Source organism: Mesorhizobium sp. M6A.T.Ce.TU.002.03.1.1 (assembly GCF_003997275.1).
Taxonomy (GTDB): Bacteria; Pseudomonadota; Alphaproteobacteria; order Rhizobiales; family Rhizobiaceae; genus Mesorhizobium; species Mesorhizobium mediterraneum.
In genome coordinates, this window is record NZ_RZTI01000042.1 from 1,171 (window position 1) to 42,590 (window position 41,420).

The 41,420-nt window shown below is 63.2% G+C and carries 38 protein-coding genes; 14 read left to right on the forward strand and 24 right to left on the reverse strand.

Annotated features, from left to right (window positions below; genetic code table 11):
- From EOC93_RS14920 to EOC93_RS14970, 11 genes are all read right to left on the reverse strand, one after another.
- On the reverse strand, positions 1 to 1,006 hold a 1,006-nt coding region (locus EOC93_RS14920), incomplete at its 3' end, for a hypothetical protein (protein ID WP_245461464.1).
- Between the two features lie 161 nt (positions 1,007 to 1,167).
- The gene (locus EOC93_RS14925; protein WP_127204979.1) at positions 1,168 to 2,565 is read right to left on the reverse strand and encodes an NAD(P)(+) transhydrogenase (Re/Si-specific) subunit beta; all 1,398 of its coding nucleotides are present in this window, start codon (positions 2,563 to 2,565) and stop codon (positions 1,168 to 1,170) included.
- 6 nt (positions 2,566 to 2,571) lie between these two features.
- A complete protein-coding gene (locus EOC93_RS14930; RefSeq protein ID WP_174654382.1) occupies positions 2,572 to 3,000 on the reverse strand; it encodes a proton-translocating transhydrogenase family protein in 429 nt (142 codons plus the stop codon).
- On the reverse strand, positions 2,997 to 4,280 hold the full coding sequence (locus tag EOC93_RS14935; protein ID WP_127204980.1) for a Re/Si-specific NAD(P)(+) transhydrogenase subunit alpha: 1,284 nt from the start codon (positions 4,278 to 4,280) through the stop codon (positions 2,997 to 2,999). Before EOC93_RS14935 ends, EOC93_RS14930 begins: the two co-directional genes overlap by 4 nt.
- Before the next feature lie 100 nt (positions 4,281 to 4,380).
- Positions 4,381 to 4,605, reverse strand: coding sequence for an aa3-type cytochrome c oxidase subunit IV (locus EOC93_RS14940; RefSeq protein ID WP_095484367.1), 225 nt, complete (start codon positions 4,603 to 4,605; stop codon positions 4,381 to 4,383).
- Between the two features lie 193 nt (positions 4,606 to 4,798).
- The gene (locus EOC93_RS14945) at positions 4,799 to 4,948 is read right to left on the reverse strand and encodes a DUF3096 domain-containing protein (protein ID WP_065006071.1); all 150 of its coding nucleotides are present in this window, start codon (positions 4,946 to 4,948) and stop codon (positions 4,799 to 4,801) included.
- A gap of 127 nt (positions 4,949 to 5,075) precedes the next feature.
- On the reverse strand, positions 5,076 to 5,699 hold the full coding sequence (locus tag EOC93_RS14950) for a hypothetical protein (RefSeq protein ID WP_337124837.1): 624 nt from the start codon (positions 5,697 to 5,699) through the stop codon (positions 5,076 to 5,078).
- 295 nt (positions 5,700 to 5,994) lie between these two features.
- On the reverse strand, positions 5,995 to 8,307 hold the full coding sequence (locus tag EOC93_RS14955; protein ID WP_127204981.1) for an EAL domain-containing protein: 2,313 nt from the start codon (positions 8,305 to 8,307) through the stop codon (positions 5,995 to 5,997).
- A 135-nt stretch (positions 8,308 to 8,442) separates the two neighbouring features.
- Entirely contained in the window at positions 8,443 to 11,922 is a 3,480-nt protein-coding gene (locus EOC93_RS14960; protein ID WP_127204982.1) for an indolepyruvate ferredoxin oxidoreductase family protein, read from the reverse strand.
- A gap of 215 nt (positions 11,923 to 12,137) precedes the next feature.
- Positions 12,138 to 12,671, reverse strand: a complete 534-nt coding sequence (locus EOC93_RS14965) for a hypothetical protein (RefSeq protein ID WP_127204983.1) — start codon at positions 12,669 to 12,671, stop codon at positions 12,138 to 12,140.
- Positions 12,664 to 13,275: a CGNR zinc finger domain-containing protein gene (locus EOC93_RS14970; RefSeq protein WP_127204984.1), complete on the reverse strand. Its 612-nt coding sequence runs from the start codon at positions 13,273 to 13,275 to the stop codon at positions 12,664 to 12,666. The genes EOC93_RS14965 and EOC93_RS14970 overlap by 8 nt, the downstream gene beginning before the upstream one ends.
- Before the next feature lie 101 nt (positions 13,276 to 13,376).
- On the opposite strand from EOC93_RS14970, the gene EOC93_RS14975 reads away from it, so the two are divergent.
- From EOC93_RS14975 to EOC93_RS14990, 4 genes are all read left to right on the forward strand, one after another.
- Positions 13,377 to 14,282 carry a branched-chain amino acid ABC transporter permease gene (locus EOC93_RS14975; protein ID WP_126103923.1) on the forward strand — a complete coding sequence of 302 codons (906 nt, stop codon included), beginning with the start codon at positions 13,377 to 13,379 and terminating at the stop codon, positions 14,280 to 14,282.
- 247 nt (positions 14,283 to 14,529) lie between these two features.
- On the forward strand, positions 14,530 to 15,114 hold the full coding sequence (locus EOC93_RS14980; RefSeq protein ID WP_127204985.1) for a TRAP transporter small permease subunit: 585 nt from the start codon (positions 14,530 to 14,532) through the stop codon (positions 15,112 to 15,114).
- Positions 15,114 to 16,877 (forward strand): TRAP transporter large permease subunit, encoded by a 1,764-nt coding sequence (locus tag EOC93_RS14985; protein WP_127205000.1) that lies wholly within the window; start codon positions 15,114 to 15,116, stop codon positions 16,875 to 16,877. The genes EOC93_RS14980 and EOC93_RS14985 overlap by 1 nt, the downstream gene beginning before the upstream one ends.
- Positions 16,878 to 16,896: 19 nt before the next feature.
- Positions 16,897 to 17,919 (forward strand): zinc-dependent alcohol dehydrogenase family protein, encoded by a 1,023-nt coding sequence (locus EOC93_RS14990; protein WP_127204986.1) that lies wholly within the window; start codon positions 16,897 to 16,899, stop codon positions 17,917 to 17,919.
- A gap of 61 nt (positions 17,920 to 17,980) precedes the next feature.
- Here the strand turns inward: EOC93_RS14990 and EOC93_RS14995 are convergent, their stop codons facing one another.
- Positions 17,981 to 19,090 (reverse strand): TRAP transporter substrate-binding protein, encoded by a 1,110-nt coding sequence (locus EOC93_RS14995; RefSeq protein ID WP_127204987.1) that lies wholly within the window; start codon positions 19,088 to 19,090, stop codon positions 17,981 to 17,983.
- Between the two features lie 287 nt (positions 19,091 to 19,377).
- On the opposite strand from EOC93_RS14995, the gene EOC93_RS15000 reads away from it, so the two are divergent.
- Positions 19,378 to 20,151 carry a gamma-glutamyl-gamma-aminobutyrate hydrolase family protein gene (locus EOC93_RS15000; RefSeq protein WP_127204988.1) on the forward strand — a complete coding sequence of 258 codons (774 nt, stop codon included), beginning with the start codon at positions 19,378 to 19,380 and terminating at the stop codon, positions 20,149 to 20,151.
- 19 nt (positions 20,152 to 20,170) lie between these two features.
- On the opposite strand, the gene EOC93_RS15005 is transcribed toward EOC93_RS15000, so the two are convergent.
- From EOC93_RS15005 to EOC93_RS15025, 5 genes are all read right to left on the reverse strand, one after another.
- Positions 20,171 to 20,560 (reverse strand): hypothetical protein, encoded by a 390-nt coding sequence (locus EOC93_RS15005; RefSeq protein WP_127204989.1) that lies wholly within the window; start codon positions 20,558 to 20,560, stop codon positions 20,171 to 20,173.
- A gap of 84 nt (positions 20,561 to 20,644) precedes the next feature.
- The gene (locus EOC93_RS15010) at positions 20,645 to 21,625 is read right to left on the reverse strand and encodes a 2-hydroxyacid dehydrogenase (RefSeq protein ID WP_127204990.1); all 981 of its coding nucleotides are present in this window, start codon (positions 21,623 to 21,625) and stop codon (positions 20,645 to 20,647) included.
- Entirely contained in the window at positions 21,622 to 22,644 is a 1,023-nt protein-coding gene (locus EOC93_RS15015; protein ID WP_095484379.1) for a LacI family DNA-binding transcriptional regulator, read from the reverse strand. The genes EOC93_RS15010 and EOC93_RS15015 overlap by 4 nt, the downstream gene beginning before the upstream one ends.
- A 69-nt stretch (positions 22,645 to 22,713) precedes the next feature.
- Entirely contained in the window at positions 22,714 to 23,598 is an 885-nt protein-coding gene (locus tag EOC93_RS15020; RefSeq protein ID WP_164547055.1) for a DMT family transporter, read from the reverse strand.
- A 151-nt stretch (positions 23,599 to 23,749) separates the two neighbouring features.
- Positions 23,750 to 24,157, reverse strand: a complete 408-nt coding sequence (locus EOC93_RS15025; protein WP_095484381.1) for a DUF2000 family protein — start codon at positions 24,155 to 24,157, stop codon at positions 23,750 to 23,752.
- Positions 24,158 to 24,189: 32 nt separating this feature from the next.
- Between EOC93_RS15025 and EOC93_RS15030 the strand changes: the two genes are divergently transcribed.
- Complete coding sequence (locus EOC93_RS15030; RefSeq protein ID WP_127204991.1) at positions 24,190 to 25,068, forward strand: AraC family transcriptional regulator; 879 nt, start codon at positions 24,190 to 24,192, stop codon at positions 25,066 to 25,068.
- Positions 25,069 to 25,084: 16 nt separating this feature from the next.
- On the opposite strand, the gene EOC93_RS15035 is transcribed toward EOC93_RS15030, so the two are convergent.
- Complete coding sequence (locus tag EOC93_RS15035; protein WP_095484383.1) at positions 25,085 to 25,555, reverse strand: MarR family winged helix-turn-helix transcriptional regulator; 471 nt, start codon at positions 25,553 to 25,555, stop codon at positions 25,085 to 25,087.
- 221 nt (positions 25,556 to 25,776) lie between these two features.
- On the reverse strand, positions 25,777 to 26,505 hold the full coding sequence (locus tag EOC93_RS15040) for an intradiol ring-cleavage dioxygenase (RefSeq protein WP_126103930.1): 729 nt from the start codon (positions 26,503 to 26,505) through the stop codon (positions 25,777 to 25,779).
- Positions 26,506 to 26,682: 177 nt separating this feature from the next.
- On the opposite strand from EOC93_RS15040, the gene EOC93_RS15045 reads away from it, so the two are divergent.
- Positions 26,683 to 27,741: a GTP-binding protein gene (locus EOC93_RS15045; protein WP_127204992.1), complete on the forward strand. Its 1,059-nt coding sequence runs from the start codon at positions 26,683 to 26,685 to the stop codon at positions 27,739 to 27,741.
- Between the two features lie 260 nt (positions 27,742 to 28,001).
- Positions 28,002 to 28,976: a WD40 repeat domain-containing protein gene (locus EOC93_RS15050; protein WP_127204993.1), complete on the forward strand. Its 975-nt coding sequence runs from the start codon at positions 28,002 to 28,004 to the stop codon at positions 28,974 to 28,976.
- A gap of 13 nt (positions 28,977 to 28,989) precedes the next feature.
- Here the strand turns inward: EOC93_RS15050 and EOC93_RS15055 are convergent, their stop codons facing one another.
- The gene (locus EOC93_RS15055) at positions 28,990 to 29,445 is read right to left on the reverse strand and encodes a hypothetical protein (RefSeq protein WP_127204994.1); all 456 of its coding nucleotides are present in this window, start codon (positions 29,443 to 29,445) and stop codon (positions 28,990 to 28,992) included.
- Between the two features lie 167 nt (positions 29,446 to 29,612).
- Between EOC93_RS15055 and EOC93_RS15060 the strand changes: the two genes are divergently transcribed.
- From EOC93_RS15060 to EOC93_RS15070, 3 genes are all read left to right on the forward strand, one after another.
- A complete protein-coding gene (locus EOC93_RS15060; RefSeq protein WP_127204995.1) occupies positions 29,613 to 30,995 on the forward strand; it encodes an aspartate aminotransferase family protein in 1,383 nt (460 codons plus the stop codon).
- Positions 30,996 to 31,008: 13 nt separating this feature from the next.
- Entirely contained in the window at positions 31,009 to 32,430 is a 1,422-nt protein-coding gene (locus EOC93_RS15065) for a glutamine synthetase family protein (RefSeq protein WP_126103935.1), read from the forward strand.
- Positions 32,431 to 32,562: 132 nt separating this feature from the next.
- Positions 32,563 to 33,243, forward strand: a complete 681-nt coding sequence (locus EOC93_RS15070; RefSeq protein WP_245461465.1) for a UdgX family uracil-DNA binding protein — start codon at positions 32,563 to 32,565, stop codon at positions 33,241 to 33,243.
- A 2-nt stretch (positions 33,244 to 33,245) separates the two neighbouring features.
- Here EOC93_RS15070 and EOC93_RS15075 read toward each other — a convergent pair whose 3' ends face one another.
- From EOC93_RS15075 to EOC93_RS15090, 4 genes are all read right to left on the reverse strand, one after another.
- Positions 33,246 to 34,511, reverse strand: a complete 1,266-nt coding sequence (locus EOC93_RS15075) for a glycerate kinase (protein WP_127204997.1) — start codon at positions 34,509 to 34,511, stop codon at positions 33,246 to 33,248.
- A 175-nt stretch (positions 34,512 to 34,686) separates the two neighbouring features.
- Positions 34,687 to 35,193 carry a heme-degrading domain-containing protein gene (locus EOC93_RS15080; RefSeq protein ID WP_095484391.1) on the reverse strand — a complete coding sequence of 169 codons (507 nt, stop codon included), beginning with the start codon at positions 35,191 to 35,193 and terminating at the stop codon, positions 34,687 to 34,689.
- A 75-nt stretch (positions 35,194 to 35,268) separates the two neighbouring features.
- Positions 35,269 to 36,582 (reverse strand): guanine deaminase, encoded by a 1,314-nt coding sequence (gene guaD, locus EOC93_RS15085; RefSeq protein WP_126103938.1) that lies wholly within the window; start codon positions 36,580 to 36,582, stop codon positions 35,269 to 35,271.
- Between the two features lie 2 nt (positions 36,583 to 36,584).
- On the reverse strand, positions 36,585 to 37,802 hold the full coding sequence (locus tag EOC93_RS15090) for a urate hydroxylase PuuD (RefSeq protein ID WP_095484393.1): 1,218 nt from the start codon (positions 37,800 to 37,802) through the stop codon (positions 36,585 to 36,587).
- 140 nt (positions 37,803 to 37,942) lie between these two features.
- Here EOC93_RS15090 and EOC93_RS15095 point away from each other — a divergent pair, with 140 nt between their 5' ends.
- From EOC93_RS15095 to EOC93_RS15105, 3 genes are all read left to right on the forward strand, one after another.
- Positions 37,943 to 38,863: a LysR family transcriptional regulator gene (locus EOC93_RS15095; protein ID WP_127204998.1), complete on the forward strand. Its 921-nt coding sequence runs from the start codon at positions 37,943 to 37,945 to the stop codon at positions 38,861 to 38,863.
- A 76-nt stretch (positions 38,864 to 38,939) separates the two neighbouring features.
- Positions 38,940 to 39,956, forward strand: a complete 1,017-nt coding sequence (locus EOC93_RS15100) for an LLM class flavin-dependent oxidoreductase (RefSeq protein ID WP_127204999.1) — start codon at positions 38,940 to 38,942, stop codon at positions 39,954 to 39,956.
- Positions 39,953 to 41,224: an LLM class flavin-dependent oxidoreductase gene (locus EOC93_RS15105; RefSeq protein ID WP_095484396.1), complete on the forward strand. Its 1,272-nt coding sequence runs from the start codon at positions 39,953 to 39,955 to the stop codon at positions 41,222 to 41,224. Before EOC93_RS15100 ends, EOC93_RS15105 begins: the two co-directional genes overlap by 4 nt.
- The last annotated feature ends 196 nt before the right edge of the window (positions 41,225 to 41,420 follow it).

Consider the following 41,420-nt stretch of genomic DNA (forward strand, 5'->3'; position numbering starts at 1 on the left):
CAAGCGTGACGAAATCGCTGATCTTCCATGGTAATGGATGATCGGCGTCCCTGACGCGAAGCTGCCGATAGAGCTCCCATTGGGCGCGCCGGAATCCGGAAAAATCATCCAAGCTGGGCCACGCAGCACCATCTGACTTGAGCGTGGCCTTGTCGACGGCGTGGATTGCCTTCAGCCTCGCCTTGTCGCGGGCAGCTTCCAGCTTTCGGGGCCTGAAATCGGCCCACAATATCTGCAGCAGATCATAGGCGATGATTGATCCCAGGCTGTGCGAGACCAGCACGATCCGGTCGTAGCCATCGTCCATCATGAGACGCCTCAGCAGCGTCAGGCCACGGTCGCGGACAAGCGCGCGCTTCTCGACCGTTGCCGCTTCAGCACGCACATAGGCGGCCACATCGCCGAAATAAGGCAGGCCAAATCGGTCCACCAACCAGATGACGAACGAGGCCAGGATCGTGACGAGCGTGCCCGTGGTCCAGGAAAGATACCCTTGCGAGGCCGATGTCGCGAGCACGAGCGCCGCACACAGGACCGTTATGACGGCCAGAAGCGTGACGACATAAAGCCCACGGGCATCGCGCGGAATGTCGGCGGGCTTGCGCCAGAGCAGGCTCGTCACCCAGGCTGCAAGCCGGCCCCGTGTCGTGCCTTGCGTGATGTCGGCCCAATAGAGCTCGTAGAAATCGGTGCGGCGGCCAGCGACGTCGTAAGGGGTGGTGATCCGGCGAAGCTCATGCGAATTCGTCCGGCTGTCGGGCGTGATCCAGCTCCGGTTGATCTTCTCGCCGGCGGGCCGGCCCGGATCGGAGACACGGGCATAAAACGGCACGCGAGCGGGATCGTGACTCCAAACAGCCTGAACAAATTCCCTCAGCGTGCTCATGGGCTGCTGTTCGCCCATGCCATGCACGATGACCACAGCCTGACTGAGCTTGCGCGGCGTTTTACCCGGGGCCGGCGTACTGCCCGTGACCGGCGACGCAGCAGGATGAAGGTCGGACACCAGTGCCTCCGTTGGTGAAAATCCCGGAACAGAATTCGCCCATCGTAGCTCTGAAACCGGCATGGAAGCAAAGACGTCGGATGCTCAGGGTCAAGAAAAAACCCGGCGGGGAGCCGGGCTTAATTCGAGCAACCGGCGGTGTATCGGCGCCGCGAAGCCGGTCAGTGATCCATCGCCTTGACGATCTCTTCGGTCATCTTCTTGGCGTCGCCGAGCAGCATCATGGTGCCGTCCTTGTAGAACAGCGTGTTGTCGATGCCGGCGTAGCCGGAGCCGAGCGAGCGCTTGACGAACAGGCAGGTGCGGGCCTTGTCGACATCGAGGATCGGCATGCCGTAGATCGGCGACGACTTGTCGTCACGAGCCGAAGGGTTGGTGACGTCGTTGGCGCCGATGACATAGGCGACGTCGGCCTGCGCGAATTCGGAGTTGATGTCCTCCAGCTCGAATACTTCGTCGTAAGGCACGTTGGCTTCGGCCAACAGCACGTTCATGTGGCCCGGCATGCGGCCGGCGACCGGATGAATGGCGTATTTCACGTCGACACCGGCTGCCTTGAGCTTGTCCGCCATCTCGCGCAGCGCATGCTGCGCCTGGGCGACCGCCATACCGTAGCCCGGCACGATGATGACCTTCTGTGCGTTCATCATCAGATAGGCGGCATCGTCGGCCGAACCCTGCTTGACCGTGCGCTCGATGCCGTCGTCCGCTGCGGCGGAAGTCTCGCCGCCGAAGCCGCCGAGGATGACCGAGATGAAAGACCGGTTCATGCCCTTGCACATGATGTAGGACAGGATCGCACCGGACGAGCCGACCAGCGCGCCGGTGATGATCAGCGCCAGATTGCCGAGCGTGAAGCCGAGTGCTGCCGCAGCCCAGCCCGAATAGGAATTCAGCATCGAGACGACCACCGGCATGTCGGCGCCGCCGATCGGGATGATGAGCAGGACGCCAAGGACAAGCGATGCCGCGACGATCAGCCAGAACACCAGCTTGGACTCGGAGGTGACCAGCAGCACGATCAGCACGATCAGCGCGATGCCAAGCGCGGCGTTGATGAAGTGGCGGCCGCCGATCATGATCGGCTTGCCCGACATGCGGCCGTCGAGCTTGAGGAAAGCGATGACCGAGCCGGTGAAGGTGATGGCGCCGATGGCGACGCCGAGGCTCATCTCGATCAGCGCCTGAGCATGGATATCGGCGACTGTGCCGATGCCAAAACTTTCCGGTGCATAGATGGCGGCAGCCGCCACCATGACCGCGGCGAGGCCGACGAGCGAGTGGAAGGCGGCGACCAGCTGTGGCATCGAGGTCATGGCGATGCGCCGTGCGGTGACCGCGCCGACCGAGCCGCCGATCAAAAGACCAAGCACGATGAGGCCGAAGCCGCCCGCCGAAGGGGTCGCCAGCGCCAGCGTGGTGGCGATGGCAATGGCCATGCCGATCATGCCGTACATGTTGCCCTGGCGGCTGGTGGTCGGGTGTGACAGGCCACGCAATGCCAGGATGAACAGGATTCCGGAGACCAGATAGAGGAAGGAGGCGAAGTTGGCGTTCATCTCGCTCTACTTGTCCTTCTTCTTGTACATGGCCAGCATGCGCTGGGTGACGAGGAAGCCGCCGAAGATGTTGACCGAGACCAGCATCAGCGCGACGAAACCGAAACCGGTGGCGATGCCGGACGCCGAGATGCCGACGGCAAGCAGCGCGCCGACGACGATGACCGAGGAGATGGCGTTGGTCACTGCCATCAGCGGCGTGTGCAGCGCCGGCGTCACCGACCAGACGACGTAATAGCCGACGAAGATCGCCAGGACGAAAATGGCGAAACGGAAGACGAACGGATCGATCGCCCCGCCGGACAGCGCGTGCGCAGCGTCGGCTGCCGCATCGGTGCCGCCTGGAGCGGTGGCCAGATCCTGCACCGCGAGCCGGACGGCAGCGGTCGCCTGGTCGAGCTGGTCGAGGGCTTTCTGCAAGGTCTGGTCCATCACGCGGTCCCTTTCGACTTCGATGGGGGCGACTTGGGTGCGACCGGTTTCTTGGGCGCGGCCTTCTTTGCAGCAGCCGGTTTCGCGGAAGCGTCGGCGACCATCGTTTTGGCCGGGATCGCCGGCGGTTCGACACACGGCGCTTGCTCAACCCTGACGAAAGCCGGATGCACGACCTGGCCGCCATCGGTCAGCATCGTCGCCTTGACCAGATCGTCGTCGCGGTTGATGGCAAGCGTCTTCGTGGTCTTGTCGACCAGCGTCTCGAGGAAGGCAAAGAGGTTCCTGGCGTAGAGCAGCGAGGCGGATGCCGCGACGCGGCCCGGCACGTTGAGATGGCCGACGATCTTTACCCCGTTGGCCGTGGTCACCACCTGCCCGGGCACGGCGCCTTCGACATTGCCGCCGCGCTCGACCGCGAGGTCGACGATCACCGAGCCCGGCTTCATCGAGGCGACCATCGCGGCCGAAACGAGCTTCGGCGCCGGACGGCCGGGAATCAGCGCCGTGGTGATGACGATGTCCTGCTTGGCGATGTGCTCGGCGGTCAGTGCCGCTTGCTTGGCCTGGTATTCCCTGGACATTTCCTTGGCGTAGCCGCCAGCGGTCTCGGCGGCCCTGAACTCCTCGTCCTCGACCGCCAGGAACTTTGCGCCCAGCGAGGCGACCTGCTCCTTGGCGGCGGGGCGCACGTCGGTGGCGGTGACGACGGCGCCAAGCCGTCTTGCCGTCGCAATGGCCTGCAGGCCGGCGACACCGACGCCCATGATGAAGACCTTCGCCGCCGGCACAGTGCCGGCCGCCGTCATCATCATCGGCAGCGCCCGGTCATATTCGGCAGCCGCGTCGATCACCGCCTGATAGCCGGCGAGGTTCGCTTGGCTGGACAGGACATCCATGGACTGGGCGCGGGTGATGCGCGGCATGAACTCCATCGAGAAGGCGGTGACGCTGGCCCTTGCCAGAGCATCGACGGCAGCATCGTTGCCGTAGGGATCCATGATGGCGATGACCGCTGTGCCCCGGCGATAGGCCTTCAGCTCCGCTTCACTAGGCCGGCGCACCTTCAGCACCACATCGGCCTTGGCGACATCGCCGGCCTTGCCGATCGCAGCGCCCGCCTTGGCAAACTCCTCGTCGGGAATGCGCGATGCCGTGCCGGCGCCGCTTTCGACGATCACGTCGAACCCCAGCCCCGCCAGCCGCTTCACCGTGTCCGGCGAGGCGGCAACGCGCGGCTCGTTCGCATCGAGCTCACGAGGGATGAAAACCGTCTGTCCCACCGCATGATCCTTTCGGCTGGAACCTGTCTGCGCAGGACGCCGGCCGGACTTCCGGCGATGTCGCGGGCAAGGGTTTGAAGGGCAAGGGGTTTTGAAGAATTTACCGGAGAATGAAGGCGCCGACGGCGAGGATCAGAACGAACAGGATAAACCCGGAGAAGAAGCCGCCCGCAAAGAAGCCGAAAGCCATTGCCAAGAGCACGGCGGCGCAAAAGAGCGATCCGTATTTGGCGAGCATGACAAAGCCGGCATAGGTGCGGTCGTGCTCGGCATAGTCCATCTTCGCGCCCAGTTCGACAGGACCGGTCGGCGTGTGATCAGCCATAGGAATACCCCTTCGAAGACATCTTTGAGGCACATAGCGAAAAGCCGGGCCGAGGGCAATGGCGCTATTGCCGCATCGCCGGAGACAACAGCCTCAAAGGAAAGTTGAAGCCGCCAAGGATGTTCCGGAGGCAACCGTTGCAGCCGCCTTGCGCTTGCTTGCCGGCTAACGCTCGCCGCGCCAGCCGCCATTTTCAGCCGGCGAGCTGTGGAAACAACCCGAGCAGGCCGACGACGATCAGATAGAGCGCGACGATGTAGTTGAGGAGCCGCGGCATCACCAGGATCAGCACGCCGGCAATCAGCGAGATCAGTGGAGTGAGTGCGAGCGTGGAAATGGTCATGTCGGTTCCTTTCGATAGAATTGCCGCCGGAGCGATGCAGATTGACGTCGTCCACGCGCCACCCGCGCGCCTCCCAGAACGCCGAAGCGGCCGGAAAGCTCCAGCCGCGCTCTAAATTTGCCAGATGTCAGGCGGCTTCGCGATAGTATTTGGCTGTCGGCAGGATGGTCAGCGGCGCGAGTTCTCCGGCCGGCGGCTTGCCGAACATCAGGCGCTGTTCCATCGGCGTCGACCGGAAAAATGGGAACCGGGCGTAGGTCTCGTTCTTGATCGCCAGGACATCGGCTTGATAGAGCAGCGCAAAACAGTTGATTACGCCAGCATAAGGACGCGCGTCGCCGATCGGCCGTGCCCGATAGATACGTTTGTAAAAGGCGGCATGATCTTCGCGGATCATGGATATGCAATAAGGCGCGTGGAAGTGGAAGCACGCCATGCCGGCCAAGCGCAGCGTGACGTAAGGGATCTGCGGATAAACCCGCGACCACTCGGCGTCTACGGCAAAACGGCTTGGGTCGATAAAGAGCTCGCCAGCCGCCAGACGCGGCGTCAACAGGTCCTTGTAGACGCTTAGAGCCGGCGACGCTGGGTTGTCGGCGGACACATCGTGCAGGCGCATCGTACTGACCAGCCGCCCGTCTATGTAGATGCCGAACGTATGGCAGTTCGGCAGCTCGTCGAACTCGTCATGGACCTCGCGGGAAGCATTCTCGGGTACCAGCGCGTTCATCCGATAGGCGTTGTAGCGCAACCTGTAGATACTTTCGAAATCCTCGCCGGTTTCACAGCGGCGGTATTCCGTCCGGTCGAGGAGCGCATAAACGTGACGCGCGAAAGTAGACATATTCTCATGTTCAGCGCCCGCCGCCTGGCGAGGCGAAGTCAACTCAACAACCATGAACTCAAACCCCGCAAACTGCCCCCGCGAGCAACACTACGGCGGGGTCGTACGATGTAAAGATGAAAACTGGATAGGGGTCATTTACCAGTCATTAACCTTAATAATAGGTAAAATTATACTAAAGTACGAGATTTTTCGTCAGGAATTAGCGGCGTGTCGCCTTCCTGCCCGTCTTGATGTCCTTAGCAAAGGGCCAGACCGTGCTCGACATGGTCTCGATGCCGGATGCGCTGAGCGCTGAGCCGAACAGGAATCCCTGGACCAGGTCCGGCTTGACCTGCAACGAGAGTATCTTGAGCTGTTCGAAGGTTTCGACGCCCTCGACGGTCACCGAAAGCCCCAGCGGCCGTGACAGATTGACGATGCCCTTGAGCAATTCGAGCGAACGGCTGTTCTGGGTGACGTCTATAAGGAACGAACGGTCGATCTTGATCTTGTCGAGCGGCAGTTTGTGGAGATAGCTCAGGCTCGAATAGCCGGTGCCGAAATCATCGAGCGCGATGCGCACGCCAAGCCGTTTCAATTCCTCGATGTACTGACGCGTCAGCGACTTGTCGTCGAGCAATGCCGTCTCGGTGACTTCGATCTCCAGGCGGCCGGCGGCGAGACCGGAACTGGCGAGCGCATCGCGAACCTTCTGGATAACGTCGCGGTTGCGGAAGTCCTTGGCCGAGAGATTGACCGAGACACTGGTCTGCGCGGGCCATTTGGCGCATTCAGTGCACGCGGCATGCAGGACGAAGGTGCTGATCTCGGAAATGATGCCCATTTCTTCCGCCAGCGGAATGAAGATGCTGGGCGAAATCGGTCCGAGCTCGGGGTGGTCCCAACGGCACAGCGCCTCGCAACTGACGATGCGCATCGTGCTCATCGCCACGATCGGCTGGTAGACCACCCGCAACCCCTTGCTTTCCACTGCGGTGCGCAGATCCGCCTTCATCAGCTGGCGGTTCCGGAAAGCGGCGTCCATCGACGCTTCGAACAATCGCCAAGTGTTCTTGCCGAGTTCCTTGGCCTTGTAGAGCGCGAGATCCGCCTTGACGATCATGGCGTCGACATCGGTATCCTTGACCCGCGACAGCACGGCGCCACCGCTGGCCTGGATGCGCAGTCCATGGCCGGCTACGTCGACCTCGCCCTGCAAGTCGACGAAAATCCCGTCGAGTTGGCCGATCAGATGACTTTCGTCCTCGACACGGTCGAAGAAGATCATGAACTCGTCGCCGCCGAAACGGCTGATGGTGATGCCTGGGCCGGCGACCGCCGCCAGCCGCTCCGCGACGGCGTAGATCAATCCGTCGCCGACCGGGTGACCAAGGGTGTCGTTGACGTTTTTGAAGTCGTCGAGATCAAGCACGGCGAGCCCGCAAAGGCGCTCAAGGTCGCCGGACGCCATCGCCTCTCCGATCAGCTCGTGGAAATAAGCGCGATTGGGCAGGCCGGTGAGGCTGTCGTAACGCGCCATGAAGCGGATCTTGTCTTCCGCCTCAACGCGGGCCGTCACGTCCTCGAAGGTGATGACGCCCAGTTCCTGGCTACCCTCGCGCGCCGAGAACTCGTAATGCTGACCGTTCGCGAGCGAGACGAGAACCTTGCGGTCGCGCCCTTCGCGCAGGGCGCGCGTAAGCTGGGCTTCGATGTAGCGGCAGTCTTTCGGCGCCAGCATGCCGCCGGCAACGCCGCGCATCAGCAGACCGTGGATCGACCGCCCGAGCAGCGCGTCGGGGGACTTGAGCGACATCAGATGCGCGGCTTCGGCATTGGCCACCGCCACTCGGCCGTCGGGGCCGAGCATGACAAGGCCATGCGACATGGTGTTCAACGCCCGATTGAAGCGTTGGGCGATGCGATTCGCCTTCTTCTCCTCGGACAGAGCGGTAAACAGGACTTCGCGGACGATATCGGCAAACCGTTTGATAGCGAACAGGAAGGGAGCCGACATCAGACCAAGTATGACATGGTAGACATCGCCACGCAGGATGAAACCCAGTGATATCGGCCATGTGGTGGTCATGATGAAGATCATGACCATCCGCGGCGAGCCATAGTTGCGGCCGGCGATCGACGTGACCGATGCCAGCGTAACGCAGACAGCGGCTATTTCGGCATAGCTGTCGTGTGCCAGATAGATGCCGACGAAACAGAAAGCACCAAGCATGAAGCCGTGCATCGAACCATAAATGATATAGTCGTTTTCGCGGGCGCGCGCTTCCTCCCAAGTCGTCGGGGAAGGACGCCGCAAATACTTTTTGATATTGCGAAGGCGCAGCGTGCCTACGATGATCAGCCCAGCGGCGACCAGAAGATACGTCACGTCCATGGTCTTCCAGTAGACCAGAATGACGAGGAGCGTCTGCGCGACGAGACCAATCGACAGCGTGAAACCGTCGCGAAACAGAGTTTCGACGAACGGAATGTAGACGTCGACCGGGATCTCGTTCTTTCTTCTTAGATTCACGCTTGAATCCCAACCCTGGGGAGCCAAGCTGTGTCACATTCGCCTTAAGAAAGGTTTAGAGAGGCCGTTTCGGGCCCCGCCACCAACCCCGTTGACCCAACGTGAGGCAGGTTTCAGGTAAATAGGGCATATCGATCACTCGGCGGCCTGGAGTTCCCGCCGTACCGGCGTCTTTGCCAACCGATCGAGCAGCCTCTGGCGCTCGCCAGCGGCCTTTTCGGCACTGGCCTGCCTGACGTGACCATAGCCACGAATGAGCGCCGGCACCGAGGCAAGCGCTGCGGCGGCCTCGACCTTGCCCGGCGCGAGTGCTGCGGCGACAAGCTCCAGGTCAGCCTCGTACTGCACAAGAAGCTGCCGTTCCATACGCCTCTCGGTGCTGTAGCCGAACACATCGAAGACCGTGCCGCGCAATCCTTTCATCGCTGCCAGCAGGCGAAACCCCTTCATCATCCAGGGACCGAAGCTCGATTTCCTCGGCTTGCCATCCTTGCCGCGCCTGCCCATGATTGGCGGCGCGAGATGAAATTCCAGGCTGTCGTAGCTCTGGAACTGCTTGCCCAGCTCGGCGGCGAAGGAGCCGTCGGTATAGAGCCTCGCCACCTCGTATTCGTCCTTGATCGCCATCAGCTTGAACAGGTTCCTCGCGGCGGCCTCGGTCACATTGGTCGAACCGGGCACCGCCTTGGCTTCAGCCTTGCGCAGCGCGGCCAGTCTGTCGGCATAGCGCTTGCCATAGGCGGCGCTTTGATAGGCGGTGAGGAAGGCGACGCGGCGGGCTATGATGTCGTCCAGCGTTTCGGCGACAGCGGCCGTCTGTGCAGTCTTGCCCGGCTGGGCAACGAGGCCGCGCACGAAATCCGGCTGGTGGGCGGCACGGCGGCCCCAGCGGAAGGCTGAGACGTTCATGGCCACGGCCTGGCCGTTGAGCTCGATCGCCTTTTCGACTGCCTCGGCTGACAGCGGCAAGCCGCCATGCTGGAAGGCGAAGCCGAGCATGAACATGTTGGCGCCGAGCGAGCTGCCGAACAGCGCGGTGGCGGTGCGGGTGGCATCGAAGAAATGCGCCTTATCCTCGCCGGCGGCAGTGCGGATCGCCTTTTTCAGCCGCTCGACAGGCAGCGAGAAATCCGCCGAACGGGTAAACTCGCCGGGCATGATCTCGGCGGTGTTGGCGAGGAAGATCGTGTGGCCTTCGCGCACCGCGGCGAGCACCTTCTGGGCGCCCGACACGACGAGGTCGCAGCCTAGCACGAGGTCGGCCTTCCCGGCCGAAACACGGATGGCATGGATATCGTCCGGGCTCTGCGCGATGCGGACATGGGTGAACACCGAGCCGCCCTTCTGGGCAAGGCCGGCCATGTCGATCATGCCGCAGCCCTTGTCTTCGAGATGGGCCGCCATGCCGAGCACCGCGCCGATGGTGACGACGCCGGTGCCGCCGACGCCGTCGATGATCGCCGCCCAGCCTTGTTCGCCGAGCGGAAATTCGGCGGGCGCGGGCACGCCGTCGAGCGGATCGGTCGTGCCGGCCATACCCTCGGCCTTCCTGATCTTGGCGCCATGCACGGTGACGAAGGACGGGCAGAACCCGTTGATGCAGGAGAAATCCTTGTTGCAGCTCGACTGGTCGATCCTGCGCTTGCGGCCGAATTCGGTCTCGACCGGCTGGATCGACACGCAATTCGACTGCACCCCGCAATCGCCGCAGCCTTCGCAGACCAGCTCGTTGATGAAGACGCGCTTGTCGGGATCGGGGAAGGTGCCGCGCTTGCGGCGGCGGCGCTTTTCGGCGGCGCAGGTCTGGTCGTAGATCAGCACGGATGTGCCCCTGACCGCGCGCAATTCGCGCTGGACGAGGTCGAGGTCGTCGCGATGATGGATGGTGGCGCCGGCGGGGAATTCGACCTTGCCGGCATATTTGTCCGGCTCGTCGGTGACGATCGCGATGCGCTCGACGCCCTCGGCGCGCACCTGCCTGGCGATCATGTCCACCGTCAGGCCGCCCTCGTGCGGCTGGCCGCCGGTCATGGCGACGGCGTCGTTGTAGAGGATCTTGTAGGTGATGTTGGCGTCGGTCGACAGCGCAAAGCGGATCGCCAGCGCGCCGGAGTGGTTGTAGGTGCCGTCGCCAAGATTCTGGAAGATGTGGTCGCGCTTCGAAAACGGCGCCTGGCCGACCCATTGCGCGCCCTCGCCACCCATGGCGGTGAAACCAACGGTGTTGCGGTCCATCCAAAGCGCCATGAAATGGCAGCCGATGCCGGCGGCGGCGAGCGAGCCGTCCGGCACCTTGGTCGAGGAATTGTGCGGGCAGCCGGAGCAGAAGAAGGGCGTGCGCGAGGCGATGTCTGACGTATCGGCGAGCATCGCCTGGAACTGGCGAAGTTTCGCCACCCGCGCGGCAATCTCGTCCGACGGGCCGATCGTCCGCAAGATCCTCTCGCCGAGTGCTATGGCGATGTCGTTGGGATCGAGCGCGCCCTTGGCCGGGAACAGCCCGTCGCCGCGCTCGTCTTTCTTGCCGACGATGACCGGCTGCGTGGCGGTGCCGTAAAGGTTCTCGCGCAGTTGCACCTCGATCAGCGAGCGTTTCTCCTCGACGACGACAATGGTGTCGAGGCCGCGAGCGAAGTCGGCGATGTGCTGCAGGTCAAGTGGCCACGGGCAGCCGACCTTGAACAGCCTGATGCCGATGCGGTTGGCGGCGACCTCGTCGACGCCGATGTCTTCCAGCGCCTGGCGAACGTCGAGATAGCTCTTGCCGATGGTGACGATGCCAAGCTTCGGGGCACGTCCACCGGAATAGACGATCCGGTTCAGCCCGTTGGCATGGATAAAGGCCGAAGCGGCGGCGCGCTTGTATTCATGCAGCCGCTCTTCCTGGCCGAGCATGTCGATCTCGTTGCGGATATTGAGACCGCCGGGCGGCATGTCGAAGTCCGGGACGACGATATCGAGCCGTTCGAGCGCGGCATCGACCGAAGCCGTCGATTCGATGTTGTCCTTGACGCATTTGATCGCCGCCCAGGTGCCGGCGAAACGCGACATGGCAAAGCCGTAGAGCCCGTAGTCGATGATCTCCTGAACCCCGGCCGGATTGAGAATCGGCACCATGGTGTCGACGAACAGGAATTCGGTGGCGTGCGCGTTGGTCGAGGATTCGGCCATGTGGTCGTCGCCCATCAGGGCAAGCACGCCGCCATATCTAGACGAGCCGGCGAGATTGGCATGGCGGAACACGTCGCCGGAGCGGTCGACGCCCGGTCCCTTGCCGTACCAGACTGAAAAGACGCCGTCATGCGTGCCCTCGCCGAGCAATTCGGCCTGCTGCGATCCCCAGCAGGCGGTGGCTGCCAGTTCCTCGTTGAGACCGGGCTGAAAGACGATGTCCGACTGGGCGAGCTGCTTCCTGGCCTTCCAAAGCTGCATGTCGAGCCCGCCGAGCGGCGAGCCGCGATAGCCCGAGACGAAGCCGGCAGTGTTCAGGCCAGCCCGCCGGTCGCGCTCGCGCTGCATCAGAAGCATACGGATGACCGCCTGCGCGCCGGAAAGGAAGATGCGCTCCTTTCCCAAATCGAACTTGTCGTCGAGCGCGACATCATGCAGCGTCATTAGGCATTTCCTCTGCGGAGGCCGCAAGCACAGCCAACGTCGGGATCGGATGCTACAGTGTTTCTTCCCTTGCCGGGCAGGTCAAACAAAATCGAAGATACCAAGGCGAAGCGCAACAAACGATCCGGTCCGCGCCCGATGGTGTAAGAAACCGCACATCGGTTGCTCGCCAGCGCATGAAAATTCCGGCCGCAGCCGATACCGGCGGCGACGCGTCAGCCGGTCTTCGAACAGTCGGGCTTAGGCGCGCCCGGCAGCTTGCCGTCAGGATGGCCGGCAAGCTCGGGATTGGGCGTATAAAGCTGGTCGATGACCAGCGGCCGGTCGGGCAGGACCGATTGGTCCTGCGTCGACATCAGCGTGGTGTCGATCTTCTGGAGAACCGCACCGTCGGCATCCTTGATGCTGATCGCAATCGCATAGGGCTTGTCCTTGACGATGCAGAAAAGCGCCGGGCTCTCGAGCGACACCTTGCCGAGCTTCGGCCAGACTTTCTGCTCGACGACCAACGGCTCGCCGCCAGCCGGATTCTGGAAGCTGGCGACCGCGACCTGCCCTTCCTGCATAGGCTGCAACGGTCTCAGCGTGACGACATAGGTCGCCCTTGCGAGGCGGTAGTTGAAGACGAACAGCTTGCCGGAGATCTCGAACAATCTGCCTTCGCCGTCCCTGCCGGTATCGCGGCAGGCGCTGAGCATCGTCGCTGCCACGAGCGCGGCGCCGACCAGACGCAAGATTTTCCTAGACATTGGCCGTCCCTCCGGCTGCCGTTCGGCGGCGACGATAATGGCGGCTCGCCTTCTGGCGGTTGCCGCACACCGCCATGTCGCACCAAAGACGGCTGGAATTGCGGCTTCGGTCGAGGAACAGCCAAGTGCAGTTGGGGCAGACCTTCAACCTAGCGACGGTGTCGCCCTGTAGCAGCGACAGTGCCGAAACCGCCAGTGCCGCCTCGAAGGCGATAGGCGTCGCCGGATCGCCGAATGGCCGTCCCGGCGCACGGATTTCGGTGCGGCTGTGCGCGAGACCCTCGGCGCAGGCCTCCAGGAAGTCAGGCAGATCGCCCGTGGCGACCGCGCCTTTCGACGCCGCACCACGAAACAGCCGGTCGGTCGTCTCGCGGATCGCCAGCACGACCGGCGCGATCTTACCCGGCAACGGCGCTTCGAGCCGCCTGCCGCCAAGCTCGGCGGCGCGAAAGACGCTTGCCGCGTCGGCGAAACGGGCGATCTCTGCCGGATCTTTGAGCCGGTCGAAGGTTTTCTGGGGATCGCCACGCAGCACGACGGTGTTCGCCGTATCGAGTGCAAGAAGGCCACCAGTGAAGCGGTGCGGAGTCCAGGAAACCGTCATGAGCGCCATTTCTAACCGATAAATCGCGTTTGACAAGTTAGATTACCCGATGCAAATCTGCTTCGCATGGACGCGGTTTTCCGCGATCCAAGGACGTTCGCATGCTCTATTTCTTCCAGCAGGTCCTGAACGGACTGCATTCCGGCGCGCTCTATGCGCTGCTCGCCTTCGGCTATGTGCTGACCAACGGCATTCTGCACCGGACGAACCTCGCCTACGGCGCGCTGTTCGCCTTTTGCGGACAGACGATGATCCTCACCGCAGCCTTCGGCTATCAAGCCCTGTGGCTGACCCTGTTCGCGGCCGTCGCGCTCGGCATTGTCGCTGCGTTCCTGTATGCGGCGCTGATCAGCCATGTCCTGTCGCGTAGCATCTTCGAGCCGCTGGTCGACCGCACGCCCAACGCGATTGTGGTGACGACGCTGGGCATATTGCTGCTCCTGTCAGAGGTAAGCCGCATCGCCGCCAATACCCACGACCTGTGGCTGCCGCCAATGCTGGCCCAGCCCATCATTTTTGCGCGGGGAGCCAATTTCAATGCCACGCTGACGCTCATCCAGTTGCTCGACTGCGCAGTCGTCGCGGCAACCATAGGGCTCGCCGCCTGGATGTTCGCCCGCTCTAGCTTCGGCCGGCGCTGGCGCGCCGTGTCCGACGACCCCAAAGCCGCGGCCATGTGCGGCGTCGATGTACGAGCGGTGTTTCGGCACGCAGTGCTCGCCGGCGGTCTTTGCGCGGCGCTGGCCGGCGTCCTCGCCGGCCTTTACTATGGCAACATCAGCTTCGGCTCCGGCCTGGTCTACGGGCTGAAAATCCTTTTCGTGACGGCGGTGGGCGGCTATCTCTCGCCGTTGCGGGCAGCACTTGGCGCTGCCGCCTTCGGCATGGCCGAATCGCTATGGGCCGGCTATTTCCCGGTCGAGTGGCGCGACGCCTGGATGTATCTGTTCCTCGTCGCCATGCTGGTGCTGGTCGGCGCCGGCCGCGACCAGAGCAAGATTGCCTGAACCGTTTTGGTAGACTTTGGTTGCATGACGCTCGGTCAGGCGGCTGTTTCGCCCTTGCTCACCTCACAAGATTGTTTACTCGGCTTGCGCCGTGTTGACCCGCCGAGCCACGCACGGCATACCGTTGGGCCACAGCGGCGCGACGAAAAACAAGCGGGAATCGGCCGCCGCTGACACTTTGAGTCACGCATCGTGCTTTCCGAAAATCGACACCGATTTTCGGGCCGATGCGTAAAGGGAGGAATGCATGGCAGGGCTTCTCGCTCTATCCAGAACCATTGACCGTGTGAACGAATTCATCGGCAGATGGGTGTCGTGGCTGATCCTGCTGGCAATTCTGGTCAGCGCCGCCAATGCCGTCATCCGCAAGACGTTCGACATGTCGTCGAACGCCTGGCTGGAACTGCAGTGGTATTTGTTCGGCGCCGCCTTCATGCTGGCCGCCGCCTATACGCTGAAGCAGAACGACCATATCCGCATCGACATCGTCTACGGCATGTTCTCGCGCCGCGTGCAGCATTGGATCGACCTTCTCGGTCACTTCTTTTTCCTGATGCCGTTCGTGACGCTGATGGTGATCTATTTCGTTCCCTATGTTTCGCTGTCGTTTCGCAGCGGCGAAATGTCGAACAATTCCGGCGGGCTGATCATCTGGCCGGCGAAGGCGATCCTGCTGGCCGGCTTTTTCCTGCTCGCGCTCCAAGGCATCTCCGAGATCATCAAGAAGATAGCCATCATGCGCGGTGACATGGATGATCCCACTCCGTTCATATCGGTGCATGAGCAGGCCGAACTTGAGGCGAAGGCGCTCGCCGAAGAGGTGCGCTCGTGATGGAGTTCATCGCGCAGAACATGGCGCCGATCATGTTCGCCTCGCTGATCATCTTCATGCTGATCGGCTATCCGGTCGCGTTTTCGCTCGCCGCCAACGGCCTGCTGTTCTTCTTTATCGGCGTCCTTCTGTCACCCTATTCGGGCGGCTCGATCAATCTCGCCTGGCCGCTGCTGCACGCACTGCCGGATAATTTCTACGGCAGCCGGGTGATGTCGAACGACACGCTGCTGGCCATCCCGTTCTTCACTTTCATGGGCATCGTGCTCGAACGATCGGGCATGGCCGAAGACCTGCTCGACACGATCGGCCAATTGTTCGGGCCGATCCGCGGCGGCCTCGCCTATGCCGTGATCTTCGTCGGCGCGCTGCTTGCCGCAACCACGGGTGTGGTGGCTGCTTCGGTCATCGCCATGGGGCTGATCTCGCTGCCGATCATGCTGCGCTACGGCTATGACCGCCGTGTGGCGTCCGGCGTCATTGCCGCATCGGGCACGCTCGCCCAGATCATCCCGCCTTCGCTGGTGCTGATCGTTCTGGCCGACCAGCTTGGTCGCTCGGTAGGCGACATGTATGCGGGCGCGCTGATCCCCGGCCTCGTGCTCACCGGCCTCTATACTCTTTATATCCTGATCATGTCGATTGTCCGGCCGAAGTCGATGCCGGCATTGCCGCTGGAGGCCCGCACGCTCGGCCACGGCATCCTGTCGTTGCTGATGGCGGTGCTGGCGACGGTCGTGGTTTCCTACGCGGCCTATCGCTATCTTGCGCCCTCGCAGGGCCAGAACGCCGACATTCTCGGCGCCACCATCGGCGTGGTCTTGATCTATGTCGTGGCGATCGCCGACCAGCGCCTGAAGATCAACATGATGTCGCGGCTGGCGCAGCAGGTGATCATCGTGCTGATCCCGCCGCTGGCGCTGATCTTCCTGGTGCTGGGCACCATCTTTCTGGGCATCGCCACGCCGACCGAGGGCGGCGCCATGGGCGCTGTCGGCGCGCTGATCATGGCGGCAATGAAAGGGCGGCTGTCGCTGGATGTGATCAAGCAGGCGCTGGCGTCAACGACGCGGCTGTCGTCCTTCGTGCTGTTCATCCTGATCGGCGCGCGGGTGTTCTCGCTGACCTTCTACGGCGTCAACGGCCATATCTGGGTCGAGCACCTCCTGACCTCGCTGCCGGGTGGCGAAGTCGGCTTCCTGATCGGGGTGAACATCCTCGTCTTCTTGCTCGCCTTCTTCCTCGATTTCTTCGAGCTCGCCTTCATCATCGTGCCGCTTTTGGCGCCGGCCGCCGACAAGCTCGGCATCGACCTGATCTGGTTCGGCGTGCTGCTCGGCGTCAACATGCAGACCAGCTTCATGCATCCACCCTTCGGCTTCGCGCTGTTCTACCTACGTTCGGTCGCCGCCCGCGTGCCCTATCTCGACCGCCTCACCGGCAAGCAGATCGCGCCGGTGACAACCGGCCAGATCTATTGGGGGGCGGTTCCCTTCGTTTGCATCCAGGTCATCATGATCGGGTTGACCATCGCCTTCCCGCAGATGGTGATGCACTACAAGGGCACGCCAGTCGATCCGGGCACGATCGATTACCAGGTGCCGGAAACGCCAAGCCTGTCGCCGCTCGGCGCACCGCCGGCGGATGGCGGCACGGCGCCGGCTGCACCGGATCTGTCGCAGCCGCCGAGTTTCGGTGAACCGCCGCCTGCCAAGCCAGCAGCGCCAGCACCCGATCTGTCCCAACCACCGAGTTTCAATTGATGCCGGAGGCTCAACAGACATGAAAGCGGTGCGGCTGGAGGGCGTGGGCAGCATCGCCCTGCGCGAGGTCAACAAGCCCACGGCCGGGCCGGACGACCTCCTGGTGCGGATCGAGGCATGCGGCGTCTGCGGCACCGACCGGCATCTTTTCCATGGCGAATTCCCCTGTACGCCGCCGGTGACGCTCGGTCATGAATTCTCCGGGATCGTCGAGGCGATTGGAACCGCTGTGTCTAGCTTTTCGGTCGGCGATCGCGTCACCGGCGATCCCAACATCGCCTGCGGGCGCTGTCCGCACTGCCATGCCGGTCGCATCAATCTCTGCTATAATCTGATTGCCATCGGCATCCGCCGCGACGGCGGTTTCGCCGAATATGTCGTGCTGCCTCAGAAGCAGGCTTTTCTCCTTCCGAAAGACCTGAAGCCGACGCATGGCGCGTTCTGCGAACCGCTTGGCTGCTGCCTGCATGGCATGGACCTGGCCCGGATAAAACCCGGCTCCTCGGTCGCCGTGCTTGGCGGCGGCGTGATCGGCCTGCTCACCGTGCAATTGGCGAGGCTTGCCGGCGCGACCACAATCATCCTGTCGACGCGTCAGGCCTCGCGGCGTGCCCTCGCCGAAGAATTGGGCGCAACAGCGACGGTCGACCCCAGCGCTTGCGATATCATCGATACCGTCGGCGGCCCGTCGGGTCTGCTGCCGGGCGGTGTCGATGTGGTGTTCGAATGTGCTGGCGTAAGAGAGACGGTCGAGCAATCGATGCGGCTTGCCAAGTCCGGCGGCACGCTTGTCATCGTCGGCGTGATGCCTCAAGGCATGAAGGCGGAATTCGAACCCTTCGACCTGTTGTTCCGGGAATTGAAGGTTCTGGGCTCGTTCCTCAATCCGTTTACGCATCGCCGGGCCGCCGATCTCATCGCCTCGGGTGCGATCGAGATCGACAAGCTCATCTCACGGCAGGTAACGCTTGAGGAGGCGGCCGCGGTGATCGCCAACCCGCCTGCGCCAGGTGAAGTCAAGGTGGTGGTGGTGCCGCGCTGATCGGCAAATCGAAATGTCACGGCGCCACGCGTCCGAAGAACGCGTGGCGCCGTGACGGTTGTCAGAGCTTGCCGGTGCGCTGCTGGACCATCATGAAGGTGTCGTAATTGTATTCGGCCACCTGCGCCCAGAGATAGTGCTCCTTGCGGAAGGCCTTGATCGAGTCCCAGATCTTCTTGAACGGCGCGTTCGAGGCTTCCATCTCGGCATAGACCTCGTTCGCCTTTTCGAAGCAGGCTGCCAAGATTTCCGGGCTGAACGGGCGCAATTTGGCGCCCCCGGACACCAGCCGCCTCACGGCCGCCGGATTCAGATAGTCGTATTTCTGCAGCATGTTGGCGTCGGCGGCCTGCGCGGCGGTGTGCACCAGCGCCCTGTAAGCCGGCGAAAGCTCTTCGTATTTCGCCTTGTTGAACATCAAATGGACGGTCGGTCCGCCTTCCCACCAGCCGGGATAATAATAATTGGGCGCGACCTTGTAGAAGCCGAGTTTCTCATCGTCATAGGGGCCGACCCATTCGGCGGCATCGATGGTGCCTTTTTCCAGCGCTGGATAGATATCGCCGCCGGCGATCTGCTGCGGCACGACGCCGAGCCTTTGCACCACTTTGCCGGCAAAGCCACCGATGCGCATCTTGAGGCCCGAAAGGTCGGCGACCGTGGTGATCTCCTTGCGGAACCAGCCGCCCATCTGCACGCCGGTATTGCCGCCCGGCAAGCCAAAAAGACCCTGCGTGGCCAGAAACTCGTTGAACAGGTCGATGCCGCCGCCGTGGTAATGCCAGGCATTGATGCCGCGGGCGTTGAGCGAGAACGGAACCGCGGCGCCCAGTGCCCATGTCGGATCCTTGCCCCAATAATAATATGCCACCGTATGGCAGGCCTCGACGGTGCCGGCGGTGGTGGCGTCCGCGACCTGCAGGCCGGGCACGAGTTCGCCGGCGGCAAAGACCTGGACCTGGAAATTGCCGTCGGTCGCCTCCGAAAGCATCTTGGAAAAGACCTCGGCGCCGCCATAGATCGTGTCTAGGGATTTCGGGAAGGATGACGCCAGGCGCCATGTCACTTTCGGATTGGATTGAGCGATGGCCGGCGCGGCAAGCGCTGCTGTAGCCGCTGCGGCGCCCACACCGGTCGCGCCGGCCTTGCGGATGAATGATCGACGATCCATGAAGTCCTCCCTATTGGATCAACAGACCGACGTACGGAAAATGCTCTGTTCCCCGGATCGGCTTCGCGGCAAACAATACACGGGCAAGAAGTCGAGTCCAGCTTGGCAGCCGGTTTTGCCGGCGGCGTTTCCACGAAATTCGCGAGGTGAACGCGCCTCCTGCAACTATAGTCTAACGACCGCTCCGTGGCCCATGCGACATGTCGAAACTTGTCATGGCAAAGCGCGTTCGGATCGCCTATTTTAAAGGCAGACTATGCCCCTGCACTGAATGGACCCGGATAAAAATGCAGCAGCCGCTCGTCGCCATATCGACCGACGTCCGCCAGTTCGACAACTACACCTGGCATGCCGCTCCGCAGCAATATCTGGAGGCGGCGCTTTCGGCCGCCGGCGTGTTCCCGTTGCTGGTGCCGTCCTTCGGCGACCGGCTCGATTTCGATGAACTCCTGTCATCGGTCGACGGCGTCATGGTCACCGGCTCGAAGTCCAATGTGCATCCCTCGCTCTATGGCGGCGATGCCAGCGAGGCCAATGGTCCCTACGATCCTGCCCGCGACGCCACGACGCTGCCGTTGATCCGCAAGGCAGTTGAGCGCGGCGTGCCGCTGCTCGCCATCTGCCGTGGCATCCAGGAGATGAATGTGGCGCTGGGCGGCACGCTGGCGACCGAAATCCAGGAGCGCGAGGGTTCGCTGGACCATCGCGCGCCGGCGAGCGACAATCAGGACGAACGTTTCGCCATCCGCCAGACCATTTCGATCAAGCCCGGAAGCTGCCTCGCCGGTGTGTTCGGGGCGGGCGACATAATGGTCAACTCGGTGCATCGCCAGGCGGTCGACCGGCTCGGCCCGAAGCTGCAGATAGAGGCGGTCGCCAGCGACGGCACGGTCGAGGCGGTTTCGGTGCGGGACGCTCGCGCCTTCGCCGTTGGCGTCCAGTGGCATCCCGAATACTGGGTCAAGTCGGACAGCGTCTCGGCAAGGATATTCCGTGCCTTCGGCGACGCCGTGCGCCTGCACGCCGCGGCGAAATCCGGCGCGCGCGCCGCCGCGGAATAGATAACTCAGTCGCCCGAAATCAGGGGGCGCTGGCCGCCAGCGACATCAGCGGCAGGGCCGGTGCGTAGGATTCATAACCGTCGCCGTCGGCGATGGCGAAAGTGACGATCGGGTCGATGCCGTTCGCGCTGAAGGCGATCGTGTCGTCATCCTGCTCACGCCAGAATTTCGCGCGCTCGATGCCGGGTAAAATCCGGCGGCAGTTCGCAGCGACCGTCAGCAGCGACAGGCCATCGGAAATTTCGGCACCGCGCTTGACCGCGCAGGACGCTTCGTCGCCATTGGCCACCAGCTTGTAGCTGCCGGACGGCGGCGTTGGCTCACTGGCTGCTTCGCCACCACCGCCGCGAAGCAGCTGAACGCTACCGAACAGCGCGGCGGCCGCCATCAATGCGGCAAGTGCTTTCATCCTGTATTCTCTGCTTATTTGGCGAGAGATACAGAATGATTTCAAAGCGTTAAGCCGACGTTAATAAATATGAAAGGTCACCGCTTAGCTCTGCGCCTTTACCTTTTCCGTCTCCGGCACCGGCGTCAGCGCCTTTCCCCGGGAAAACCAGGAAACCAGATTGTCGACGCACAGATCGGCCATGGCGCGGCGGGTATGTTCCGAGGCCGAGCCGACATGCGGCAAAAGCGAGGTGTTGGGGGCGGCGAGCAGCGCCTGCGGCACGTTCGGCTCGTCGGCGAAGACGTCGAGCCCAGCAGCGGCGATGGTGCCGTCGGCAAGGGCTGCGGCAAGGGCTGCCTCGTCCACCGTGCTGCCACGGCCGATGTTGACGAAGACGCCGCCAGCGCCCAACGCCGACAGGATCTCGGCGTTGACCGCTTTTTCGGTCGAGGCGCCGCCGGGCGCTACCGAGATCAGCGTGTCGACCGCCTCGGCAAGGCCTTTCAGGGTCTGGTGATAGTCGTAGGGCAGGCCTTCGACTTGGCGCCGGTTGTGGTAGGCGATCGGCAGGCCAAAGGCCTCCAGCCGCCGGGCAATGGCGAGACCGATGCGGCCCATGCCGAAGATGCCAACGCTGCGGCCGCGCAAGGTCAGCCGGCTTAGCGGATAGTTGCCTTTGCGCTTCCAACTGCCGTCGCGCAGCCAGGTCTCGGCGCGTGGCAGATCGCGGACGGTGTTGATCAGCAGCCCGAGCGCCGTGTCGGCGACCTCCTCGGTCAGCACGTCAGGCGTGTTGGTCACCATGATGCCGCGCTGCGCGGCGTGACGGACATCGACCGAATCATAGCCGACACCGAAATTGGCGATGATCTCGAGGTTCGGCAACGCATCCATCAGTGCGGCATTTATGCCGCCAAAGGCGGCAATGCCGCGCACCGAGCGGCGCAGCTCATCGGTGACCAGTGACGCATCGGGCCGTTCGATCCCCACGCGGCTAAACGTCCGGTCGATGCGACCGACCGCGTGGTCGTTGAATTGGCCCGGCACCAGAATGGCGACTGTTTGCTGTTCGGCTTTTGTCATGCACGTTCCACCGGTTTGCCGGTCGACTGGCGCACATGCAGTTCCGGCTTGATCAGTTCCTGCGACGGCCGCACCATCTGCCCATTGAGCTTGTCGAGCAGCGCGCTGGCGGCGCGGCGACCGACCTCGCGCTGGCCGTTCCAGACGGTGGTCAGCGCCGGCGTCGCGATCGCGGCCTCCTCGAGATCGTCATAGCCGGTGACGGATATGTCAATGCCCGGCACCAGCCCGGCGCGCGCGATGCCGTTCATCAGGCCGATGGCGACGAGGTCGTTCCAGCAACAGGCCGCGGTAGGCTTGTCCTTCAGCGCCAGGAACTGCCCAGCGGCTTCGAAGCCGGCCTGCTTGGTGCGCGGACCGGCGATGCGCCAGGACGGCCTGACCTCCAGCCCGGCCGCCTCCATGGCATTGACATAGCCTTGGTAGCGGTCGCGGCCGGTCGAGGTCTGGTCGGTGCCCCCGACCATGGCGATGCGCTTGTGCCCGAGCGAGATCAGATGGTTGGTGGCAAGCGCGGTGCCGTAGGCATCGTCGCCGCGAAACACCGGCACGTCGGCGCCTTCGACGGTGCGCGCGATCAGCACCGCCGGCAAGCCGTTTTCCTCGGCCATCAGGATGTCTTCGGGCGGCGTGCCGATGGCCGGCGACATGATGACGCCGTCGGCGCCGAGTTGCAAAAGCGTGTCGATGAAGGTGCGCTGCTTTTCGAGCTGGTCGTAATGGTTCGACAGGATGAAGGTCTGCCGGCTGCGATCGAGCTCGCTTTCGATCGAGCGCAGTATCTCGGCGAAGAAGGGATTCATGATGTCGTGAACGACAACGCCGACGATGCCCGAGCGCGAGGTGCGCAGGCTGGCGGCGCGGCGATTGTAGATATAGCCGATGGCGCGGGCATGTTCTTTGATGCGGTCACGGGTGGTTCCGGCGACCAGCGGGCTGTCGCGCAGGGCTAGCGAAACCGTGGCCGTGGACACGCTGAGCGCGTCCGCGATCGTCGAAAGCTTGATCTTCTGTGCCAGCGCTCTTCGCTCCCCGAGCTTCTTTAAACTGTTTAAAGGCGGGCTCTTATGCCATCGATCGGGAGCAAATCAAAGTTTTTTTGCCAGCGCTTCCATCTCGACGTCGAGGGCGGCGCGATTGCGCACGCGGAGCCTGTGCTCGCGATGGACGATGTAAAGGCCGCTGGCGACGATGACGGCCGCGCCGACGAGCGTCCACCGATCGGGGAACTGGTTGAAGACAATCCAGCCGGCAATGATCATCCAGATCATCTGCGAATAGGGATAGGGGGCCAGTGCCGTGGTGGTGGCGAGACGATAGGCCTGAACCAGGAGCCAGTGGCCGATTGCGCCGAAGACGCCAAGCATCAGCAAGATGAACCAGTGCCAGCCATCCTGCGGCAGGGAGAGCGAAAACGGCAGCATCGGCAGGAGCAGCACGGCGGGCGCCAGCGCCGAAAAGAGGATGAGGCTCTCCGAGGTTTCCGTGGCCGACATGCGCCGCGTCATGATGACGTAGAAACAGTTCGACAGCATCGAGCCTAGCGCGAAGAGGTGGCCAAGGCCAAAGACGCCAACGCCCGGCCGGGTGATGATGAGGACGCCGATGAAGCCGCTCAGGATCGCCAGCCAGCGCCGCCAGCCGGCCCATTCGCCGAGCAGCGGACCGGCGAGTGCTGTGATCACCATCGGTGCGAAGAAGTAAATCGAGGTGGTTTCGGCCAGTTGCAGGGTCCGCAGCGCCATGACGTTGCAAATGGTCGATCCGAACAGGAAGGCGCCGCGCAGGATATGCGCTGGCAAATTGTTGGCGCGAAAGCGCGCCGGCTCGCGCCATCCGCGGAGAAAGATACCGACAAGCACGACGTGGACGGCGAAGCGAGCCCAGGCGACGATCAACGCCGAGACCCCGGCCAGGACAAGATATTTGCTGCTGGTGTCCAGAAAGGTAAAAAACACATAGACCGAAAGCATGCAAAGGATCGCCGCCGGAGGCGTCGCGCTTTCGTCTTGTGTTGGGGGAGCAGTCAATTTCGGGCCGGATAGTGAGGTAGAGCCCACCTTTGCGGGAATTGCCACCTGCCGGCAAGCCAAAAAGACCGACTACGATTTTCGGGCCGATGCGCTAGGGATGCATACGGGCGCCCTTGGTGATCTTGTCGACAAGCTTCTTTTCGGCGCGCAGCGCGATGCCGACGACCTTGGCGTCGTCGGGCGCGAATTCGGCAAAGACGGCGCGGTTGGCGGCATCGTGTCCAGTCGAAAACATTTCGTCGACGTAGAGCGAAGTTGTCACGCCGCGGTCCAGCGCCCGCCGGTGGATCGCACTAAGCGTCGGGCGGTCGGCCGAAAGCACGATGACCGGCTGGATCGAGAGCGGGTTATAAATATTGCCGGCGCGGTCGCGATAGGGTTCGCCGATGATTTCTGTATACTGCGCGACGATGCCGCTGGTCAGGAAGGCCGTGACATTGAGCTTTTGCCAGACGGGAAGATCGTCCTGCAGCACGATTGCAAACTTGGTGTCGAACATGAGACATTTGCCATTGGTTCGTGGATGAAGCGATGCCACACGATTTAGCGGGCGAGGCCTTTCAGGGTCTTGGACGTTTGTGCGTTGACGTGGCTGAAAACTGCGTCATCTCGGCCCCCGATTCGGTCGGCATGGAGCGTATCGAGGCACGGTTCCACGGCAGCGCCTTCGATCTCCATCGTCACGATACCTACGCGATCGGCGTGACGCTGCATGGCGTGCAGACCTTCCGCTATCGCGGCGCGACGCATCACAGCCTGCCCGGCCAGATTATCGTGCTGCATCCCGACGAATTGCACGACGGCGGTGCCGGCACCGAAGACGGCCTGCGTTACAGGATGCTTTATCTGGAGCCGTCCGTCGTGCTGGACTGCCTCGATACGGTCGGCGCACCGCTGCCTTTCGTCAAGGATGCCGTGGTGACGGATCCTGTCTTCCGCACGAGGCTGCTTTCGGCGCTGGGGCCGTTGGACCAGAAGCTGGACGATCTCTTTGTCGCCGACTTCATTGCGCAGCTGATGCAAAGCCTGGCACGGCATGCAGGCCTACCGGCGAAGCCGATCCCAAGGACAGCATGGCGGGCTGCCGGCCTGGCACGCGACTATCTGGAAGAAAATATTTTCCGTATCGTCCGTTCCGAGGAGCTGGAGGCGATCACCGGGCTGGATCGCTACGCCTTATCGCGGCATTTCCGTGCCGCCTTCTCCACCAGCCCGCATCGCTTTCTCTTGATGCGCCGGCTTCAACGAGCACGCCGCATGATCGAGGCGAGCGAGCCATTGGCGCAGATCGCGATTGCGGCCGGCTTCAGCGACCAAAGTCATTTCAACAGGCACTTCAAGAAGGCGTTCGGTGTCACGCCGGGCCGCTGGTCGGCATTGGTCCATGGGTCGTCGGCAGCAGCTGCCTGATGCCGTCAGCCGCGGATCATTCGTCGGCGTCGATCTCATCATCGACGAGAACCATCTCTCCATTCGAGAGGTTCGCCTCGACGCGGGCGAGCAGCTTGAACAGCGCCTTCTGGTCCTTTTTGTCGAGACCTTTCAGCGCCTGCTTCTCGGTCTTCTTCACCGATTTCTCGATGGCGTGAATGATTTCGCGGCCGGTGTCGGTCAGGAAGATATGGGCCTGGCGGGCATCGGCGGCCGAGGCGCGCTTTTCCAGGAAGCCCTGCGCCTGAAGCCGGTTGATGGTCTTGGTGATGGTCGGCGGGCGAACACCGAGGCGGCCGGCAAGATTGCCGGGCGTCTGCCCGTCCTCGCGGTCGAGCGCCAGCATGATCTGGTCCTGGCCGGCATAAAAGCCGTGCCCTAGGAGCCGCGCCGCCAGCGCAGTACGTGCCAGCCGCGCCGCCGAATGCAGCCGGCTCATTGTCGCAGTTTTGTCCGCCTTGGCCATGGTCATCCCTCTTCGGCCGAACCGGTGCGGACAGCATAGAGGCAGCCGCCCGGTTGGCAATCGACGATCAAAAAAGATCCGGCTCTGCAAAACAGCTTTGCCGGCAAGCAATGCGATGTCCGCCGTGGCTAATGCCAGATGTTTATTTCAGTTAGATGACAAACGACTTTTCAGTGCAGGTGGGAGCTTTCCGCAGGAGCGCCGCACACACGAAACGAGACTCAATCAGCCTTTACCGCGACGATCATCAACGCCTGGTAGGCGTCCGCCACCTCACGCAGCGCCGCCTGCGACAGCGGCCCGGCGCGCCGGGCGATACCGTCCCTGGCATTCAGCGTATCCCGCCTGCCGGACCGGTCGGTGTAGGGCGCGACAGTGGTGAATATCTGCTCGCTCAGGCTGTCGGGGAAAAACAGCTGGCCGGTCATCACCGAATTGTCGTTGGGGAAGACCTTGAAGTGGATGTGGGTGGTGCGGCCGCGATACCAGCCGGGATAAATGGTGGCGAAGGAAACGATGCCGGTGTCGTCCGTCTTTTGCCAGCCGCGCAGAAAACTCTGGCCTGACGTGTCGACATCCTGGCCGTCACCTTGTCCAGGATAGCCCGAATAATGCCCTTGCGCATCGCAATGCCAGATGTCGACGCGCGCGCCGGGAAGCGGCCGGCAGCCCGCGTCGACCACCTGCAGCCGTACATTGAGGGCAATGCCCGCTTTGCCCTCGGTGATATCGGCGCGCTCGAGCTTCGGGTCGAAATAGAACGGCCCCTCGGTCGCCTCCGGCGTGATCGCGCAGACGCCGGCGCCACTATCGAACAGGGCAAGCCCGGCAAAGGGCGAGGCTTCTTCGGCCCTTGCAGCTGGAAGGAAAATGCCGCCGCCGGCAGTGACGGCGATGAGGCCGAGCGCCCGACGCCGGTTCAATGGAAATAAGGATGGATTGTCGGGCATCCGGCGCCACCTTCATTCTTGTCGAGCAACTCACCTTGTTCATATCTAGGCCGTGAGGCCAGCCGGCACTAATGAAAGTTCGGCAATGTTGGCGACCTGTTTGGCCCATCGGTTTGCTGCGTGCAAAAGCAAGGCGCACATCCTATATGGAGCCAACAATCCTTTTCGAGGCCCAACATGAGCGATGCACAGACGACGCAGATCCCCGTAACCGTTCTCACCGGCTATCTCGGCGCCGGCAAGACGACACTGCTCAACCGCATCCTTTCGGAAAACCACGGCAAGCGCTACGCCGTCATCGTCAATGAATTCGGCGAGATCGGCATCGACAACGAGCTGATCGTGGAATCCGACGAGGAAATCTACGAGATGAACAATGGCTGCGTCTGCTGCACGGTGCGCGGCGACCTGATCCGCGTCGTCGAAGGCCTGATGCGCCGGCCGGGCCGTTTCGACGCCATCGTGATCGAGACGACTGGCCTCGCCGATCCGGTGCCGGTGGCGCAGACCTTCTTCATGGACGACGATGTGCGCTCCAAGACCAGGCTCGACGCAGTGGTGGCGCTGGTCGACGCCAAGCACCTGCCGTTGCGGCTGAAGGATTCCCGCGAAGCCGAGGACCAGATCGCCTTTGCCGATGTCGTCGTGCTCAACAAGACCGATCTCGTCACGCCGGAGGAACTGAGCAAGGTCGAGGCGACGATCCGCGCGATCAACCCGGCGGCCAGGATCCATCGCACCACACGCGCCGGCCTAGCGTTGTCGGAAGTGCTCGACCGCGGCGCCTTCGATCTCTCGCGGGCGCTGGAGAACGACCCGCATTTCCTCGAGGCGCATGACGACCATGACCACGACCATCATGACCATGACGGCCATCATCACCATGAACATGACGGGCATGACCACCATCATCACGCGCACCCGTCCGATATTCATGACGTGACGGTGCAATCGGTGTCGTTGCGCGGCGGCGAGATGGACCCGAAGAAATTCTTCCCGTGGATCGAGAAGATCACCCAGATGGAAGGCCCGAACATCCTGCGGCTGAAAGGCATCATCGCGCTCAAGGGCGATGATGAGCGCTATGTCATCCAGGGCGTGCACATGATCATCGAGGGCGACCACCAGCGCGCCTGGAAGGACGGCGAGAAGCACGAGAGCCGGCTGGTGTTCATCGGCCGCGAGCTCGATGCCGAGCGGCTGAAGAAGAGTTTTGACGCCTGCCAGGCCGCTTGATTTCCAAACCTTATAACGCTAGCGCTGGCCCTTCTTCCTTCTCCCCTTGTGGGAGAAGGTGGCCGAGCGAAGCTCGGTCGGATGAGGGGTGTTCCAGCTTGGCACTGACGGCGTTTCGTCCAGCACCCCTCAACCGTCTTGGCGCTGCGCGCCAATCCACCTTCTCCCACAAGGGGAGAAGGTCGCGTCGCACCTAGCCACGCTAACGATTCCTCTGCGGCGGCAAGGCGACCACAACGATCTCTAATGGAACAGCTCGCATGCCCACAGTCGCCCCGCTTGATCTCGATGGCCATTGCATCGCCGCCGTCTTCCTTGACGACGTGCCGCACTTTGCCCTGGCCGACGGCACCATCCATCGGCTCGACCATGGCCACAAGACTGTGCAGGCCAATGACGGCTTGCTCGCGGCCTTCCACGACGCGGCCAACGACCGGCTGATCACCGGCGGCGAGGACGGCAAGGTCTTTGCCGTCACCGCCGGCGGCAATGCGGCGGAACTGGCAAGCGCCGGCAAAAAATGGATCACCAGCGTCGCTGCCGGGCCGCAAGGCGCCATTGCCTACGCCTCGGGCAAGACCGCGTATGTGCGCTTCGCCGACGGCAAGACCAGGGAATTTGCGCATCCGCGTTCGGTCGAGGGGCTAGCGTTCTCGCCCAAGGGCATGCGCTTTGGCGTCGCCCGCTACAATGGCGCGACGCTGCATTTCCCGGCGGCCGACGGCAAGCCTGTCGAGCTCGAATGGGCCGGCGCCCACACCGGCATCACCTTCTCGCCGGACGGCGCCTTCCTCGTCACCACCATGCAGGAAAACGCGCTGCATGGCTGGAAGCTGGCCGACGGCAAGCACATGCGCATGAGCGGCTATCCCGGCAAGGTCAAAAGCCTGTCGTGGAGCGCCAAGGGAAAATGGCTGGCCAGTTCCGGCGCGCCGGCGGCGATCGTCTGGCCGTTTTCGGGCAAGGACGGGCCGATGGGCAAAGCGCCGCTGGAGCTCGGCACGCGCGGCAACGCCATGGTGACCTCGGTCGCTTGCCATCCAAGCCAGGACGTCGTCGCCGTCGGCTATGACGACGGCATGGTAATGGCCGTGCGCTTCACCGACGCCAAGGAAGTGCTGTTGCGCCGGCCGGGCAAGGGCGCCATCACCTCGATGATGTGGGACAGGCAAGAGCGGCGCGTCGCCTTCGGCAGTGCGGCCGGCGACTGCGGCGTTATCGATATTTCGGCATAACTAGCCGGGAGTTCTACTCGGCCCCGCAGGAGACCTTGCCGGTCAATTCGACAGGCTTGCCGTCTTTGTCCGCGGCAGCCGCGCCGTCATAGATGGCAAGCGAATAGCGCCCGTCATAGACGCCTTCCTCGCTGGCCTTGGTCAGGATCGTCAGTTCGAGTGAGCTATAGGTGTTTGCGACCTCGTGCTCACGATAGACGAGCAGCCGCAGTTCCTTGCCGTCGAGCCAGTATTGCGTGAGGTTGGAATCCTCGAACATGGTCTTGCGCAGATCGTCGCCAACGGGCCTGCCAAGAATTTCGAGGTCGCCGCGGAAATTGAACGTTGGACCGCCCATGCCTCTGGTGACGCCGGCTTCGACCTCGAATTTCACCGCCGCATTATCATCGACGGAGCACCAGATGCCGCCGCTGGCGGAAGCCGCGCCGGCCGACAACAGCAGCGTTGTTACACAGAAGATCGTCCGCATCTTTTGTTCCCCTAGCCACAAACCCCATCGGCATTGATGCTCGATGATGCCCTGAGGTCAAGCTCCAGTCCTCTTCACCGCGATCGCTGAACCAATGCAGGGCGGCCGCGCGGCCAATTGCGGTTCCGGATGCCGATTGGCTAGAGTGACGTACGAGAGGGGCCTTCATGCATACAATCGACCATTCAAAGACATCCGTCGGCGGCATCAGCACTGCCCGCATCGCCGATCTGCGCGAGACCGAGGCCGAAGCCTTCCGCAAGGCACGGCCAAAATCGGCAGCGAAGGCCGGCAATGGTCTGCGGGGCTTCTTCGGCGGCGTGCCGATGCACTGGATGAACGACTGGCCGACGCCATTCCCGATCCTGGTCGGCAGCGCAAAGGGCGCCACCATCACCGATATCGACGGCAACAGGCTCGACGATTTCTGCCTCGGCGATACCGGCTCGATGTTCGGCCATTCGCCCCCGCCGGTCGCCCGCGCCATCCGCCGGCAGGCTGGACGCGGCCTCACCTACATGCTGCCTTCGGAGGATGCACTCGCCATCGGCCCGCTGCTGCAACAGCGTTTCGGCCTACCGTTCTGGCAGATCGCGACGACGGCAACCGACGCCAACCGCTTTGCGCTGCGCGTCGCCCGCGCCATCACCGGCCGGGAAAAGATCCTGGTCTTCAACGGCTGCTATCACGGCTCGGTCGACGAGACGATGGTGCGGCTGGTCGACGGCAAACCGGGCAACCGGCCTGGACTGGGCGGCGAATTCCGCGACCTGACGCGGGCAACCGACGTCATCGAGTTCAATGATCTGCCGGCACTTGAGGCCGCGCTCCGGGACGGGGATATCGCCTGCGTCATCACCGAGCCGGTGCTGACCAACTCCTGCATGGTGCTGCCCGATCCCGGCTTCCACGACGCGCTGCGACGCCTCACCCGCGCAGCCGGCACCCTGTTTCTGATCGACGAGACGCACACGATCTCGACCGGTCCCGGCGGCTATACGGCGAAACACGGCTTGGAGCCGGACCTGTTCGTGCTCGGCAAGCCGATCGCCGGCGGTGTGCCGGCCAGCGTGTGGGGCATGAACGAAAACGTCGCCGCGCGCTATGCTGCCTATAATAGCCAGAAACAGCCCGGTTATTCCGGCATGGGCACGACGCTCTCGGCCAATCCGCTGCAATTCGCGGCGATGCGTGCCACGCTGGAAGAAGTGATGACCGAAGAGAACTATGATCATATGGACCATCTGGCGCGGCGGCTCGACGCCGGGCTGACCGCTGTCATCGACCGCTACCGCCTGCCCTGGCATGTCGCCCGAGTCGGTGCGCGCGTCGAGTTCATCTGCGCACCCGGTCCGCTGAGGAATGGCGGCGAGGCGGAAACAGCGCATGCGCCGGAGCTCGAAGCGGCGATCCATGTCGCGCTGGTCAACCGCGGCGTGCTGATCGCGCCGTTCCACAACATGATGCTGATCTCGCCGGCGACCAGCGCTACCCAGGTCAACCGCCTGATCACCGCCTTCGGCGCGGTTGCGGCAAGGCTCGCGGCATGAGACAAGCTAGCGCATGAGAGAAGCGCACAAGCAAACTTTGAACGCCATCATCGCCTCCCCTTCTGGCTCGACGCTCGCCGAGGCGCAAACCTTTCTCGACGCCCATCCCGAGATCGAAGCGTTCGACATCGTGCTGACAGACGCCAATGGCGTCGGTCGCGGCAAGATCGTGCGCCGGCACGAGTTGATGAGCATCTTCGAGGGCGGCCGGCACATGCCGATATCCATCCTCGGTCTCGATATCACCGGCGAGGACGTTCACGAGACCGGGCTGATCTGGACGACCGGCGACGGCGACCTGCGGGCATGGCCGATCCCCGGCACGCTGGTGCCGCTGTTCGGTACACAGCCGCCGCGCGGCCAGGTGCTGATGGCGATGTATCATCTCGACGGTCAGCCCATGTCCTCCGACCCGCGGCTGGCGCTTGCCCGTCAGGTGGAGATATTGGCAGCCAAGGGCCTGCATCCGGCCGGCGCCTTCGAGCTCGAATTCTTCCTGCTCGCCAACGAGCGCGACGCCGACGGCAAGGTGCAGCCGGCGAACGCGGTGCTCGACGGCCGACGTTCGGCCAAGACCGAAGTCTATTCCGTCGACCACCTACACGGTATGGAGCCGCTGTTTTCCGACATCTATGCCGCGGCCAAGGTGCAAGGCATCCCGGCCGAGACGGTCATTTCCGAATATGCGCCCGGCCAATACGAGCTGACGCTGAACTATCGCCAGGATGTGATGCGGGCGGCCGACGATCTCGTCATGCTGAAGCGGCTGGTGCGGGCGCAGGCGCGCCGCCACGGCGTCACCGCTTGCTTCATGGCCAAGCCGATCGAGAAATATGCCGGCTCCGGCATGCATTTCCATGTTTCGCTGCAGGACAAGGCCGGCAAGAACGTCTTCGCTGAAGCCAGTGGCGAGACTTGGTCCTTACCGCTGCTGCGCGGACTGGGCGGCCTCATCCAGACCATGGCGGAATCAATGCTGGTGTTCGCACCGCACGCCAATTCATGGCGTCGCTTCGTCTCGCAATCCTATGCGCCGGTAGCGCCGAGCTGGGGCGTCAACAACCGCTCGGTGGCGCTGCGCGTGCCTGCGGGTGATGCCAAAAACCGGCGCATCGAGCACCGGCCGTCGGGCGTCGACGCCAATCCCTATCTGGTCGCGGCAACGGTGCTGGCCGGCATCACGAGGGGTCTCGACGAGGGCCTCGATCCCGGCCCCGAAACCATCGGCAACGGCTACGAGTCGGCAATCACGCGCACGACGATGCCGGTAGACTGGCGCGCCGCGATCGAGGCGGCGAGGGCTTCGACATTCCTCAAAGGCGCACTGGGCGAAGACCTGCACCGGACGTTCGTGGCGATCAAGCAATCCGAATATCTGCGCGTGGCGCGCACGGTCAGTGAACTGGATTATCATCTCTATCTGCACGAGGTGTGAGGCGATCGCATCGCCCGACATTCTCCCGGCGAAGCCCGGTCCGGGTTATTTCAAGGAACCTTTCCGGGGCCTCGCTCATTCCGCATCTGATCGCAGCAGCGGACGAAGGCCGCATCAGCCATGATCGCCAGGATGCAGACAAATCCCACGCCGCACCACGCCAAGGTGCAGGCAAGACGCTGGCCGAAGCCTGAATTGCCTGAGACGGCGGAAGACGACGGCGCAAGCACCATTCCCGAACTCAGCGAAGTGGCGAAAGCCTGCCGCCGATGTTCGCTGTGGCGCAATGCGACACAGACCGTGTTCGGCGAAGGCCCTGATAAGGCCAAGGTGATTTTCGTCGGCGAACAGCCCGGCGACCAGGAGGATCTGGCTGGCAAACCTTTCGTCGGGCCTGCTGGCAAGGTCTTCGACGCAATCCTGGACGAAGCCGGCGTCGACCGGCTGAAAGTCTATGTCACCAACGCGGTCAAGCATTTCAAATTCGAGCCGCGCGGCAAGCGGCGCATCCACTCCAAGCCGAATGCCGGCGAGGTGCAGGCCTGCCGCTGGTGGCTCGACAAAGAGCTCGATCTGGTAAAACCCAATCTGGCTGTGGCGCTCGGCGCAACGGCGGCGCAGTCACTGCTCGGCAAAGTCGTGCCGATCATGAAGATGCGCGGCACGGTCGTGGAGCGCGAGGATGGCCTGCGTGTGTTCGTCACGATCCATCCGTCCTTCATCCTGCGTATCCGCGAGCCGGCGGACAAACAGGCCGAACGCGAGCGGTTCCTGAAGGATATGAAGGCGGTGAAGACGCTGATGGCCGCCTGAACCTACCTGATCAGTATCGCCCGGAGATCATTGACGTTCGTCCCGGTCGGGCCGGGCACGAAAAGATCGCCGATGGCGTCGAATGCCGTCCAGGCATTGTTACCGGCAAGCATCGCCTTGGCATCGACGCCTGCCTCCCGCATCCGCGCCACAGTCGAACCGTCGGCAAAGGCGCCGGCATTGTCTTCCGAACCGTCGATGCCGTCGGTGTCGGCGGCCAGTGCATGGATGCCATCCATGCCGCTGATGCCTATGGCGAAGGCGAGCAGAAACTCGCTGTTGCGGCCGCCCTTGCCTTTTGTGCGCACGGTCACTGTCGTCTCGCCGCCCGACAGGATCAGCACCGGCTTTGGGAAAGGCCGGTTGCGCCTCGCAACTTCACGCGCGATCGCGGCGTGGACACCGCCGACCTCGCGCGCTTCGCCCTCGATGGAGTCGGAGAGGATGACCGCCTCGATGCCTTGGCGCCTGGCTTCGGCCGCAGCCGCTTCCAGCGACACGCCGGCCGAGGCGATCAGATGCACTTCATTGCGCGAAAAACGCGGATCGTCGGCGTGCGGCGCCTCTGCGGCCGGCGAATTGATATGCGCCATCACCGCGGCCGGCAGTCTCATGTCATAGGCGGCGATCGACGCCAATGCGTCTTCGCGGCTGCCGGAATCGGGAACGGTCGGGCCGGAAGCGACCAGCGCCGGATTGTCGCCCGGAATGTCGGAGACGACCAGCGACACCACCTTGGCGGGATATGCTGCCGCCGCCAGCCTGCCGCCCTTGATCGTGGATACATGCTTGCGGATGGTGTTCATTGCGGCGATCGGCGCGCCGGAGGCGAGCAGCGCCTCGTTGACGGCGATCTCGTCGGCCAGCGTCAGACCTCCAGCAGGCGACGGCAGCAGCGCCGAGCCGCCACCCGAGATAAGCGCCACGACCAGATCGTCCGCGGTCAGCCCCTGCACCTTTTCGAGCAGCCGGCGCGAGGCTTCGAGGCCGGCGGCGTCCGGCACCGGATGCGCCGCCTCGATGATCTCGATGCGCTGGCAGGTCGCGCCATAGCCGTAGCGGGTGACGACCAGCCCTTCGATCGGCCCGTCCCATACTTTTTCGAAGGCCGCCGCCATCTGCGCTGAGCCTTTTCCGGCGCCGATGACGATGGTGCGGCGTTTCGGCATTGCCGGCAGACGATCCCTGATGGTCCTCTGGGGATCGGCTGCGGTAACGGCGGCATTGAAGATCGATATGAGGAAGGGTTTCGGGTCGAGCACGGTCATACTGCGCCGGCACCAACGTCGATGCAGTTTTCCCACCGCTGCCGCTGCCCCTCATCCTTACCCTCTCCCCGTATAGAGACGGGGAGAGGGGGTCGCCAGCGTTGGAGCGCTTCCCTTCTCCCCGTCACTATGCGGGGAGAAGGTGCCGGCAGGCGGATGAGGGGCGCCGCCAACGTCAAGATTTTGCTTCCGGCGGCAACGCAAGCTCGCGCGCATCGATACCTAGGTGGGCGCAAAGCGCATCGACGACGACGCCGTGATCCTCGCGCTCCGGCAAGCCCGAGACCGCGATCACACCGATCACGCCGGCACCTTTGACCGTTATGGGAAAGCCGCCACCGGCCAGCACATAGTCTGATATGTCGAGCCCCTCACCGGGTTTGAAGCTGCGGTCGGGACGCTGCTGCTCCAGCACCATGCGGTAGGTGCTTCTCAAAAACCGGCGCACGACGTTGGTCTTGCGCCGCGCCCAGTCCGGATTGGAGGCATTCGAGCCTGGCATCGCTGCATAGAACAGCGGCCGGTCGAAGGTCCTGATGTCGACGATGATCGGCAGGTCTTCGGCTAGCGCCCGGTCGCGGATCGCCGAGCCGATCTTGAAGGCGACAGCCTCGTCGAAGATGGGGAAGACAAGCGTGGCTTCCTGTTTCTTGATCAGAGCGATGTCGTCCGCAACGGCCATGTCGTTCCCCTGTCAACTTCGCTGCAGGCTTTGACCGATGGCTGCCGCCCGGTCAAGACGGAACGTGCGGGATAGCTAAACCGCCATATCGCTCTTCGCCGCCCGCCCGGCGACATAGACTTCGCGCACGGCGCGGTCGTCGCCGAGCGTCTGCAGCATAAACAATTCCTCCGCCAGCGTGTCCGCCGTCTCCATCCGCAGCCGCATCGCCGGCGTGGCGCGGGCGTCGAGCACGATGATATCGGCATCGCTGCCTTGGTCCAGCGTGCCGATTCTTTCCACGACCGACAGCGCCTCGGCATTGCCGCGGGTGAGCTGCCAGAACGACTGGAACGGGTTGAGTTTTTCGCCGTTCAGCGCGATCACCTTGTAGCCCTCGTCCATGGTGCGCAGCATCGAGTAATTGGTGCCGCCGCCGACATCGGTGGCGGCCGCGATGCGGAGAGCTTTGTCTCGCGTGCGGTAGCGCTGATAATCGAACAGGCCCGAGCCGAGAAACAGGTTCGAGGTCGGGCAGAACACCACCACCGAGCCTGAATCCGAAAGCGAATCCGCCTCGCGTTCCGACAGATGAATGCAGTGGCCGAACAAGCTTTTGCGCCCGAGCAGCCCGTAGTGCTCGTAGACGTCGGTATAGTCGCGCGCCTTTGGATGGAGCTGCAGCGTAAAGGCAATCTCGGCGTGGTTTTCCGACAGGTGCGTCTGCATGTGCAGATCAGGATATTCGCGGCAGAGCGCGCCCGCCATTTCCAACTGCTCATGCGACGAGGTGATGGCGAAGCGCGGCGTGATGGCATAATGCTGGCGTCCCTTGCCGTGCCAATCGGCGATCAGCGCCTTGCTATCGTCATAAGCCGATTGCGCTGTATCGAGCACACCCTCCGGCGCGTTACGGTCCATCATCACCTTGCCGGCGATGTTGAGCATGTTGCGGTCATGCGACTCGGCGAAGAACGCTTCGGCGGACTCCCTGTGGACCGAGCAATAGGCGGCGACTGTCGTCGTGCCGTGACGCACCACCTCATCGAGAAACAGCCTGGCAATGCGGCGGCCATGCTGGGCGTTCTGGAATTTGGTTTCCTCAGGAAAAGTATAGGTGTTCAGCCAGTCGAGCAGTTCCGCGCCATGGGAGGCGATGACCTGCATCTGCGGAAAATGCGCATGCGCGTCGATGAAGCCCGGCAGCAGCAGATGTGGGCGGTGATCGATCTTTTTTGCGCCTTCATCAGCCTTTTTCTCGACCTCGGCATAGGTGCCGGCGGCTGCGATCCTGCCGTCGCGGATCAGCAGGCCGCCGTCCTCCTCGTAGCGCCAGGCGGGATGGTCGTCGACGGTCTCAGGCCAGCGCAGAAAGGACAGTGTGCGGCCGCGCAGGAGTGTGCTGATCATGCTTATTTCTCCGCCTCCTCGAACCATGCCACCAGCAGTGCCCGTTCCTTGTCGGTAATCTGCGTGACGTTGGCGGGCGGCATGGCGTGGCTGCGGCCGGCCTGCAGGTAGATCTCGCGGGCTTGCTCGGCGATATCGGCGTCCGTGTCGAGCATCACACCTTTTGGCGCGTGATAGATGCCCTCGTAGGACGGCTCCTGCGCATGACACATCGAGCAGCGGCCAAGCACTGTGTCGCGCACGGCGGGAAAATGCGCCGAGGCGACATAGATTTGTGCCGCCGAGGACGCCTTGGCTTCGCCGGTCAGCACTTTCGGCACCGTCGACAGCCACATGATGACGACGAACAGGACGGCGGCAGCCAGCCAAGTCCAGGTCGGGTTGCCCTTGCGCGCATGCATGGTGTTGAAATAATGCCGGATCAGCACGCCGATGATGAACACCAGCGAGGCGATCACCCAGTTGAACTCAGTGCCGAAGGCCAGCGGGTAGTGGTTCGACAGCATGAGGAACAAAACAGGCAGGGTCAGGTAATTGTTGTGCAGCGAGCGCTGCTTGGCGATCTTGCCGTATTTCGGGTCGGGCTTGCGGCCGGCTATCAGGTCGGCGACGACGATCTTCTGGTTCGGGATGATGACCATGAAGACGTTGGCCGACATGATCGTCGCTGTGATGGCGCCAAGATGCAGGAAGGCGGCGCGGCCGGTGAACAAATGGGTAAGACCCCAGGCGATGAACACCAGCACGGCGTAGAGCACCAGCATCAGGCCGGTGTCGCTTTTGCCGAGCGGCGAGCGGCACAAGAGATCATAGACCACCCAGCCGACGCCGATCGTCGCCAGCGACAGCAAGATGCCTGTAGGCACCGACATGGCGAGGACATTGGGATCGATCAGGAACAGGTCCGCCCCGGCATAGTAGACGACGCACAGCATGGCGAAGCCCGACAGCCAGGTGGCGTAGGATTCCCATTTGAACCAAGTCAGGTGCTCAGGCATCTCGGCCGGCGCCACCAGATATTTCTGCACGTGATAGAAGCCGCCGCCATGCACCTGCCATTCCTCGCCGAAGGCGCCGGCGGGCATGCCCGGACGCTGGCGCAGGCCGAGATCGAGCGCGACGAAATAGAAGGATGAGCCGATCCAGGCGATGCCGGTGACGACATGCAGCCAACGCACGGCGAAGCTCAGCCAGTCCCAGAAAATCGCGAAATCCATCATTGAAAGGTCGTCCCTGCCGATTGGGTGACTTTACGGGCTGGAGCGCAAACGGAAAGGGCCGAGCTGCACGATGACTTTCAAAAAAAATTGGAAAATACTAGGCTCGTTACACGCAGCTGCATGAGAGCCCCGAAACCCGCATGGCCTACCTCGACAACATCGCCGTCTTCGTCCGCGTCGTCGAACTCGGCAATTTGTCGGCGGCGGGCCGCGACATGCGCATCTCGCCGGCGGTCGCCTCCAACCGCATCAAGGAGCTTGAGAAGCATCTTGGTGTCAGGCTGTTCAACCGCACGACCCGGCAGCTGATGCCGACCGAGCACGGCACCGTGTTCTACTCCGGCGCCAAGCAGGTGCTGGAGGCGGTCACCGAGGCGGAGGCTGCGGTCAGCGCCTTATCCGGCCAGCCGCGCGGCACCATAAAAGTGACAGCGCCGCTCGGCCTCGGCCGCCGGCTGGTGGCGTCGGGCATCCCCGATTTCCACGACAAATATCCTGATATCGAGGTTCGGTTGAGACTTTCAGACCACAATGTCGACATTATGAAGGAAGGCATCGACGTCGCCTTCCGGCTGGGCATCATCGAAGATTCCAGCCTCAGGATGCGCGGCATCATGGAGTGCGAACGGGTGCTGGTGGCGGCACCGAAGTATCTGGAGGCGCGTGGCGAGCCGACCGAGCCGCAGGAATTGATCGGCAAGAAGCACGACTGCCTGATGCTGCGCTATTCCGGCGCGCGCGAATACGTCTGGACGCTGCAGACGGCCGACGGCCCGCGGAAATTCGAAGTGCACGGACCCTATGACACGGACGATGGCGACGTGCTGACCGGCTGGGCGCTGTCCGGCCGCGGCATCATCAACAAGCCGCGATTCGAGGTCGAGCCGTTCATCCGCGACCGGCGGCTGAAGGTGATCCTGTCCGACACGCCGCCGACGCCGGTGCAGTTCGCCGCCGTCTATCCGCACAAGAAGCTGCAGGACCCGAAGGTGCGGCTGTTGCTCGACTTCATGGCCGAGCGCTGTCAGCGGCTGATCAAGGATATTCTGGCCGGCAAATGATGCGTGGCTGGCCGGTTGCTTTCCGTCCAGCTGGTGAAGATAATTCCTGCGGAATCTCACTCACCAGGGAAGACCGATGGCCGACGGCGCCACAATGCATCTTGCCGTTTCACTGGTTCCGGAAGCCGCGCCTTCCCATCCGTCCGATGCCGGCCCGGATTTCAGCCTTCTGGCCCGGTTCGTGCAAAAGGCCGAAGCAGCCGGCTTGGACATGGTGGTTCTTGCCGATTCCGAGCTGGTTGCACGCGGCGACGCGCCGAACCGGCAAGTGCCCTTCGAAGCGACTACCCTGCTGGCGGCGCTGGCGACGGTGACCAGCAGGATCGGCCTCGTCGCCGCGGCCTCGACCGTCGCGCATCAACCCTACAATCTGGCGCGCCGTTTTGCCTCGCTCGACATCATCAGCCACGGCCGCGCCGGCTGGAACGCTAGCATGGTCCCCAATCCGCGCGAGGCAGCCAATTTCAGCCGGCCAGAGGGGTTTTCCGGCGACGACTTCCGCCGACGTGCGGAGGAATTCATCGGCATCGTGCAGGGCTTGTGGCAAGGTTGGGATACGGATGCCCTGCTGTTCGACAAAAGCGGCGGCCGCTTCTTCGATCCCGAAATGATGCACCTGCTCGACCACAAGGGAGAGTTTTTCTCTGTGCGCGGACCGCTGAACGTTGCACGCTCGCCGCAGGATATGCCGGTGCTCGTCATGTCTGGCCTGTCGGAGGCTGACATGGACATCGCCGCCCGCTTCGCCGATGTCATCCTGCTTGACGAGCCAGCGGGCGCGAACGCTGATGATCTGAAGCGCCGCGCGCTTGCGGTCGGGCGCAGTCCGGACGCGATAAAGGCGCTGATGAACGTCGCGCCTGGTGCTGAAACGGCCGCTGGGCCGGAGATTATCGCGGACAGGCTCGAAGAGCCCTTCCGATCAAAAAGCTGCGACGGTTTCAACATAGTCATGCCGCCGGTTGAGGCTGTGTTCGACGAGTTCGTCGACCTCGTGCTGCCGGAGCTTCGTCGCCGCGGCCTTCTTCGATCGGATTATCCCGGCGCGACGCTTCGCTCCGATCTCGGACTTGCTGGGAGAGATGAACTATGACCGCCCATCGACGTCAGATGAAGCTTGGCGCCTTTCTGTGGGCAACAGGCCACCATATCGCGGCCTGGCGCCATCCGCAGGCGCATGTGACGGCGGGTGTAGATATCGACCATTACATCCAGCTGGCGCGGACGGCGGAGGCGGCGAAGTTTGACATGATCTTCTGCGAGGACGCTGCCGGCGTGCGCGAGGCCAATGTCAATATCGCTAGCCAGACCTCGCGCTCGATCGGCTTCGAGCCGATCAGCCTGCTTTCGGCTCTCGCAGTCCAGACCAGCCACATCGGTCTCGTCTCCACGGCATCGACGAGCTACAACGAGCCTTACGGGCTGGCGCGGACCTTCTTGTCGCTCGACCATCTGAGCGGCGGCCGAGCCGGCTGGAACCTGGTTACCTCCGCCAGCCACATCGAAGCCGCCAATTTCGGCTCGACCGGCCTGCGCCCGCACGCCGATCGCTATGAGCGCGCGCGTGAATTCGCCGAAGTCGTCACCGGACTTTGGCACGGCAAGCTCGATGGGGCTTCCGGATCCGGTCACGACGGCCAGAGCTTTTCGGTTCGCGACCCGCTCAACCTGCCGCGCTCCCCCCAGGGCGCGCCAGTGATGGTTCAGGCCGGCGCCTCGGACGTTGGCCGGGACCTTGCCGCCCGCACCGCCGACGTCGTGTTCACAGCGGCGCAGACATTCGAGGAGGCGAAATCCTTCTACGAGGATCTCAAGGGTCGCCTGGCGACCTATGGGCGCGAGCCTGATGATATCAAGATCATGCCGGGCGTCGCACCGATCGTGGCGGCAACCGAGGCTGAAGCGCAGGAAAAATACGAGGAATTGCAGGAGTTGATCCCCGACGATGTCGGCATCGCGCTGCTTTCCAGCTATCTCAGCATTTCCGATCTGTGGCGCTATCCCATCGATGGACCATTGCCGGAGCTGCCGGCCAGCGAAGGCATGCAGAGCCGGCAAGCTCTCGTCGTCGATCAGTCGCGCCGGGACAAGCTCTCCATTCGCCAGCTTGCGCGCCACTTCGCCGGCGCGCGCGGCCACTGGCGCGTCGTCGGCACGCCGGCTCAGATCGCCGACGAGCTCGAGGCACGCTTCGAGGGCGGCGCCGCTGACGGCTTCAACGTCATGCCGTCCTGGTTTCCCGGTGAACTCGATGCCTTTGCCGCGCTCGTCGTGCCGGAATTGCAGCGGCGCGGCCTGTTCCGCACGGAGTACGAAGGCCGCACCTTGCGCGACCATCTGGGCCTGAAGCGGCCGATCTGAGCAGCACGCTATGGAAGCGCGCCTGCACGAAAAATGCAGCTCGGCAGTATGTTAGCCGTCAGCCGGCCATCGCCTTGCCACGAGAGGCGGGGTGCGGAGCCGCTGGTGCGACGGCGTGAGCGGCCAGCGCCGTCATGATCTCGGCCGCCGCCAAGGCCGCAATCACTTGCGGTCCCTTGTCCTTGACCGTTTCGCC

Coding starts and splice junctions, on each gene's coding strand:
- EOC93_RS14925 (WP_127204979.1), bottom strand. CDS start 2,565: ATGAACGCCAACTTCGCCTCCTTCCTCTATCTGGTCTCCGGAATCCTG.
- EOC93_RS14940 (WP_095484367.1), bottom strand. CDS start 4,605: ATGGCTGATCACACGCCGACCGGTCCTGTCGAACTGGGCGCGAAGATG.
- EOC93_RS14945 (WP_065006071.1), bottom strand. CDS start 4,948: ATGACCATTTCCACGCTCGCACTCACTCCACTGATCTCGCTGATTGCC.
- EOC93_RS14960 (WP_127204982.1), bottom strand. CDS start 11,922: ATGACGCTGCATGATGTCGCGCTCGACGACAAGTTCGATTTGGGAAAG.
- EOC93_RS14965 (WP_127204983.1), bottom strand. CDS start 12,671: ATGTCTAGGAAAATCTTGCGTCTGGTCGGCGCCGCGCTCGTGGCAGCG.
- EOC93_RS14970 (WP_127204984.1), bottom strand. CDS start 13,275: ATGACGGTTTCCTGGACTCCGCACCGCTTCACTGGTGGCCTTCTTGCA.
- EOC93_RS14975 (WP_126103923.1), top strand. CDS start 13,377: ATGCTCTATTTCTTCCAGCAGGTCCTGAACGGACTGCATTCCGGCGCG.
- EOC93_RS14980 (WP_127204985.1), top strand. CDS start 14,530: ATGGCAGGGCTTCTCGCTCTATCCAGAACCATTGACCGTGTGAACGAA.
- EOC93_RS14985 (WP_127205000.1), top strand. CDS start 15,114: ATGGAGTTCATCGCGCAGAACATGGCGCCGATCATGTTCGCCTCGCTG.
- EOC93_RS14990 (WP_127204986.1), top strand. CDS start 16,897: ATGAAAGCGGTGCGGCTGGAGGGCGTGGGCAGCATCGCCCTGCGCGAG.
- EOC93_RS14995 (WP_127204987.1), bottom strand. CDS start 19,090: ATGGATCGTCGATCATTCATCCGCAAGGCCGGCGCGACCGGTGTGGGC.
- EOC93_RS15000 (WP_127204988.1), top strand. CDS start 19,378: ATGCAGCAGCCGCTCGTCGCCATATCGACCGACGTCCGCCAGTTCGAC.
- EOC93_RS15005 (WP_127204989.1), bottom strand. CDS start 20,560: ATGAAAGCACTTGCCGCATTGATGGCGGCCGCCGCGCTGTTCGGTAGC.
- EOC93_RS15010 (WP_127204990.1), bottom strand. CDS start 21,625: ATGACAAAAGCCGAACAGCAAACAGTCGCCATTCTGGTGCCGGGCCAA.
- EOC93_RS15020 (WP_164547055.1), bottom strand. CDS start 23,598: ATGCTTTCGGTCTATGTGTTTTTTACCTTTCTGGACACCAGCAGCAAA.
- EOC93_RS15025 (WP_095484381.1), bottom strand. CDS start 24,157: ATGTTCGACACCAAGTTTGCAATCGTGCTGCAGGACGATCTTCCCGTC.
- EOC93_RS15030 (WP_127204991.1), top strand. CDS start 24,190: ATGCCACACGATTTAGCGGGCGAGGCCTTTCAGGGTCTTGGACGTTTG.
- EOC93_RS15035 (WP_095484383.1), bottom strand. CDS start 25,555: ATGGCCAAGGCGGACAAAACTGCGACAATGAGCCGGCTGCATTCGGCG.
- EOC93_RS15040 (WP_126103930.1), bottom strand. CDS start 26,505: ATGCCCGACAATCCATCCTTATTTCCATTGAACCGGCGTCGGGCGCTC.
- EOC93_RS15045 (WP_127204992.1), top strand. CDS start 26,683: ATGAGCGATGCACAGACGACGCAGATCCCCGTAACCGTTCTCACCGGC.
- EOC93_RS15050 (WP_127204993.1), top strand. CDS start 28,002: ATGCCCACAGTCGCCCCGCTTGATCTCGATGGCCATTGCATCGCCGCC.
- EOC93_RS15055 (WP_127204994.1), bottom strand. CDS start 29,445: ATGCGGACGATCTTCTGTGTAACAACGCTGCTGTTGTCGGCCGGCGCG.
- EOC93_RS15060 (WP_127204995.1), top strand. CDS start 29,613: ATGCATACAATCGACCATTCAAAGACATCCGTCGGCGGCATCAGCACT.
- EOC93_RS15065 (WP_126103935.1), top strand. CDS start 31,009: ATGAGAGAAGCGCACAAGCAAACTTTGAACGCCATCATCGCCTCCCCT.
- EOC93_RS15070 (WP_245461465.1), top strand. CDS start 32,563: ATGCAGACAAATCCCACGCCGCACCACGCCAAGGTGCAGGCAAGACGC.
- EOC93_RS15075 (WP_127204997.1), bottom strand. CDS start 34,511: ATGACCGTGCTCGACCCGAAACCCTTCCTCATATCGATCTTCAATGCC.
- EOC93_RS15080 (WP_095484391.1), bottom strand. CDS start 35,193: ATGGCCGTTGCGGACGACATCGCTCTGATCAAGAAACAGGAAGCCACG.
- guaD (WP_126103938.1), bottom strand. CDS start 36,582: ATGATCAGCACACTCCTGCGCGGCCGCACACTGTCCTTTCTGCGCTGG.
- EOC93_RS15090 (WP_095484393.1), bottom strand. CDS start 37,802: ATGATGGATTTCGCGATTTTCTGGGACTGGCTGAGCTTCGCCGTGCGT.
- EOC93_RS15095 (WP_127204998.1), top strand. CDS start 37,943: ATGGCCTACCTCGACAACATCGCCGTCTTCGTCCGCGTCGTCGAACTC.
- EOC93_RS15100 (WP_127204999.1), top strand. CDS start 38,940: ATGGCCGACGGCGCCACAATGCATCTTGCCGTTTCACTGGTTCCGGAA.
- EOC93_RS15105 (WP_095484396.1), top strand. CDS start 39,953: ATGACCGCCCATCGACGTCAGATGAAGCTTGGCGCCTTTCTGTGGGCA.